Origin of the sequence: Pectobacterium carotovorum, from assembly GCA_016415585.1 — a bacterium.
In the GTDB taxonomy this organism is placed as follows: domain Bacteria; phylum Pseudomonadota; class Gammaproteobacteria; order Enterobacterales; family Enterobacteriaceae; genus Pectobacterium; species Pectobacterium carotovorum_K.
In genome coordinates this window covers 1,211,099-1,268,769 of the sequence record CP066552.1, presented here as the reverse complement: position 1 = coordinate 1,268,769, position 57,671 = coordinate 1,211,099, and the positions used below count along the sequence as shown (strand labels likewise).

48 protein-coding genes, 2 tRNA genes, 4 rRNA genes and 1 other annotated feature (1 of these 55 cut by a window edge) are annotated in these 57,671 nt (G+C 51.9%); of the genes, 25 read left to right on the top strand and 29 right to left on the bottom strand.

Annotated features, from left to right (window positions below; genetic code table 11):
• Window positions 1-261: 261 nt before the first annotated feature.
• From hpxK to JFY74_05650, 7 genes are all read right to left on the bottom strand, one after another.
• Window positions 262-1,515, bottom strand: coding sequence for an allantoate amidohydrolase (gene hpxK / locus JFY74_05680; GenBank protein QQG29535.1), 1,254 nt, complete (start codon window positions 1,513-1,515; stop codon window positions 262-264).
• Window positions 1,512-2,756, bottom strand: a complete 1,245-nt coding sequence (locus tag JFY74_05675) for an alanine--glyoxylate aminotransferase family protein (protein QQG29534.1) — start codon at window positions 2,754-2,756, stop codon at window positions 1,512-1,514. The genes hpxK and JFY74_05675 overlap by 4 nt, the downstream gene beginning before the upstream one ends.
• Before the next feature lie 93 nt (window positions 2,757-2,849).
• Entirely contained in the window at window positions 2,850-3,593 is a 744-nt protein-coding gene (locus JFY74_05670; GenBank protein QQG29533.1) for an amino acid ABC transporter ATP-binding protein, read from the bottom strand.
• Entirely contained in the window at window positions 3,574-4,227 is a 654-nt protein-coding gene (locus tag JFY74_05665) for an amino acid ABC transporter permease (GenBank protein ID QQG30459.1), read from the bottom strand. The genes JFY74_05670 and JFY74_05665 overlap by 20 nt, the downstream gene beginning before the upstream one ends.
• Window positions 4,227-4,892 (bottom strand): amino acid ABC transporter permease, encoded by a 666-nt coding sequence (locus tag JFY74_05660; protein ID QQG29532.1) that lies wholly within the window; start codon window positions 4,890-4,892, stop codon window positions 4,227-4,229. Before JFY74_05660 ends, JFY74_05665 begins: the two co-directional genes overlap by 1 nt.
• A gap of 12 nt (window positions 4,893-4,904) precedes the next feature.
• A complete protein-coding gene (locus JFY74_05655) occupies window positions 4,905-5,711 on the bottom strand; it encodes a transporter substrate-binding domain-containing protein (protein ID QQG29531.1) in 807 nt (268 codons plus the stop codon).
• 599 nt (window positions 5,712-6,310) lie between these two features.
• Entirely contained in the window at window positions 6,311-7,150 is an 840-nt protein-coding gene (locus JFY74_05650; protein QQG29530.1) for a MurR/RpiR family transcriptional regulator, read from the bottom strand.
• Between the two features lie 197 nt (window positions 7,151-7,347).
• On the opposite strand from JFY74_05650, the gene JFY74_05645 reads away from it, so the two are divergent.
• The 4 genes from JFY74_05645 (at window position 7,348) to hpxZ (ending at window position 11,175) form a co-directional block, all read left to right on the top strand.
• The gene (locus JFY74_05645) at window positions 7,348-8,946 is read left to right on the top strand and encodes a gamma-glutamyltransferase family protein (protein ID QQG29529.1); all 1,599 of its coding nucleotides are present in this window, start codon (window positions 7,348-7,350) and stop codon (window positions 8,944-8,946) included.
• Window positions 8,947-8,971: 25 nt separating this feature from the next.
• Window positions 8,972-9,184: an oxalurate catabolism protein HpxX gene (gene hpxX / locus JFY74_05640; GenBank protein QQG29528.1), complete on the top strand. Its 213-nt coding sequence runs from the start codon at window positions 8,972-8,974 to the stop codon at window positions 9,182-9,184.
• Between the two features lie 11 nt (window positions 9,185-9,195).
• Window positions 9,196-10,626 (top strand): AtzE family amidohydrolase, encoded by a 1,431-nt coding sequence (locus JFY74_05635; protein QQG29527.1) that lies wholly within the window; start codon window positions 9,196-9,198, stop codon window positions 10,624-10,626.
• Between the two features lie 162 nt (window positions 10,627-10,788).
• Complete coding sequence (gene hpxZ / locus JFY74_05630; protein QQG29526.1) at window positions 10,789-11,175, top strand: oxalurate catabolism protein HpxZ; 387 nt, start codon at window positions 10,789-10,791, stop codon at window positions 11,173-11,175.
• A 146-nt stretch (window positions 11,176-11,321) separates the two neighbouring features.
• On the opposite strand, the gene JFY74_05625 is transcribed toward hpxZ, so the two are convergent.
• Window positions 11,322-11,906 (bottom strand): hypothetical protein, encoded by a 585-nt coding sequence (locus JFY74_05625; GenBank protein QQG29525.1) that lies wholly within the window; start codon window positions 11,904-11,906, stop codon window positions 11,322-11,324.
• 657 nt (window positions 11,907-12,563) lie between these two features.
• Between JFY74_05625 and proV the strand changes: the two genes are divergently transcribed.
• From proV to proX, 3 genes are all read left to right on the top strand, one after another.
• Window positions 12,564-13,766: a glycine betaine/L-proline ABC transporter ATP-binding protein ProV gene (gene proV / locus JFY74_05620; protein QQG29524.1), complete on the top strand. Its 1,203-nt coding sequence runs from the start codon at window positions 12,564-12,566 to the stop codon at window positions 13,764-13,766.
• Window positions 13,759-15,027: a glycine betaine/L-proline ABC transporter permease ProW gene (gene proW / locus JFY74_05615; protein ID QQG29523.1), complete on the top strand. Its 1,269-nt coding sequence runs from the start codon at window positions 13,759-13,761 to the stop codon at window positions 15,025-15,027. Before proV ends, proW begins: the two co-directional genes overlap by 8 nt.
• Window positions 15,028-15,135: 108 nt before the next feature.
• Window positions 15,136-16,140, top strand: coding sequence for a glycine betaine/L-proline ABC transporter substrate-binding protein ProX (gene proX / locus JFY74_05610; GenBank protein ID QQG29522.1), 1,005 nt, complete (start codon window positions 15,136-15,138; stop codon window positions 16,138-16,140).
• Between the two features lie 60 nt (window positions 16,141-16,200).
• On the opposite strand, the gene JFY74_05605 is transcribed toward proX, so the two are convergent.
• Complete coding sequence (locus tag JFY74_05605; protein QQG29521.1) at window positions 16,201-17,358, bottom strand: lactonase family protein; 1,158 nt, start codon at window positions 17,356-17,358, stop codon at window positions 16,201-16,203.
• 158 nt (window positions 17,359-17,516) lie between these two features.
• Between JFY74_05605 and JFY74_05600 the strand changes: the two genes are divergently transcribed.
• The 7 genes from JFY74_05600 (at window position 17,517) to JFY74_05570 (ending at window position 25,075) form a co-directional block, all read left to right on the top strand.
• On the top strand, window positions 17,517-18,737 hold the full coding sequence (locus JFY74_05600; protein ID QQG29520.1) for an MFS transporter: 1,221 nt from the start codon (window positions 17,517-17,519) through the stop codon (window positions 18,735-18,737).
• 183 nt (window positions 18,738-18,920) lie between these two features.
• On the top strand, window positions 18,921-19,661 hold the full coding sequence (locus tag JFY74_05595; protein QQG29519.1) for an AzlC family ABC transporter permease: 741 nt from the start codon (window positions 18,921-18,923) through the stop codon (window positions 19,659-19,661).
• Complete coding sequence (gene ygaH, locus JFY74_05590) at window positions 19,658-19,987, top strand: L-valine transporter subunit YgaH (GenBank protein ID QQG29518.1); 330 nt, start codon at window positions 19,658-19,660, stop codon at window positions 19,985-19,987. The genes JFY74_05595 and ygaH overlap by 4 nt, the downstream gene beginning before the upstream one ends.
• Window positions 19,988-20,176: 189 nt before the next feature.
• Window positions 20,177-20,692: a transcriptional repressor MprA gene (gene mprA / locus JFY74_05585; GenBank protein QQG29517.1), complete on the top strand. Its 516-nt coding sequence runs from the start codon at window positions 20,177-20,179 to the stop codon at window positions 20,690-20,692.
• Between the two features lie 262 nt (window positions 20,693-20,954).
• Entirely contained in the window at window positions 20,955-22,130 is a 1,176-nt protein-coding gene (gene emrA / locus JFY74_05580) for a multidrug efflux MFS transporter periplasmic adaptor subunit EmrA (GenBank protein QQG29516.1), read from the top strand.
• Window positions 22,131-22,147: 17 nt separating this feature from the next.
• Entirely contained in the window at window positions 22,148-23,683 is a 1,536-nt protein-coding gene (emrB, locus tag JFY74_05575) for a multidrug efflux MFS transporter permease subunit EmrB (GenBank protein ID QQG29515.1), read from the top strand.
• A gap of 207 nt (window positions 23,684-23,890) precedes the next feature.
• On the top strand, window positions 23,891-25,075 hold the full coding sequence (locus JFY74_05570) for a NupC/NupG family nucleoside CNT transporter (GenBank protein QQG29514.1): 1,185 nt from the start codon (window positions 23,891-23,893) through the stop codon (window positions 25,073-25,075).
• Between the two features lie 49 nt (window positions 25,076-25,124).
• Here JFY74_05570 and JFY74_05565 read toward each other — a convergent pair whose 3' ends face one another.
• Complete coding sequence (locus tag JFY74_05565) at window positions 25,125-25,559, bottom strand: DUF3574 domain-containing protein (protein QQG29513.1); 435 nt, start codon at window positions 25,557-25,559, stop codon at window positions 25,125-25,127.
• Between the two features lie 69 nt (window positions 25,560-25,628).
• Window positions 25,629-26,780 carry a tRNA/rRNA methyltransferase gene (locus JFY74_05560; GenBank protein ID QQG29512.1) on the bottom strand — a complete coding sequence of 384 codons (1,152 nt, stop codon included), beginning with the start codon at window positions 26,778-26,780 and terminating at the stop codon, window positions 25,629-25,631.
• 249 nt (window positions 26,781-27,029) lie between these two features.
• Between JFY74_05560 and trxC the strand changes: the two genes are divergently transcribed.
• The 4 genes from trxC to pssA all read left to right on the top strand — a co-directional run bounded on the left by trxC (window position 27,030) and on the right by pssA (window position 32,582).
• Window positions 27,030-27,449 carry a thioredoxin TrxC gene (gene trxC / locus JFY74_05555; GenBank protein ID QQG29511.1) on the top strand — a complete coding sequence of 140 codons (420 nt, stop codon included), beginning with the start codon at window positions 27,030-27,032 and terminating at the stop codon, window positions 27,447-27,449.
• 164 nt (window positions 27,450-27,613) lie between these two features.
• On the top strand, window positions 27,614-28,345 hold the full coding sequence (locus JFY74_05550) for a DTW domain-containing protein (GenBank protein ID QQG30458.1): 732 nt from the start codon (window positions 27,614-27,616) through the stop codon (window positions 28,343-28,345).
• A 32-nt stretch (window positions 28,346-28,377) separates the two neighbouring features.
• Window positions 28,378-31,026, top strand: a complete 2,649-nt coding sequence (locus JFY74_05545; protein QQG29510.1) for a bifunctional acetate--CoA ligase family protein/GNAT family N-acetyltransferase — start codon at window positions 28,378-28,380, stop codon at window positions 31,024-31,026.
• Window positions 31,027-31,226: 200 nt separating this feature from the next.
• Window positions 31,227-32,582, top strand: a complete 1,356-nt coding sequence (gene pssA / locus JFY74_05540; GenBank protein QQG30457.1) for a CDP-diacylglycerol--serine O-phosphatidyltransferase — start codon at window positions 31,227-31,229, stop codon at window positions 32,580-32,582.
• A 107-nt stretch (window positions 32,583-32,689) separates the two neighbouring features.
• Here the strand turns inward: pssA and JFY74_05535 are convergent, their stop codons facing one another.
• The 10 genes from JFY74_05535 to rluD form a co-directional block, all read right to left on the bottom strand.
• Window positions 32,690-33,970 (bottom strand): MFS transporter, encoded by a 1,281-nt coding sequence (locus JFY74_05535; protein QQG29509.1) that lies wholly within the window; start codon window positions 33,968-33,970, stop codon window positions 32,690-32,692.
• 302 nt (window positions 33,971-34,272) lie between these two features.
• Window positions 34,273-34,388, bottom strand: a 5S ribosomal RNA gene (rrf, locus tag JFY74_05530).
• A gap of 37 nt (window positions 34,389-34,425) precedes the next feature.
• Window positions 34,426-34,501 (bottom strand) — tRNA-Thr (locus JFY74_05525).
• An 18-nt stretch (window positions 34,502-34,519) separates the two neighbouring features.
• Window positions 34,520-34,635: ribosomal RNA gene (rrf, locus tag JFY74_05520) — 5S ribosomal RNA — on the bottom strand.
• 125 nt (window positions 34,636-34,760) lie between these two features.
• Window positions 34,761-37,670, bottom strand: a 23S ribosomal RNA gene (locus tag JFY74_05515).
• A 232-nt stretch (window positions 37,671-37,902) separates the two neighbouring features.
• Window positions 37,903-37,978 (bottom strand) — tRNA-Glu (locus tag JFY74_05510).
• A 140-nt stretch (window positions 37,979-38,118) separates the two neighbouring features.
• Window positions 38,119-39,660, bottom strand: a 16S ribosomal RNA gene (locus JFY74_05505).
• Together the 16S, 23S and 5S rRNA genes with 2 tRNA genes alongside form the textbook arrangement of a ribosomal RNA operon.
• A 486-nt stretch (window positions 39,661-40,146) precedes the next feature.
• Window positions 40,147-42,735: an ATP-dependent chaperone ClpB gene (gene clpB, locus JFY74_05500; GenBank protein QQG29508.1), complete on the bottom strand. Its 2,589-nt coding sequence runs from the start codon at window positions 42,733-42,735 to the stop codon at window positions 40,147-40,149.
• A 121-nt stretch (window positions 42,736-42,856) separates the two neighbouring features.
• The gene (gene pgeF, locus JFY74_05495; protein ID QQG29507.1) at window positions 42,857-43,582 is read right to left on the bottom strand and encodes a polyphenol oxidase; all 726 of its coding nucleotides are present in this window, start codon (window positions 43,580-43,582) and stop codon (window positions 42,857-42,859) included.
• 43 nt (window positions 43,583-43,625) lie between these two features.
• On the bottom strand, window positions 43,626-44,603 hold the full coding sequence (gene rluD, locus JFY74_05490; protein QQG29506.1) for a 23S rRNA pseudouridine(1911/1915/1917) synthase RluD: 978 nt from the start codon (window positions 44,601-44,603) through the stop codon (window positions 43,626-43,628).
• A 134-nt stretch (window positions 44,604-44,737) separates the two neighbouring features.
• Between rluD and bamD the strand changes: the two genes are divergently transcribed.
• The 3 genes from bamD to pheA all read left to right on the top strand — a co-directional run bounded on the left by bamD (window position 44,738) and on the right by pheA (window position 47,642).
• Window positions 44,738-45,472 (top strand): outer membrane protein assembly factor BamD, encoded by a 735-nt coding sequence (bamD, locus tag JFY74_05485; GenBank protein ID QQG29505.1) that lies wholly within the window; start codon window positions 44,738-44,740, stop codon window positions 45,470-45,472.
• 322 nt (window positions 45,473-45,794) lie between these two features.
• On the top strand, window positions 45,795-46,133 hold the full coding sequence (gene raiA / locus JFY74_05480) for a ribosome-associated translation inhibitor RaiA (GenBank protein QQG29504.1): 339 nt from the start codon (window positions 45,795-45,797) through the stop codon (window positions 46,131-46,133).
• Window positions 46,134-46,327: 194 nt separating this feature from the next.
• Window positions 46,328-46,453 (top strand) — a sequence feature (Phe leader region).
• Between the two features lie 28 nt (window positions 46,454-46,481).
• Window positions 46,482-47,642, top strand: coding sequence for a bifunctional chorismate mutase/prephenate dehydratase (pheA, locus tag JFY74_05475; GenBank protein QQG29503.1), 1,161 nt, complete (start codon window positions 46,482-46,484; stop codon window positions 47,640-47,642).
• An 81-nt stretch (window positions 47,643-47,723) separates the two neighbouring features.
• Here pheA and tyrA read toward each other — a convergent pair whose 3' ends face one another.
• Together tyrA and JFY74_05465 are read right to left on the bottom strand one after the other, a co-directional pair.
• Window positions 47,724-48,845 carry a bifunctional chorismate mutase/prephenate dehydrogenase gene (gene tyrA / locus JFY74_05470; GenBank protein QQG29502.1) on the bottom strand — a complete coding sequence of 374 codons (1,122 nt, stop codon included), beginning with the start codon at window positions 48,843-48,845 and terminating at the stop codon, window positions 47,724-47,726.
• Between the two features lie 6 nt (window positions 48,846-48,851).
• Window positions 48,852-49,925, bottom strand: a complete 1,074-nt coding sequence (locus tag JFY74_05465; GenBank protein QQG29501.1) for a 3-deoxy-7-phosphoheptulonate synthase — start codon at window positions 49,923-49,925, stop codon at window positions 48,852-48,854.
• Between the two features lie 247 nt (window positions 49,926-50,172).
• Between JFY74_05465 and yehT the strand changes: the two genes are divergently transcribed.
• From yehT to JFY74_05450, 3 genes are all read left to right on the top strand, one after another.
• Window positions 50,173-50,889, top strand: coding sequence for a two-component system response regulator BtsR (gene yehT, locus JFY74_05460; protein QQG29500.1), 717 nt, complete (start codon window positions 50,173-50,175; stop codon window positions 50,887-50,889).
• A 46-nt stretch (window positions 50,890-50,935) separates the two neighbouring features.
• A complete protein-coding gene (locus JFY74_05455; protein QQG30456.1) occupies window positions 50,936-51,283 on the top strand; it encodes a DUF2799 domain-containing protein in 348 nt (115 codons plus the stop codon).
• 262 nt (window positions 51,284-51,545) lie between these two features.
• Window positions 51,546-52,484, top strand: a complete 939-nt coding sequence (locus JFY74_05450; protein QQG29499.1) for a class I SAM-dependent methyltransferase — start codon at window positions 51,546-51,548, stop codon at window positions 52,482-52,484.
• A 358-nt stretch (window positions 52,485-52,842) separates the two neighbouring features.
• On the opposite strand, the gene rplS is transcribed toward JFY74_05450, so the two are convergent.
• The 5 genes from rplS to ffh form a co-directional block, all read right to left on the bottom strand.
• Window positions 52,843-53,190, bottom strand: coding sequence for a 50S ribosomal protein L19 (rplS, locus tag JFY74_05445; protein QQG29498.1), 348 nt, complete (start codon window positions 53,188-53,190; stop codon window positions 52,843-52,845).
• A gap of 63 nt (window positions 53,191-53,253) precedes the next feature.
• Window positions 53,254-54,009, bottom strand: a complete 756-nt coding sequence (gene trmD, locus JFY74_05440; GenBank protein QQG29497.1) for a tRNA (guanosine(37)-N1)-methyltransferase TrmD — start codon at window positions 54,007-54,009, stop codon at window positions 53,254-53,256.
• Window positions 54,010-54,047: 38 nt separating this feature from the next.
• Window positions 54,048-54,596, bottom strand: coding sequence for a ribosome maturation factor RimM (rimM, locus tag JFY74_05435; protein QQG29496.1), 549 nt, complete (start codon window positions 54,594-54,596; stop codon window positions 54,048-54,050).
• A gap of 18 nt (window positions 54,597-54,614) precedes the next feature.
• Window positions 54,615-54,863 carry a 30S ribosomal protein S16 gene (gene rpsP, locus JFY74_05430; protein ID QQG29495.1) on the bottom strand — a complete coding sequence of 83 codons (249 nt, stop codon included), beginning with the start codon at window positions 54,861-54,863 and terminating at the stop codon, window positions 54,615-54,617.
• 157 nt (window positions 54,864-55,020) lie between these two features.
• Complete coding sequence (gene ffh / locus JFY74_05425; protein ID QQG29494.1) at window positions 55,021-56,382, bottom strand: signal recognition particle protein; 1,362 nt, start codon at window positions 56,380-56,382, stop codon at window positions 55,021-55,023.
• Between the two features lie 169 nt (window positions 56,383-56,551).
• Here ffh and JFY74_05420 point away from each other — a divergent pair, with 169 nt between their 5' ends.
• Window positions 56,552-57,346 carry an inner membrane protein YpjD gene (locus JFY74_05420; GenBank protein ID QQG29493.1) on the top strand — a complete coding sequence of 265 codons (795 nt, stop codon included), beginning with the start codon at window positions 56,552-56,554 and terminating at the stop codon, window positions 57,344-57,346.
• Between the two features lie 69 nt (window positions 57,347-57,415).
• On the opposite strand, the gene luxS is transcribed toward JFY74_05420, so the two are convergent.
• A protein-coding gene (gene luxS, locus JFY74_05415; protein QQG29492.1) for an S-ribosylhomocysteine lyase crosses the window boundary here: on the bottom strand, window positions 57,416-57,671 show its final stretch. The gene runs 260 nt beyond the window's last position; 256 of the gene's 516 nt are visible here — the last part of the coding sequence; the start codon falls outside the window, past its right edge — the gene reads right to left on this strand; it ends in the stop codon at window positions 57,416-57,418.

Here is a 57,671-nt window from a genome sequence, read left to right as displayed (position 1 = left end):
TAAATTACCCATAAAAAACAACACATTCCCCCTTAAATCCGAAAATAACAAATAAACATGTCATATAGCGATAAAACATATCTACGATATAAAAATCAAAATACTGTTATGCAATTAAACATTAGGATTGTTATATGAGAACGAGAGCAATAAGCGGGGAAGGATAAAGAAAGGATAATACCGCTCAGGCTACAGGCTGCCTGAGCGATTTCAGAATGAGGGTTAAATCAGAAAAATAAAATACTCATCGTTATATATGCATCACGCCACTTTATGTACCGCGCGATAAAGTGCCGCTAATGCCAGCGCTACATCTGCCGTGGTAACAGATTCATCGGGATGGTGGCTGATGCCGCCGCGGCAGCGGACAAACAACATCGCTACTGGCCAGCGTTCAGCAATGGCGATGGCGTCGTGCCCCGCACCGCTGGGCAGCATCAGCGTTTTCCCCTGAACCTGCGTCACCGCCTCATTTAATACCGACTGCAACGCGGGATCGCAGCGGGTTGCCGCAATACGATAATACTCTTCAGCGCTGAACTGACAGCCGCGCTGGTGCGCGATAGCCTGCCCCAGCGTCAGGAGTTTTTGTAGCAACGTATCCAGCGGCGCATCCTCCGGACCGCGAATATCCAGCGTCATCTTCACCTCGCCGGGAATGACATTCGCCGCGCCCGGTAAACACTGTAACGTACCAAATGTAGCGACCAGATGAGGATCGCTTTCTCGCGTTACCCGCTCAGCCTGCGCCATCCAGTCAGCCGCCGCCGCCAGCGCATCCTGCCGCTGCGTCATCGGCACCGTGCCTGCATGCCCTGCCAGTCCGAGGAATGTACAATTGAGCCGCCGTGCACCGTTGATCGCGGTGACCACGCCCAGCGCCAGATCCTGCTGTTCCAGACACGGCCCTTGTTCGATGTGCAATTCCAGATAGGCGGTGATGTCGCTGACCGGACGCGCCGCCAGTGCCACCTCAAGCGGATCCAGCCCCGCAATGGTCAACGCCTGCGCCACGCTGGTGCCCTCGGCATCCTGACAATCCAGCCAGTTCTCCGGCCAGGTGCCCGTTAACCCTCGGCTGCCCAGCAGCGTAATACCAAAACGCGTACCTTCCTCATCGCCGAAACCGATGATTTCCAGCGCCACGGGCAAACGCGTCCCCTGCTGATGGAAGGCACGCACGACTTCAATCGCCGTCAATACGCCCAGCATGCCGTCATACCGTCCGGCATTGCGTACAGTATCCAGATGCGAACCGAGCAGCAGCGCTGGCGCATCCGGTGTTAATCCTTCATAGCGGCCACAAATGTTGCCAACGCTATCCTGCCAGACGTTCATGCCCGCTTCGCGCATCCATTCCCCCACCTGCGCATTGGCACGCAGGTGTTCCAGCGACAGATAAACGCGGGTCAGATGGCCGGGCGTTTCGCTCATTTCCGCCAGCGCATCGCAGCGCGACATAATCTGCTCAGCGGCAACCTGTGCGGCAGCGGGCAACATCAACATTTCACTCATGCACGTCCCTCATCCGCCGCGTAGCAATTCCAGGCGGCCTGCAAAGCCTCGCCCTGTACGGTGCGGAAGCCCAGGCGATTCAACACCGCCTCCAGCGCCGTCAGCGTTTGCATCACGCAGTCTTTACGCGCGTTGTAGCCCATCGTCCCGATGCGCCAGATCTTGCCCTGAAGCGGGCCAAACGAGGTGCCGATCTCAATGGCAAAATCTTCCAGCAGCAGCTTACGCACCTGCTCGCCGTGAACGCCGTCAGGAATCACCACGCCCAGCACGTTATTCATTTTGTGGGTCAGCGAGCCAAAGGTGTCCAATCCCATTCCCTGAATCCCCGCCACCAGTGCACTACCGTGCAGCGCATGGCGAGCAATACTGCGATCCAGCCCTTCTTCGAGGATCGTTCGGGCACACTCGCGTGCAGCGAACAGCATGCTCGTCGCCTCGGTGTGGTGGTTCAGGCGCTCCGGCCCCCAGTAATCCATCACCATGCCCAGATCGAAATAGTTGGAGTAGATCATCTCGTCGTCGCCGTCCTGATGGGCGTCCGTTCGGATCCCCTGTTCAACGCATTTACGCCGGCGGATCACCGCTTCCATCTGCGAACTGAGCGTGATCGGTGAACTGCCGGACGGCCCGCCGAGGCATTTCTGCAACCCTGCGGAAACCGCATCCAGTCCCCATTTATCCGTTTCCAGCGGGTTGCCGCCAAAAGAGGCGGTAGCATCGGTATAGAACAGCACGCCGTGACGGCGGCAAATCTCACCCAGCTCCTCCAGCGGTTGCAGCATGGTGGTCGATGTATCGCCCTGCACCGTCAGCAGTAAACGCGGGCGTACCGTTTTGATCGCATCTTCGATCTGGTCTGGCGAGAACACCTCGCCCCACGGCACTTCGATGGTATGAACGTCAGCACGGCAGCGGCGGGCAATCTCGCACAGCAGATGACCAAAACGACCAAACACCGGCACCAGCACCTTATCGCCGGGGCGGATCGCCGACAGCAGAATCGCTTCGATCCCCGCCCGCGAGGTGCCGTCTACCAGCATCGTCCAGCGGTTTTCCGTGCGGAAAAGCTGACGATAGAGCGCCATGACCTGATTCATGTAGTTCGTCATCGCGGGATCATATTGCCCCACCAACTGACTGGCCATTGCCCGTAATACGCGCGGATCGGCATTGATCGGCCCCGGCCCCATCAGCAAGCGATGAGGGGGATTGATTTGCGCGTACAGTTCGCTGTTCATGGTTATCTGCTCCAGATTCTTTACGTTACCGATCTGCTAATCGAATGATTTGATGCGCGTTTCCGTGCGTGATTAGCTCAAAAGAGGGAAGTCTTACGCTTCCGATAGTCCCCGGACCGAGGCGATGAACTGTTTCAGTTCGCGGGTTTGCGGGTTAGCGAACAGCGTTTTGCTGTCGCCCTGCTCCCAGACCGTGCCCTGATGCATAAACACCACGCGGTCGCCCACTTCACGGGCAAAATTCATTTCATGCGTCACCAGAATCAGCGTCATACCTTCTGCGGCCAGCTGTTCCAGCACCTTCAACACTTCGCCGACTAATTCAGGATCGAGCGCCGAGGTAATTTCATCGCACAGCAGGACTTTTGGGGTCATCGCCAGCGCGCGGGCAATCGCGACGCGCTGCTGCTGACCACCCGACAGATTGGCGGGATAGTAGTGAAGACGCTCGCCCAGCCCGACCTTATTGAGCATCTGTTCACCCAGCTCACGGCACTCCGCTGCGCTTTTTCCCAGCACGCGGCGCGGTGCCAGCATCACGTTTTCCAGCGCCGTCATGTGCGGGAACAGATTGAAGTTCTGGAACACCATCCCGACCGAGCGGCTGATTTCCCGCGCCTGCGAATCCCTATCGGTGACAGTCATCCCGCCCAGCTTGATGCTGCCGTCCTGATAGCCTTCCAGACCGTTTATGCAGCGCAAGAGCGTGCTCTTACCGGAGCCGCTGCGCCCGATGATCGAAATGACCTCACCCATTTCGATATCCAGATCCACACCTTTCAGGACGTGGTTCTGGCCGTAATATTTTTGAACCTGATTAATGGTGATGAGCGGCATTGAATTTCTTCTCCAGATAGCGGCTGTAGTAAGAGAGCGGATAGCACATCAGGAAATAGCCCAGCGCCACCAATCCGAACACTTTAAACGGCTGATAGGTCACGTTATTCAACATGGTTCCCGCCTTGGTCAGCTCGATAAATCCGATGATCGACGCCAGCGCGGTACCTTTAATCACCTGCACGGAAAACCCCACGGTAGGCGCGATGGCGATACGCATCGCCTGTGGTGCAATCACCCGATAGAGCGTCTGGCCGAAATCCAGTCCGAGACAGCGCGACGCTTCCCACTGCCCTTTCGGCAAGGCTTCCACGCTGCCGCACCAGATATCCACCAGAAAGGCGCTGGTAAAGAGCGTCAGCGCCAGTGCCGCGGCCGTCCACGGGCTCACATCAATGCCGAACAGCGCCAGCCCGAAAAAGGCGAGAAACAACTGCATCAGCAGCGGCGTCCCCTGAAACAGTTCGGAATACAGGTGGACAAGGCGCGTCGGCCATTTGCGTTTAGTTAGCCGCAGCAGCATCAGCGGAAAGGTCACTATCGCGCCGCCGATGAAAGCCGTCAGCGACAGCAGTAGCGTCCAACGTGCCGCCAGCAGCAGGTTGCGAACAATATCCCAGTCGGTAAATGTCATCATGACTGATTCCCCAGAAAGCGCCGACCCGCCAGCAGTAAGAGTTGTCGCATCAGAACAGACAGCATCAGGTAACACAGTGTGGTTGCCAGATACACTTCAAAGCTCAAGAACGTACGGGACTGAATCAGGTTGGCAGCAAAAGTCAGTTCTTCGTAAGACACCTGCGACACCACTGACGATCCCAGCATGACGATGATGCATTGGCTAACCAGCGCCGGATAAATCCGCTGGAGCGCGGGCGGCAGAATCACTCGCAGGAAGGTCTGCATCCGCGTCAGCCCCAGCACACGGGCTGCTTCCCACTGGCCTTTCGGCGTCACCTGAATCCCCGCGCGGATAATCTCGGTGCTGTACGCTCCCAGATTAATCAGCATCGCCAACAACGCGGCCTGTCCGGCGGTGAGCTTCAAGCCCAGACTCGGCAAGCCGAAAACGATGAAGAACAGCTGAACCACAAACGGCGTATTGCGGATCAGCTCGACGTAGACACCCCATAGCCGACTCAGCAGGGTGGGCTTGCCGCTGCGCAAGGCTGCACCGAAGATGCCGATAGCAATGCCGCCGAGGGTTGCCATGACCGTCAGCTCAATGGTGACCCACAACCCCTCCAGCAGCTCAGGCCAGAACGGAAATAGCGCGGAAAAATTAAGCTGATAGGTCATGGCGTGCTCCCGTTAAGCTTTGATGCTGGCCGGCAGCGGCGCTTTCAGCCATTTTTCCGACAGGGTATTGAGCGTATTGTCTTTCAGCGCCTGCTCAATCAACGCGTCGACTTTCGCTTTCAGCGCAGGCTCATCTTTTTTCAGCCCGATGTAGCACGGTGAATCTTTCAGCATAAACTTCGCTACTGGTGCTTTCGTCGGGTTCTGCTCGGCGATAGCGGCTACTACCAGGTTACCCGTTGCAACATATTCCACCTGCCCGGACAGGTACGCCGACAGCGTGGTGTTGTTATCTTCGTAGCGCTTAATCTGTGCGGCCTTCGGCGCGATATCCGTCAGCACCATGTCTTCTACTGCACCGCGCGTGACGCCGATGCTCTTGCCTTCCAGCGCGTCTGACGATGTCAGCGTGCTGTCTTTCGGCCCAAATACGCCGAGGAAAAACGGCGCATAGGCGCGGCTGAAATCGATCACTTTTTCACGCTCGGCATTTTTGCCCAGACTGGAGATCACCAGGTCAACTTTGTTGGTTTGCAGATACGGTACGCGGTTAGCACTGGTTACCGGAACCAACTGCAACTTTAGTTTCATCTCTTTCGCCAGGTAGTGGGCGATATCGATGTCATACCCCTGCGGTTGCAGATCCGTCCCCACCGATCCAAACGGCGGGAAATCCTGTGGGACCGCGACACGCAGCACGCCGCGCTTCTCGATATCCTGCAACTGATCGGCCATCGCGCTACCGGCCTGAACCAGTAACATTGCCGCACCCATCACCGCCAGTAACCCTTTTTTGATGCCCAGTTTATTGATCAACATCGTCTCTGCCCCCGGTTAGTGTAATTGAAACGAAAGATTCTTTAAAAACAAAAATTGAAACCATCGTTGCAGAAATTAAGCAAGGACTGTGCCAGATTAGATTAACGCCTTCTGTGCTATTGAGTACGGGGGGTCAGAAAGTTCGGCTAAAACATGGGATAGCGATGGAGATGATTATGGTATGGGTATGTAATATCTGTGAAAGGTTTCGGCCGTGATTGCAGAAAGATTATTTATGCAACTCATGCACCACGCCCGACGTAGGGCTGCTCAGTCGCCGCAGCCCTACGAACCCTGGCTTTCGGCATGAATTATGCCGCTACGCGGTACATTCGAAACGTGTGTCATCCTGTCGAACCGCCTGTGACGCGCTCCCGGCGCGGCACAGGCTTTCGCAGCGTCCATGCTGCTCATTCGGGATGCCCCACGTTTCTCATCATAATTTTTTACGCCTATGAACAGATAACAACGAGAAATAATCCACAGCGCTACGTCACAAAAATAATCCGGTGCTATCACGCCCGAAACGATCTGCATGACTATATAACAACCAGCTAAAACGCACCATCAAGGTGCGCCAGCACCATCCCAACGCACCATTAGCGTTGCTCAAGCTCATCCAGTTCACCATAAAGATCCACGATCTGGTGGATGCGTTGGCGTCCGTCACGCAGCATTTCATGCAGTAATGCATTGCTGATCACATTCACCAAACTCATCGCAGAGGAATAGCTGTCAAACGCCGAGACGCTGTCCAGCGGGACGCACAGCGACCAGGTTGCCAGCGACATTAGCGTACTGGCCTGTGGTTCGCACAGCAGCAAAACGGGCACACCGCGCTTTTGCAACTGTGCCAACAGCGGCTGGATCAGACGCGGGCGGCGGCGAAAAGCCACCACAATCACGACATCCTGTGCGGTGAGATCCACCAGCTCTTCGGATAACGTCTGCCCCGGCTGTGTCAGCAGCGTGACCTGTTGGCGAATCTGGAGCAACTGTTGGCGCAGGTGCAGCGCCACCGGATAGCTATTGCGCAGCCCAATCAGACACAGGCGCTGCGCCTGCATCAGCGCCTGAATCACTGCGCCAAATTGCACGGGGTCAATCTGGTTTATCCACTGCGTCAGGTTCGCCATTTCCTGCTTGTAATGCCGCGCCAGCAGGGTATTCCCCTGCACGACATCCCGGTTATCCGCCAGCGGCATCCCGCTCTGGCGCAGCGTTCTGAGCTCATCGCGCATATCGCGGTAGCTGGGGTAACCCAGCCGTTTGAACAACCGACTTACAGTCGCTTTGGAAACGCCGCTCAGCCGCGCCAGCTCGGCGCTGTTGTAGCTAATTAAATCGTCAAAGTGATCGAAGATGAAATCCGCGACGCGCTGTTCCTGCGGTGAAAGTTCGCCGTAGCGATCCCGTAATCGTTCATCTATTTGCATCATCGTCTCTCACCCGTTGCGCTTGCTGTAACGTTTGTTTCATGTCGCAGAACATAGCACAGGATTGTCAGGATGATATAGGTACCCCTTCCGGCATCGCATGCGGACTTTCTGCTGCACTAAAAAACTGGAACGCCGTTTGCTTATAGCTAAGGTTAATAACTCTTACCCTACATAATATTTAAAAAAGGAATCCTGAAATGATGCAAAGCAACACCGCCCCGCTGGGCATGGCGGTAGCACCTCATCATTTAGCCAGTGCCAGCGCATTGGCCGTTCTGCGCGAAGGCGGGAACGCCATTGAAGCTATGGTCGCAGCGGCGGCAACGATTGCCGTGGTGTACCCACATATGAACGGGATCGGCGGCGACGGTTTTTGGCTGATTGTGCCCCCACACGGCGAACCCGTTGCTATTGATGCCAGCGGGGCTGCGGGGTCACTGGCCTGCCGTGAGTGGTATCAAGGTGAAAGTCGCATTCCACACCGGGGCCCCAAAGCGGCGCTGACGGTCGCGGGCACCGTCGGCGGCTGGCAGGAAGCGCTGAACTATTCACAAGAATTAGCCTACTCACAAGAAATAGACGGTATGCCGCTTGCGCGTCTGCTATCTGACGCGATTCGCTATGCGGCTGACGGCATTCCCGTCACACAGTCTCAGGAGGATGCGCTCACCCAGCGCTACCACGAGCTGAGCGATTTTCCGGCCTTTAGCCAGCTGTTTATGCCGCAGGGGAATATCCCGCGCGCAGGTAGCCGTTTCACGCAGCCGGATTTAGCCGATACCCTGACAACGCTGAGCCTTGAAGGGCTGGACAGCTTTTATCGCGGATCCGTCGCCGCCCAGCTGTCGGCACAGATGGCGCAGCTTGGTATGCCACTGACGGCGGACGATCTGGCAAATTACCGCGCCAAACGCACCACGCCGCTGGTGCTGAAGCACAGCAAAGGCGATATCTATAACCTCGCGCCGCCGACGCAGGGTCTGGTGTCGCTTGCGATTCTCGGCCTGACCGATCATTTAGACATGGAAGATCTGAATGACAGCCAGACGATCCACCGCATTGTCGAATCGACCAAACTGGCGTTTGGCCTGCGTGACCGCTTCATTACCGACCCTAAGCAAATAACGCAGGACGTTCAGGCGCTGCTGGAAAACGATGCGCTCGGCGTGCTGGCTCGTCAGGTCGATACTCGAAAAGCCGCGCCATGGGGAGAAGGCAAAGGCCCCGGCGACACCGTCTGGATGGGCGTATGCGACAGCAGCGGCCTGTGTGTGTCTTTCATTCAAAGCATTTACCACGAGTTTGGCAGCGGCGTGGTCTTGCCGGGAACCGGCGTGCTCTGGCAGAACCGCGGTGCCTCGTTCAGCCTCGATCCGGCACACTTACTGGCGCTAGAGCCCGGTAAACAGCCGTTTCATACCTTAAATCCTGCCGCTGCACGTTTATCTGATGGGCGAACCATGGTCTACGGCTCGATGGGAGGAGACGGACAACCTCAGACGCAGGCGGCCATCTTTATCCGTCACGTCCAACAAGGGCTGCCGCTACAACAGGCGATTACCGCTCCGCGCTGGCTGCTGGGCCGTACCTGGGGACAAACTTCCGATACGCTGAAAATCGAAGATCGCTTTAAACCCGCAACCGTGGATGCCCTGCGCCAGCTCGGTCACGACGTCGAGCTGTTGAGCAGCTTTAGCGAAACGGTCGGCCATGCGGGTGCCATCGTACGCCACACCAACGGCATGCTGGAAGGTGCCTTCGATCCGCGCAGCAACGGCAGCGCGGCTGGCTTCTAATCATGAATCAACCGAGAGAATATGCATGACGACCCACTCAATCGATAGCGACACGCTGGCCGCTTATCTTCAACACATGGAAACGCTGCTGGCGCTGCAACTGAGTCAGGAGCGGCGTCAGGAGCTGTTAGTTCAGTTCAGCCGCATCAACGCCATGGCGCAGCCGTTAATGGAATTCCCTCTTGATGAGCATCAGGAAATTGCCGGGGTTTATACGCTAGGAGCTTATACGCTATGAGTCTACCCGCTATGAATAGACCTTCAGCGTTATCTATCCGGCAGATTCAGCAAGGTTTGCAGGCTGGCACGTTCTCCGCCAAGGAGCTTGCACAGCAGGCGCTGGGCGCCATTGAACAGACCAACCCTACGATTAATGCCTATACCCACGTTACCAGTACACGCATGTTGGCAGAGGCTGAGCGCATCGACTCAAGCCGTCAACGCGGGGAAACCTTACCTGCGCTGGCCGGCGTACCTTACGCCGTAAAGAACCTGTTTGATGTCAGTGGCGAAACTACGTTGGCAGGAGCCGAGCTTCTCAGCCAGCGCCCCCCCGCGGCACAGGATGCTTTTGCCATCCGTCAGCTTGCCAGTCAGGGCGCGCTGCTGTCCGGTATGTTGAATATGGACGCCTATGCTTACGGCTTTACCACCGAAAACAGCCATTATGGCGCGACGCGTAACCCGCTCGACACACAGCGCATCGCGGGTGGATCGTCTGGCGGGTCGGCCGCCGCCGTCGCAGCAGGCTTGGTTAACTTCACGCTCGGCAGCGACACCAATGGCTCGATCCGCGTGCCGTCGTCGCTATGCGGTATTTTCGGGCTAAAGCCGACGTTTGGCCGTTTATCACGCCACGGCAGCCACCCGTTTGTCGCCAGCCTCGACCATATCGGTCCGATGGCGCGTAGCGCAGACGATCTGGCACTGGTGTTCGACGCCTTACAGGGTCGTGATGAACACGATCGTTTTCAGGCCAAGCGGGAAACGCAGCACACCGCGGCACAGTTGGAAGCGGGCAGCGACGGATTACGCTACGCAGTGCTCGATGGCTATTTCTCCATCTGGGCCAGCGAGGAAGCCAACACCGCCGTCCGCCAGATCGCACAGGCGCTGGGTGCACAGGACAGCCTGACGCTAACCGATGCCGCACTGGCACGTAGCGCCGCCTTTATTCTGTCGGCCAGCGAAGGGGGGAATCAGTATCTGCCAGCCTTACGCACGCAGCCTGAGCGCTTCGAGCCCCTGTCACGCGAGCGGCTGCTGGCTGGCGCCATGATCCCCGCCGCTTGGTATGTGCAGGCTCAGCGCTTCCGTAATGATTTCCGTCAACAGACACTGGCGCTGTTTGAGCACACCGACCTGCTGATCGCCCCAGCGACGCCCTGCTCCGCCACGCTCATCGGGCAGGAAACCATGCGCATTAATGATACCGACCTACCCGTCCGCGCCAGTATGGGCATGCTGACGCAGCCGATCTCTTTTGTCGGGCTGCCCGTCGTGACGATACCGATGACGACCGCGAGCGGCCTGCCGATAGGCGTGCAGATTATTGCCGCACCGTGGCGCGAGGATCTTTGCCTGCGGACGGCATGGGCGCTGGAGCAGCAGGGCATCACTTATACCCGTCATACTTCAAGTTGCATGTGCGTTGGCTGCGCTCAAATACTCGGCCCATAGTGGGCCTCGCCCTAAAGGGCCGCTGCAAGCAGCGTTCAAATCTGCTCCCGGCAGATTTGTCACCCGAATCACTTACCAGTGTAAGCTCATCGGGATGCCTTCCCTTGCCGCCTGCCTGAAACTCGAATTATTTAGAGTAGTTATCTTATGAGGAAAGAAAATATGTTGCCTGACGATATCAATCAGCCGGATGTGCTGGCTGACGTGACCGCCGCGTTCTATCGCTATGAGAAAGCCTTAACGGGTAATGACATTGCGGTGCTGGATGAACTGTTCTGGCACGATGAAAAAACAGTGCGCTACGGTGCGGGAGAAAATCTGTACGGGATAGAGGAAATCCGAGCCTTTCGCCTCGCTCGCCCTTCTGCCGGTCTGGACAGAACGCTGCGTAATACGGTCATCACCGCTTATGGTCATGATATGGCCGTCGCCAGCACGGAATTTACCCGCACAGGCAGCGCGAAGATCGGCCGCCAAATGCAAACCTGGGTAAGAATGCCAGAAGGTTGGCGCATTGTCGCCGCCCACGTCAGCCTGATGAGTGAGTAACAATGGAGGAAACAAGCGCCATCACTATGCGCTTGTTTCAGTTCCCACTAATCTACTTATCCGCCAAATTAGGCGCATCTGAGGCTAGATAATATTTGCCATCAATAAGCACATATTCACCAGAAGCCAGCTTACGCTTTATCACATCACGCGCCGCCATTTGCAGCTTTTTCCCCAAGGCGAAAAATGCCTGTTCCTGAAGACTTAACGTCGTAATATCGTGTGAGGATGACATAGCTTCTCCTATCTGAACCAAGTCGATTAAATGACTGCATACCTGGGATACGAATGTTAAATCTGCTTTTCCCTGCTAACCCCAGTAAACCATCATATAAATCCGCGAGATCGATTTTCCTTTTCCCTGAAAGGTCGGGGGCTGCGCACCAATAGTAAGCCCCCGATCGGGAAACATTGTAGTGGTCAAAAATCGCTCTAGCAACCGACGTAATCACCTTTAGAATTTGCCCAGAATTGAGCTCAACATGCCGATAAGCTTCCAAACGCTCTTGATTCTCAACTTTATCAAAAGCAACCGTCCAAAGACCCGACTGGGGCATTTGAAAACCAGGTATGTTATGTTTCTCATCAATCCCTTTATTAAGCAATTCCTCCGCTGACTGGAGTTTTTGGAAACCAATGGCATATACCATGCCACCAACGATAAACTGACGCATAAGCAACTCACCATTCCCTGTATAGTCTTCGAAATCATGGTATTCCCAAGTGACCACTTTTAGCTTTTCCTTAGCAGAAATCAGATGAGCAGATAACCAAAATACCTTTCTTGTGACAATGTCCTTATTTCTCTTTCTGGTTTTGCTTCGCAATTTTTAAAAACACTCAAAAATCCCCACTTGCCGATGGCGTTATCCTCTAAATATGACAGATATATTATTCGGAACACTCTCATTTATTGGTGGGAATTAATGCAATCATTTAACCCACTATATCTTTGCTATACTGTATAAAATACCGACAGATAGCATAAGTAAAAAATGTACTTACGTCGGCCTATTCGGGTGCCTATAAGACAAAAATCGTGATTTATTTACCCTATTATTCGATTAATGGGATTCACTATAAATGGTGATGTATTCACAATCAGAAAAGGTTATATCAGCCGCTAATCCAATACGTAATAACCAACAGGTAACGCACTGTTATAAAAAGAATTCCCCTTCAAATAAAAAATCATAAAGATCACATAAATCATGAAGATAACGTAGCGATAATCGTGTTGTCACTATTGCTAATATTGACCTAATGAGAGACCTCACTGAGGCAATAAAGGGTTGTCTCAGAATCTGAGTATGGTAGGGTAGATTATGTTTAATCATTATCAGGGTTACGTTATAGAATTATAAACGACACAGGAAAACAATAATTTCATGGCAATTAAACTTGAAGTAAAGAATCTTTATAAGATATTTGGCGAGCACCCAGACAGAGCATTTAAACTGATTGATAAAGGCCTGAGCAAAGATCAGGTATTTGAAAAAACAGGGCTTACTGTCGGGGTAAAAGATGCCAGTCTGGCCATTGAAGAAGGCGAGATATTTGTCATCATGGGATTATCCGGTTCCGGCAAATCAACCATGGTACGCCTTCTCAATCGTCTGATAGAACCCACTCGGGGTCAGGTACTGATCGATGGCGAGGATATCTCCAAGATATCCGATACCGCGCTGCGCGACGTGCGCCGCAAGAAGATCAGTATGGTGTTCCAATCCTTTGCGCTCATGCCGCATCTGAACATCCTCAACAATACCGCGTTTGGTATGGAACTGGCTGGCGTACCGAAAGCGGAACGTGAGCAAAAAGCGTTGGATGCCTTGCAACAGGTAGGGCTTGAAGCCTACGCGGCGTCTTACCCAGATGAGCTGTCCGGCGGGATGCGACAGCGTGTCGGTCTGGCGCGTGCGTTAGCAAACGACCCCGATATCCTGCTGATGGATGAAGCGTTCTCCGCGCTCGATCCGCTGATCCGTACTGAAATGCAGGATGAGTTGATCAAGCTCCAATCTCGTCATCAACGCACTATCGTCTTTATCTCGCACGATCTGGATGAAGCGATGCGCATCGGTGACCGGATTGCCATCATGCACGGTGGTGAAGTGATTCAGGTCGGTACACCCGATGAAATCCTGAATAACCCCGCCAATGACTATGTGCGCACCTTTTTCCGCGGTGTCGATATCAGCCACGTGTTTAGCGCCAAAGATATCGCCCGTCGTCGCCCGGTCACCTTGATTCGTAAAACCCCCGGCGTGGGGCCGCGTTCCGCGCTGAAGATCCTTCAGGATGAAGACCGTGATTACGGCTACGTGCTGGAAGGTGGGAAACGTTTCATTGGCATCGTGTCTATTGATTCACTGAAGCTGGCGCTGAAAGAGCAGCAGCCGCTGGAACAGGCGTTACTGCCCGAACCTGTTCCCGTGCCCGCAGATATGTCACTCAACGAGCTGATTTCTCAGGTCGCACAGGCTCCCTGTGCCGTCCCTGTCATCGGCGAGAACAATGAGTACATAGGCATCATTTCCAAAGGAATGCTGCTACAGGCACTGGATAAGGAAGGAGTGACCAATGAGTAAATCAACATCGAATCCGTGGGATGCGACCACGGCACAAAACCAGACGGCCGATCAAGGTACAACCCCTGAGCAGGCTAATGACGCACAGCAAAACGATCCGTGGGCGGCCAGCTCGCAAAACGCTCCAGCCGATTCTGCACCAGCAAATGATGGTGCTACGCCTGACAGTGCAACACAGAGCGCCCCTTGGTCCACTGGCGCGCCTGCTCAGGATGCCCCCGCCAACGGCGGCGATGCGTGGAGCACCTCACCGGCACCCGATGGTTCTGTCGATGCCGCGCATCAGGCTACGCAATCCGGCAGTGACTGGTTAAACAGCTCCGCCCCGGCGACGCCCGAGCATTTCAACCTGCTCGATCCGTTTAAAGACACGCTGATCCCGCTGGACAGCTGGGTCACCCACGGGATCGATTGGGTTGTGCTGCACTTCAGACCGGTCTTTCAGGGCGTTCGCGTCCCAGTTGATTTTATTCTGGGCGGTTTTCAACAATTCCTGCTGGGTATGCCAGCGCCGATTGCCATTCTGGTGTTTTCGCTGATTGCCTGGCAGATGTCCAGCCTCGGCATGGGCGTGGCTACCCTGTTGTCTCTCATTGCGATTGGCGCAATTGGTGCCTGGTCGCAGGCTATGATCACGTTAGCGCTGGTGCTGACTGCGCTGTTCTTCTGCGTGCTCATCGGGCTCCCCGTCGGGATCTGGCTGGCACGTAGCGAACGGGCTGCGAAGTTCATCCGGCCGCTGTTGGATGCCATGCAGACGACGCCCGCGTTCGTTTATTTGGTACCTATCGTCATGCTGTTCGGTATCGGTAATGTGCCGGGCGTCGTGGTGACCATTATCTTTGCCCTGCCGCCGATTATTCGCTTAACGATTCTGGGTATTCGTCAGGTACCAGCCGACCTGATTGAAGCCGCCGAGTCATTTGGTGCTAGCCCGCGCCAGATGCTGTTTAAGGTTCAGCTCCCGCTGGCCATGCCAACCATCATGGCAGGCGTTAACCAGACGCTGATGCTGGCACTGTCGATGGTGGTTATCGCCTCGATGATCGCCGTAGGCGGTCTGGGCCAGATGGTACTGCGCGGTATTGGTCGTCTGGATATGGGTCTGGCTGCCGTCGGTGGTGTCGGGATCGTCATTCTGGCCATTATTCTTGACCGCCTTACCCAGTCTCTGGGACGCGATCGCCGCAGCAAAGGCAACAAAAGCTGGTACGCCAGCGGCCCGATTAGCCTGCTGACCCGTCCTTTCATCAAGCAATAACGCTCGTCCCGCTTGTCTGGCACACGTCAGACAAGCGGCGACATTCACTATTCGTTTTATCAGCAATATTTACGATCTCAACGCACGATAAAAACAGAGGGAATCATGATGCGTAACACCACACTTTGGGCCACCGCCCTGACTACCGCCCTGTTGAGTACGCAGGTTTACGCCGCAGACACTGCGCAACCTGGTAAAGGTATTTCCGTTATTCCGGTGCAAAGCACCATCTCCGAGGAAACGTTCCAGACGCTGCTGGTCAGCCGAGCGTTGGAAAAGCTAGGCTATGACGTGCAATCCCCCCGTGAAGTGGACTACAACGTGGCCTACACCTCGATCGCCTCCGGCGATGCAACGTTTATCGCGGTTAACTGGGACCCGCTGCACGCCGACCAGTACAAAGCCGCTGGCGGGGATGCGAAATTCTACCGTCAGGGTGAATATGTCTCCGGTGCCGCTCAGGGTTACCTGATCGACAAAAAAACGGCTGAAAAATATAAAATCACTAATATTGCGCAGCTAAAAGATCCGAAAATTGCCAAGCTGTTTGATACCAACGGCGACGGTAAAGCCGACCTGACGGGCTGTACGCCGGGCTGGGGATGTGAAGCCGCCATCAACCACCACCTTCCTGCCTATGGCTTAACCGACACGGTAGAACATAATCAGGGTAACTATGCAGCGATGATTGCCGATACCATCACCCGTTATAAAGAAGGCAAGCCGATTCTGTACTACACGTGGACGCCGTACTGGGTGAGTGATGTGCTGGTTCCGGGACGTGACGTAGTCTGGTTGCAGGTACCTTTCTCTTCTCAACCGGGTGAAATGAAAGATGTCAGCACCAAGCTGCCAAACGGTGCCGACTATGGCTTCCCCGTTAACACGATGAAGATTGCCGCGAATAAAGCCTGGGCCGAGAAAAACCCAGCAGCGGCGAAGCTGTTCGCTATCATGAAGCTGCCGATTGCGGATGTGAATGCGCAGAACCTACGTATGCACGAAGGTCAGGGTTCACAGAAGGATATCGAACGTCATGTTGATGGCTGGATCAAAGCCCACCAGCAGCTGTTTGACGGCTGGGTGAAAACCGCTGCCGATGCCGCGAAATAATCACCGGTAGACGAACGCCCCTTTCACAGGAAAGGGGTGTTTTTCATTGATGGGCGATAATTACGGCAGGTTGACGATTTCAACCCAGTTCGCCCCTTTTCCGGTCGGGAATTGCCCGACTCGCACTAAATCCCCGTTATCCTGATTGATACGATACACCGACAACGACGTCGATTTTTCACCGCTGGCGATCAGGAATTTCCCGCTTGGATCGATCTGAATGCCGCGCGGCTGCGTTTCTGTCGGGTAGCGCGTAATGTATTGCAGTTGTCCGGTTTTCGGTTCTACCCGCAGCAGCGTAATCGTGCTTTTGGTGCGTTCCGATACGTACAGGAATTGTCCATTTGGCGTCAGACGTAAATCAGCGCTCCATATCTGTGGGCGGCTGTCGGTGCTATTTTTATCCGGCGTAATGGTTCCCGCTCGCATCCCCGCATCGGCTGGCACGGTGTCCGTGTAATCCAGTAACGTAAGCTGCCCCGTCTTTTCATTCAGCGCCAGACGCGCGACTTTGCCAGACAGTTCATTGCTCACATAGAGCGTTTTATTATCGGGTGATAACACCAGATGGCGCGGCCCGTTTCCTTTAGGCAGCGTAATTTCTGCTGGTTCATTTGGCGTCAGCGTGCCGGTTTTCGCATCAAACCGGAACTGTACGATTTGGTCGCTGCCCAGGTTGCTGGCAAAAACGAACTTATTTTTGCGATCGGCAATAATACTGTGTGCCTTCTCGCCTGTTGGCACCACGGTGGCGACACTCGCGTTCACTTTGCCATCTTTATCAATGCCATTAACCGCGACTTTATTACCGCCGTACGAGGCGCTGAACAGCCACTTTCCAGTGCGGTCCGTCGAGATGTAAGCCATGCTGTCCGGCAATTCCGCTTTGCCTAACGGGCTCAGCGTCCCACTTTTAGGATCGATTTTATAGCTAACCGCCGAGTAAGGAATACCGCGTGTGGCGGCATAGAGGAAGGATTTATCCGGGCTAACGGCCATCGGCATCACTTTCGCGCCAGCGGCTGCTTTCCCAATAGCGGTTAATTCGCCGCTTTGCGTATTGAGTGTGTAGGCATCAATAGCGCCATCAGTGGCAGCAGAGACGTAGACGGCCGTGACCGCCTGCGCGCCCATCGACCACAGTGCCGCGGGAAGAAATGCACATCCCATTAACACTGCAACGCTTTTTTTCTTAAACACCTGATAATGCTTAAACATAATGTCCCCTGTCGATAATGTTATGACGCTGGCGATAAGCTAAATCAATCTCAGGAAAAACAAAACAAACTTAAGAAGCGTAAAGATATTCTGGTATCTCATTAGGCTCTGCCGGATACTATACCTTCTGCTTTTAACATCATATTAACGTTCACACTATGCCTCTTCAGCAACAATCTGTATCACCTCAGCCACAACCGGGGCTTAGCCTGTCTTTGACCCTGATTATGTCTGTCGCGACCGGCCTTGCCGTCGCCAGTAACTATTATGCCCAGCCGCTGCTGGAGACCATTGCCAGAGTCTTTGCGCTTTCCGTTAATCAGGCAGGGTTCATTGTCACCGCCGCACAGCTGGGTTATGCCGTCGGCCTGCTATTTTTGGTGCCGCTGGGGGATATGTTTGAACGCCGAACGCTGATTGTCGGCATGACGCTACTCGCCGCGGGTGGGATGCTGATCACCGCCTCTGCCCCCACGCTCTGGATCATGATTGCCGGTACGGCATTAACCGGGCTGTTCTCCGTTGTCGCACAGCTCTTGGTGCCTCTCGCCGCGACGCTGGCGACGCCGGAAACACGCGGTAAAGTCGTCGGCACGATTATGAGTGGCCTGCTGCTGGGGATTCTGCTGGCGCGTACCGTCGCGGGTGCGCTTGCTTCACTCGGTGACTGGCGCACCGTGTACTGGGTTGCCAGCACGCTGATGGTCATCATGGCGCTGGTTCTGTGGCGGGCATTGCCGCGCATTCCTCAGCAAAACACGCTGAATTATCCGCAATTGCTCGTCTCAATCTTCCGCCTGTTCTCTGCCACACCGCTGCTGCGCACGCGTGCCATCCTGGGCTGTCTGTCCTTTGCCAATTTCAGCATGCTATGGACGTCAATGGCCTTCCTGCTGGCCTCTCCGCCATACGGCTATTCCGAAGGCGTTATCGGCCTGTTTGGACTGGTCGGTGCGGCCGGAGCCTTAGCAGCATCACGCGCTGGGCGTTTAGTCGATCAGGGCAAGGCCAAGCCGACCACCAGCGTAGGGATTATCCTGCTTTTGCTATCATGGGGCTTTATCGCGCTCGGTATTCATTCCGTAGCAGCGCTGCTCATTGGTATTATCGTGCTGGACCTGGCGGTTCAGGGTGTACACGTGACCAACCAGAGCGTGATCTACCGTATGATGCCCGAAGCACGTAATCGCCTGACGGCAGGCTATATGACCAGCTATTTTATCGGCGGCGCACTGGGATCGCTCCTTTCAGCCTCGGCTTACCAGCAGTGGGGCTGGCTGGGCGTCTGTGCCGCTGGCGGTATTATCAGTCTGTTGAACCTGCTGGTGTGGTGGCGAAGCCATCATCACGAAACGCAGGAAGCGATGGCGGCGCTGTAGACCTTCGCATTGCAACTATCGCATTTTTAATTATCACGGTTGAGACCCTCTCATGTGAGACAATTTCTCATGAGAAGATTCCGCCAGAGACTATCACGCCCGTTCCGTAATAACGTGAAATTCCGGTAATGCTTTGCTAGTGTTACCGGTTAATTCCTTTTAAGTACAAAAAACATCAAGCCAGTGAAGACACCAACTACACCCGCATCACCTGCACCGACAAAATCTGCATCTTTTAGCGAAGGCGTATTTGATAGCCTGCCGATTGTTATCGGCTACATGCCCGTGGCATTCGCGTTTGGCATGAACGCCGTCAAGCTAGGGTTTACCCCGCTGGAAGGCATTTTCCTTTCCTGCATCATTTACGCCGGCGCCAGCCAGTTCGTCATCACCGCCCTACTCAGCGCGGGCATGTCCATCTGGGTGGCGGCATTGACCGTCATGGCGATGGATGTCCGCCATGTGCTGTATGGGCCCGCGTTACGGCATCGCATTGCACAACGGCTGCCGACGAGGAAAACCGCACTGTGGGCGTTCGGCCTGACGGATGAAGTCTTTACTGCGGCAGCTACCCGATTGGCGAAAGATAACCGACGCTGGTCAGAAGACTGGATGATGGGTGTATCACTGCTGGCGTGGCTTTCATGGGTGCTCGGCACGGTGATCGGAGCCGTGTTCGGTAACGGCCCGCTGAATGATTACCCTGCCGTTGAAGCGGCGCTGTCTTTCATGCTGCCCGCACTGTTCCTGAGTTTTTTACTCGCATCCTTCAGGCGGAAACAGAGTCTGGTCGTCGCCTGCGCACTCGGCGGCGCACTGCTTGGTCTGCTGCTTTCCTCCATCCCAGCCGCAATACTGTTCGGCATTCTCAGCGGCTGCCTGGCTTCACTGGTTAACCCTGCCACGCCACAGGTGAACACATGAGTACAGAAGTCATTCTTATCGGGCTGATTGTCGGGCTGGTGAACTACCTCTTCCGCTATCTGCCTCTGCGGCTGAGCGCCTCACGCGCTTCCGGCTCGCTACAGCGCGGCAAAAAAGCCCTGTTGCTTGATAGCATTGGCATTGCCTCCATCTGTGCACTGCTGATTGTTTCCAGCGTGCCGGATATTCTCGCACATCACGAAAAGCTGCTGCCAACCTTAATAGGCTTTATTACGCTGACAGCCTGTTTTTATAAAACCCGTAGTATCGTCTTATCCACATTACTGGGTGCGCTATGTTACGGCATTGCCTTTAAACTGCTTTGAATCCGCAGTATAAATTATCAAATAAGATTTTGATTTAAATAAAGTAAGCAGTTAATTATTCTTTATTTCAGCTATTCTCCGCTTACTTTCTGTCACAGAAATAAGCACAATTTCCCACCTGAATGCCGTTTACCCACTTAGTAACATTAGTTACTATGCACATCGTGATTAATGAGGTTTATATAAGAAATGGACAGTTCATTCACACCTATAGAACAAATGCTCGATCTACGAGCTTCACGCAAACCCGACTTCCCGCGTCAGGAAGTATTACTGCTGCGTTTGTTCATGCACGTACAGGGCAAAATCCTGGAACACAGAAACAGAATGCTGAAAGAACAGGGCATCAATGAAACCCTCTTCATGGCATTGCTGACGCTGGAATCTCAAGAGTCTTATAGCATTCAGCCTTCAGAGCTCAGTGCAGCGCTGGGATCGTCGCGCACCAATGCAACGCGCATCGCTGACGATCTGGAGAAAAGGGGCTGGATTGAACGACGCGAGAGCAGCAGTGACAGACGTTGCCTGCACCTACATCTGACAGAAGAAGGCAAAGCGTTTCTTGGCCAGTTGATTCCACCACAGCACCACAGCCTCCATGTGCTCTGTTCGGTACTTGAATCTGGTGAGCAAAAACAGCTCGAAAGCCTGATGAGAAAGCTCTTGGTTCGGCTGGATGAAATGGACGATTTCGGCAACGCATAGCAGAAGAACAACAAAAAATCATAGCCAGTACCTTTTTTACCCGGAATGACCTGATACGTGCGTATCGGAGCAGAGGTTTTTTTGCTGCGAAAAATACGCATGACCTTTCCGTTACTTAGCGAAACGGCAATCCTACGCCTCGGGTGGGGACTCTGAAGACTCCCCCGAGCCGCACAGCAATATGAATTCATTGCGACTATCGCCAGGCTGCTGTGTCTGGTGCGATAGCCGATACAAAGAAAATAAGAAGAGAGAGAACAGCATGAGTGAAAGTGTGGAAAATCAGGTGCCGCAGACGCCACAAAGAAACAAGAAACAGCAACGTAAGCGTGTGCTATCACTGCTAACGTTTATTTTCGTCGCGCTGGGCTGTGTCTGGCTGGTTTACTGGTATCTGATTCTCAGGCACCACCAAAGTACCGACGACGCCTACGTCGCCGGTAATCAGATTCAGATCATGGCGCAGGTCAGCGGCAGCGTCACCCATGTTAACGTCGATAATACCGATTTCGTTAAGCAGGGACAGATTCTGGTGGAGCTGGATCCTACTGATGCTCAGCAGACGTTTGAACGCGCGAAAACCGGACTGGCCAATAGCGTACGTCAGACACACCAGTTGATCATCAACAGTAAGCAGTATCAGGCTAATATTGAGTTACGCCAAACCGAGCTGAACAAGGCACAAAGTGACTTGAGCCGCCGGGAAGCGCTGGGCAGCGCCAATGCCATCGGGCGTGAAGAAGTGCAGCATGCTCGCGATGCCGTCGCGACCGCCAAAGCCGCGCTGGAAGTCGCCAGACAGCAATATCAGGCGAATCAGGCAATGATTCTGGATACGCCGCTTGAGAAGCAACCCGCCATACAGCAAGCCTCCGTAGAAATGCGCGATGCCTGGCTGGCGCTACAGCGCACCAAAATCGTCAGCCCGATTGACGGCTATGTCTCACGCCGTAGCGTGCAAATTGGCGCGCGTATCTCTTCGACGTCAGCACTGATGGCCGTGGTTCCAGCCAATCACCTGTGGGTCGATGCGAACTTCAAAGAGACGCAGTTAGCCAATATGCGCATCGGCCAACCGGCTACCGTGATCGCGGATATCTACGGTGACGATGTCGTGTACCAAGGAAAAGTAGTCGGCCTTGATATGGGGACCGGTAGCGCGTTCTCTCTGCTGCCCGCTCAGAACGCAACTGGCAACTGGATCAAGGTCGTTCAGCGCCTGCCCGTGCGTATTGAGATCGATCCGAAGCAGATTGCCGAACATCCGTTGCGTATCGGTCTGTCCGCACTGGTTAATGTCGATACCGCCAATACGGAAGGCAGCGCGTTAGCAGAAACCTCACGCACCACGCCAGCCTACCAAAGTGATGCTTTGACGTTGGATCTCACGCCTGTTAATCAGGAAATCAGCGCCATTATTCAGGCGAACGCCGGTTAATCGGGCAGGAGAGAAACGTGCAGAGAGAACCGCTTAAAGGTGCCAGTCTGGCCTGGATGACCGTTGCTCTGTCGCTGGCAACGTTTATGCAGGTGCTGGACTCCACCATCGCCAACGTCGCTATTCCGACTATCGCCGGTAATCTGGGTGCGTCCAACTCACAGGGAACGTGGGTCATCACCTCGTTCGGGGTCGCCAACGCCATCTCTATTCCTATTACCGGCTGGCTGGCCAAACGGTTTGGGGAAGTCCGCCTGTTTTTATGGTCAACGGCACTCTTCGCCCTGACATCCTGGCTGTGCGGAATGTCCACCAGCCTGGAAATGCTGATTTTCTCCCGCGTCTTGCAGGGGATTGTCGCCGGGCCGCTGATCCCGCTGTCACAAAGTCTGTTGCTCAGCAATTATCCCCCCGCCAAACGCAGCATCGCTCTGGCGCTATGGTCGATGACCGTGGTCGTCGCGCCGATCTGTGGCCCGATTCTGGGCGGCTGGATTAGCGACAACTACCACTGGGGCTGGATATTCTTCATCAACGTTCCGTTGGGCATCGCCGTGGTGTTTATTGCCATGCAAACGCTACGCGGGCGGGAAACCAAAACCGAGATCAAGCCCATCGACACCATCGGGCTGGCATTGTTGGTTGTCGGTATCGGCAGCCTTCAGATGATGCTCGACCGGGGCAAAGAGCTGGACTGGTTTAACTCGACAGAAATCATCACCCTGACCGTGGTGGCAGTGATTGCGATCGCCTTCCTGATTGTCTGGGAGCTAACGGACGACCACCCAGTGGTGGACTTGTCGCTGTTTAAATCGCGCAACTTCACCATTGGCTGTCTATGTATCAGCCTCGCCTATATGTTTTACTTCGGGGCGATCGTGCTCTTGCCGCAGCTGTTACAGGAGGTGTATGGCTATACCGCCACCTGGGCTGGGCTGGCATCCGCACCGGTTGGGCTGATGCCAGTGTTACTGTCGCCGATTATCGGTCGATTCGCACCGCGTCTGGATATGCGCAAACTGGTGACGTTCAGCTTTATCATGTATGCCGTCTGTTTTTACTGGCGCGCGTACACCTTTGAGCCGGGCATGGATTTCGGCGCATCGGCCTGGCCGCAGTTCGTTCAGGGGTTTGCCGTCGCCTGCTTCTTCATGCCGCTGACCACCATCACGCTGTCCGGGCTACCGCCGGAGCGTTTGGCAGCAGCATCAAGTCTGTCGAACTTTACCCGGACGCTGGCAGGATCGATCGGGACGTCGCTAACCACCACGCTCTGGACACAGCGCGAATCGCTGCACCATGCGCACCTGACGGAATCTATCACGCCCTATAATCCGATAGCGCAGGAAACGTACCAGCAGCTTCAGGCGATGGGAATGAGCCAAACGCAGGCCTCAGCCTACATCGCAGAGCAGATTACCGCACAGGGACTGATTATTTCTGCCAACGAAATATTCTGGGCCGCAGCGGCCGTATTTCTGGTCCTTCTGGTGCTGGTCTGGTTCGCTAAACCGCCCTTTACCACTGGCGGTGGAGGCGGTGGCGCGCACTAACTCGCCGTAAGCTTTCTGTCCCCTTCCGTCAGCAACTGGCCGAAGGGGAACCCTCTTTTACCCTTTCCACCGTCCCCTGATTATTCGAATACGTCTCGCCATCCTTATAGCGCGGTAGCGAATAAGGATTTACAGATTCGGGATAAACATATTTTCACATTCCGATTACAATGCGCCTCTTTTATTCGGGGATTAAGTGGTTCTTCTATGTCACAGGTTTTACATTTCATTTTGGCAACGGCGGCAATCTTTTTGCTGGCACTGCTCGTCAGTCACGACAGAAAACGCATCCGACTGCGCTTTATTGTGCAACTGCTGGTGATTGAAATTTTGCTGGCCTATTCCCTTTTACATTCCAGCATCGGGCTTAACGCGATTAGCGCCTTTGCCGGTTTGTTTGAAAAGCTATTATCTTTCGCTAATCAAGGCACCGATTTTGTGTTCGGCGGGATGAACGCGCAGGGACTTTCCTTTATCTTCCTCAATGTGCTCTGCCCTATCGTCTTTATTTCTGCGCTGATCGGCATTTTGCAGCACTGGCGAATTTTACCGTTTATTATCAAAGGTATCGGCACGCTGCTGTCCAAAGTAAACGGGATGGGGAAACTGGAGTCGTTTAACGCCGTGAGTACGCTAATGCTCGGGCAGTCAGAGAATTTTATCGTCTATAAGGGCATCCTCGCCGACATGTCGCCACGTCGGATGTACACGATGGCGGCAACAGCAATGTCGACCGTATCCATGTCGATTATCAGCGCCTACATGACCATGTTGGACGCTAAATACGTCGTCGCCGCGCTGATTCTGAATATGTTCAGCACCTTTATCATTCTGTCGATTATCAACCCTTATCAGCCTGACGACGAACCAGAACTGAAACTGGAAAAGCTGCATGAAGACCAAAGCTTCTTTGAAATGCTGGGGGAATATATTCTTGCCGGTTTTAAAGTGGCGATGATTATTATGGCGATGTTGATTGGCTTCGTGGCGTTAATTGCCGCCGTGAATGCACTGTTCAGCACCATCTTCGGCATTAGCTTCCAGTCGATTATGGGCTATGTCTTTTCACCGCTGGCGTGGCTTATCGGCATTCCGTCTTCCGATATTCTGAACGCAGGCAGCATCATGGCGACCAAGTTGGTGGCGAATGAATTTGTTGCCATGATCGAATTGAAGAAGATCGCAGCAGAGATGTCGCCACGCGGACTGGGCATTTTGTCCGTGTTCCTGATCTCCTTCGCTAACTTCGCGTCAATCGGCATTATCGCGGGCGCCATCAAAGGGCTGAATGAAGCACAGGGCAATGTGGTATCGCGCTTCGGCCTGAAGCTGGTTTATGGTTCTACGCTGGTGAGTTTACTGTCTGCGGCAGTGGCGGGATTGGTGCTGTAATATTTATATATTGAAAATCATCAGCCCCGTTTCAGGGGCTGATGAAAAATCAGAACGCGACGCAGACGGGTGCATCAATCCGCATGACGGATTCCTGTGCGAAACGTGATTTGTAGGTCGTACGCAACGCTTCAATATCACGCTCCCGATCGGGGCCGTGAATCAACATCAGCGCCTTGCTGTTCTCTCGGGCAACCACGCCATCATTCCCCAGCCATTGTCCTTTGGCATCAAACACCGTCAGCCCGTCTTTAAAGCGTGGCGTAACGTCACCATCCAAAAAGGCTTTCCACTCGGCATCTGAAATCACCGGGCCAGCGGGACGATTCAAACCAAAATAAAGCGTGGTCTGCACCTGTTTGTCGCCAATCTGACACGCATCAGCGGCTGTTGCAGCGGCAGCGGACGAGCGCGGCAGCGAGTTGCAACCGCTTACCAGCAATGTACCCAACAGTAACGATACCGCGATAATTTTCTGCTTCATTAATCGTTCTCTCATCCGTGGTTACACCGACTCAGGGAGCCCATTCTCCCTGAGCGTTGACGCGTACTATCAGGCCTGGTTCTGTCGCCACCACTCGGACAGCAAAATGCCCGTAGCGACGGAAATATTCAGACTTTCAACCTTACCGGTACCGCCGATAGAGACTTTCACGTCCCCCTGCTGCCAAGCGCTATCCGACAGACCATCACCTTCCTGACCCAGCACGATCACGGTTTTCGCCGGAAGCGTCGCTTGCGACAATGCCGTGCCTTTATGGCTGGACGTGGTCACGATGGTATAGCCTGCGTTACGGAACTCCGTCAACACGGACAGGAAATCGTCAGCGTTGATCGCTTTAACGTGTTCCGCACCGCCTTCTGCCGTGCGTACGGCTGCACCGGATTCCAGCAGCGCCGCATCCTGCACCAGCACGCCTTTCACACCGAAATGCGCGCAGCTGCGCATAATGCCGCCGAGGTTGTGCGGGTTACCCACATCTTCCAGCGCCAGTACACAGTCTTGCTCGCCAGCCGTTTTCAGGTACTCACGCACATCCATTCCCTGACGCTTTTTAATCAGGAAACACACGCCGCCGTGGTGCTCGGTGCCGGAAGCCTTAATCAGCTCTTCCTCTTCCACGACATGGTAAGCCTTGCGGTTTGCCGCCATCCAGCGCAGTGCATCGCGGAAACGCGGCGTCACTTCTTGCAGGAACCAGGCTCGAACGATCACTTCAGAACGGTTTTTAAACAGCGCCTGACAGGCATTTTCGCCGTAGACACGTGTTTCTTCCTGACGCTGGCGACGCAGTTGCTCAGGATCGATATGGCTCTTGCCTGTGATACCGCCATGGTCCGGCGTTTCGCTGTCGCCTGGCGCACGGGACACGGTTTTCCACGGTGATTCATAACCACCGGTATCGTCACCGCGCGGCCGGCGAGGCTTATCACCGCTGCGTTCATTACGATCTTTATTGCCCCACGGCGATTTCGCATTGCTATCGCCGTCGCGGGACGGATTTTCCCGGGCATAGCGCGGGTTAACATCACGTGGATGCTTCGGCTTTTCGCGTTGATCGCGAGAGCCGCCGCCATCACGCCGATCGCCACGGCGATCTCTTTCAGCAGGGCGCTTGTTTTTATTCTCTTTCTCGCCCTCATCATCACTGCGGACGTACATCACACGGACTTTGCCGCTTTTACTATTGAATGAATCGCTCATTGTTCTCTCCACCTACGCGCTGGGCGCGAAGATTACCTTATGTACACCCGCTTAGCCACACGCTTGTGGTAAAAGAGCGCTAACAGTCAGAAGCTATTGTAGCTATTGGGCAAACCACGTTGTTGCCATAATGTCTCCCCACCATAATTTATTCACGCTTAAGCAACATATTGCTGACTTTCCAATGCCGCATTGCGCGCATTTTATCAGCGACATCTTTATTTTAGCCCTTTTATCTGAGGCCCTGTTATGAATACGGTATGTGGATCTTGCCAAACAACCAATCGCCTGCCAGAAGAGCGTGTTGATGACCATGCAAAGTGTGGTCGTTGTGGAGAAACCTTATTCAGCGGTGACGTTACCAATGCCACAGAAGCGACGCTCGATAAGCTGTTACAGGACGATCTTCCCGTTGTGATCGATTTCTGGGCCCCTTGGTGTGGCCCCTGCGTCAACTTCGCCCCGGTGTTTGAAAATGTCGCGCAAGAGCGTAGCGGGAAAGTCCGCTTTATTAAGGTCAATACCGAAGCCGAACCAGCACTCAGCGCACGTTTCCGTATCCGCAGCATTCCAACCCTCATGATCTTTAAACAGGGCCAGATGGTCGACATCCTTAACGGCGCGCTGCCAAAAGCACAGTTCGAGAGCTGGCTGGACGAATCACTATAGAGAATTAGGGTAGGAGCGTAGGTATTATTGTCTCCTACCCTTTTGGTCAACCCGCCTGTCGATTAGAATGTCGCCTTTCTGAATCAGCTTCTCAATGATGAAAACGAAGCAGGTTCGTTGCAGAATCTCATGGCGCCATCTATTTCATGCTCAACCATCCTTTAATGGTCAACCGTCCCCTCATGGACAATGCCGTACTCCGTCTGCGCCAGCAACGTCTTGAGCAGTCAACCAAACCGTTTCGCGCCCGTGGCTGCCGCGTAGTACGCTGCCAGCAGTGTTTATTACCCGCAACCAACTGCCTGTGTCACACCATTCAGGCGCAGGAGTCCCGCAGCCGCGTCTGTCTGGTAATGTTTGATACCGAACCGTTAAAGCCGAGCAATACCGGACGTCTTATCGCCGATATTCTCCCTGAGACGCAGGCGTTTCGCTGGTCACGCACCGAGCCCGATCCCGAATTGCTGGCCACTCTGCAAAACCCGGACGTTCAGCCGTATCTGGTTTTCCTTGCCGATGCAGCGGAAGAAGGACGTCAGGTGTTTCACCAGCTTCCCGTAACGGAAAAGCCCGCGCTATTTGTCTTACTCGACGGAACCTGGCCGGAAGCGCGTAAAATGTTCCGCAAAAGCCCTTATCTGGACAACCTGCCGATCCTGTCGCTGAATGTAGAGGCACTTTCCCGCTATCAACTGCGTGAAGCCAGCAGCGCAGGACAACACTGTACCGCCGAGATTGCCATCGCCCTGCTCGCACAGGCGGGGGATATCGTCGCGGCCGACGCGCTATCACAGCATTTTGACCGTTTCCGACGACACTATCTGGCGGGGAAATCACACCACAGCTTGCGGGAAAATTTACCCATCGTCACAGCACAAACGGCAGAAAGCGTTTAGTATCAAAAGGGATTGATCTAAAGGAGTGACGCATGAGCCAGCGCGGATTGGAAGCACTGTTACGCCCTAAGTCTATCGCCGTTCTCGGCGCGTCCGAAAAACCGGGAAGAGCCGGTTTTCTGATGATGAAAAATTTGTTGGACGGCCATTTCAGCGGCCCCGTGCTGCCTGTTACACCGAAATATCGTGCGGTCTGCGGCGTGCTAGCCTATCCGACTGTTGCCAGCCTGCCCATGACGCCCGACCTTGCCGTGATTTGCACCAACGCCAGCCGTAATCTCACGCTGTTAGACGATCTGGGACAGAAAGGCTGCAAAACGGTCATCATCCTCTCCGCACCACCGACCCAGTTCAGCGAATTAAAGGCCTGCGCTGCACGCTACCACATGCGTCTACTTGGCCCTAATAGCCTCGGGCTACTCGCGCCCTGGCAAGGCCTGAATGCCAGTTTCTCCCCTGTACCGATTATGAAAGGCAAGCTGGCATTTATTTCGCAGTCGGCCGCCGTGTCCAACACGATACTGGACTGGGCGCAGCAGCGCGGTATTGGCTTTTCCTATTTCATCGCTCTGGGCGACAGTCTGGATATCGATGTCGACGACCTGTTAGATTTTCTGGCTCGCGATGGCAAAACTAGTGCGATTCTGCTGCATCTGGAACACATCAGCGATGCGCGCCGCTTTCTTTCCGCTTCTCGTAGCGCGTCCCGAAATAAACCGATACTGGTGATCAAAAGCGGGCGTAGCCAGCAGGCACAGCAGTTGCTGAATGACCAGCGCCACGGTCTGGATGCCGCCTATGACGCGGCAATTCAACGCGCAGGCTTACTGCGGGTACGGGATACGCATGAGCTTTTTTCCGCGGTGGAAACCTTAAGCCACCTGCGGCCGCTGCGCGGTGAACGCCTGATGCTAGTAAGCAATGGCGCATCGCCCGCAGCACAGGCGCTGGATCAGCTCCTCAGCCGACAAGGCAAGCTAGCACAGCTCAGCGAGGCGACCCGACAAGCGCTACAGGAAGCGCTACCGCCAACCGTCACTATCGGCAATCCGCTCGATCTGCGTGATGATGCGACCGCGGCTCGCTATCTGGCAGCGGTTTCAGTATTACTGGACAGCGATGAAGTCGATGCACTCTTAATCATTCACGCGCCCAGTGCCGCGGCTCCCGGCACCGATAGTGCATCTCAGTTGATCACGCTCTTCCAACAGCATCCGCGTGGGAAAAGAATTACGCTGCTGACCAACTGGTGCGGCGAATTCTCCTCGCAGGAAGCACGACGTTTGTTTAACGACGCGGGCATTCCGACCTATCGCACGCCGGAAGGCGCGGTTACAGCATTTATGCATACCGTCGAATATCGACGTAATCAGAAACAGCTAAAGGAAACCCCGGCGCTGCCGCTGAATTTAGGCATCAACGCCAGTCAGGCACATGCGCTGATTCATCAGGCGCTATCAGACGGCGTGACGCAGCTCGACACGCATGAAGTTCAGCCGATCCTGCAAGCCTACGGCTTGGATACGTTACCCACATGGATTGCTGGCGACAGCGCAGAAGCCGTCCATATCGCCGAACAAATTGGCTATCCGGTCGCGATTAAGCTGAGATCGCCAGATATTCCGCATAAATCGGAAGTTCAGGGCGTCATGCTATACCTGCGAACCGCCAGAGAAGTCCAGCAGGCGGCAGATGCCATTCTTGACCGAGTGAAGCGCACCTATCCACAGGCACGCATCTACGGCCTGCTGGTGCAGAGCATGGCAAATCGCGCCGGTGCGCAGGAGCTCAGGATTGCCGTCGAGCAAGACCCCGTTTTCGGCCCACTGATTATGCTAGGGGAAGGTGGCGTTGAGTGGCGAGAAAAACAGGCTGCCGTCGCCCTACCTCCGTTGAATATGACGCTAGCCCGCTATTTGGTGCTGCAAGCGGTGAAAGGCGGCAAAATTCGGGAGTACAGCGCGCTGCGTCCGCTGGACGTTCCCGCACTCAGCCGCTTGCTGGTTCAGGTTTCCAACCTGATTCTCGACTGCCCTGAAATTTCCCGGCTAGACATTCATCCTCTGCTGGCATCCGGGGATACATTTACGCTGCTGGATGTCACGCTACATCTGGCGCCGTTCAGTGGCGATCCGCAATCAAGGCTGGCAATTCGTCCTTATCCGCATGAGTTGGAAGAAACAGTTACCCTCAAAAATGGTGATGGTTGTCTGTTCCGGCCAATTTTGCCGGAAGATGAACCGCTGCTCAGTTCGTTCATTGCAAGAGTGACAAAAGAAGACCTGTATTACCGTTATTTCAGCGAAATTAATGAATTTACTCACGAAGACTTAGCCAATATGACACAAATTGACTACGATCGTGAGATGGCATTCGTTGCCGTGCGCCAGCTCGGTGAGGAGACGGAGATTATTGGCGTGACGCGTGCGATTTCCGATCCGGATAATACGGATGCGGAATTCGCCGTGCTGGTTCGCTCCGATCTAAAAGGGCTGGGCCTTGGCAGACGCCTGTTGGAAAAGCTGATTGATTACGCCAAAGCGCATGGTCTCTCTCGTTTGACTGGCATCACTATGCCGCATAATCAAGGCATGATACAGCTGTCCAAAAAGCTCGGTTTTCACATCGACGTACAATTAGAAGAGGGAATTGTGACACTGGAATTGCCGCTGAAGAATTGATAGCACGACGTGACATGGCTCGTGCAACGGGAATTGTGATACCCATTCAATGGCAAAACAGACTCACAACAGCTGGAAAGTAATGGTATTATCGCCCATTCGGCTACTCCTTAACTTTTGATAATGACCAGAAGGTCATATACCCTAGTACAGCTCGAAGTATGGTGGGTATAAACTAATGAGAGAAGAATCGCACTGTGATGCTGTCAAATTTTAAACGCAATAAATATCAACAGCACCTTGCACAACTGCCCAGAATTCCTCAGAACGCTGATGATGTTCAGACGTTGCATTCGCCTGAGCTTTTCCGCACGACGCTGATTAACGCCATTCTGAGTGCTAAAAAACGCATCTATATCGTGGCGTTGTATCTTGAGCGCGATGATGGCGGCATGGGGATTCTATCCGCAATTTATGAAGCCAAACGGCAGTGCCCAGAGCTGGATGTCCGCGTTCTGGTAGACTGGCATCGTGCTCAGCGCGGCAGAATCGGCGCAGCGGCAGAAAATACCAATGCTGACTGGTATTGCGATATGGCGAAAAAACATCCAGACACGCATTTCCCTATCTATGGTATTCCTGTCAACACGCGTGAAGCCTTGGGCGTGCTGCACCTGAAAGGGTTCATTGTCGATGACACAGTTATCTACAGCGGGGCCAGCCTGAATGATGTTTATCTGCACCAACATCAGAAATACCGTTATGACCGCTATCAGCTGATTCATAATCCGGCATTGGCCGAGACGATGGTGCAATATATCCAGACCATGCTATCGGCTCCGGCAGTACAGCGGTTGGATCATACCGATCGCCCCAAGAGTCTGGAAATCAAAAATGATATTAAGCAGTTCCGCCAAACGTTGCGTACTGCCAATTATCAAGCCCCGGAACACAGCGCGGACGCAAACGAATTAACCGTCACGCCACTGGTCGGGCTAGGGAAACAAAGCCCGCTGAATAAGACCATACATCACCTAATGTATTGCGCTGATGAGCATCTGGTTATTTGTACTCCCTATTTCAACCTGCCAGCACTGCTGGTGAGAAATATAATCCGGCTATTGCGTGATGGTAAAAAAGTAGAAATTATTATCGGCGATAAGACTGCTAACGATTTCTATATTCCAGAAGACCAGCCTTTCAAAATCATCGGCGCGTTACCGTATCTCTATGAGATCAACCTTCGCCGTTTTCTGAGTCGTCTGGAGCGCTACATTGAGAATCAGCAGCTTGTTGTGCGGCTATGGAAAGACGGTGACAACAGCTTCCACCTGAAAGGTATGTGGGTAGATGACAAGTGGCAGCTGTTGACGGGGAATAACCTTAACCCGCGAGCATGGCGTCTGGATCTGGAAAATGCCATCCTGATTCACGATCCTCAGAAGGTTCTATTGCAGCAACGTCTGGACGAGCTGGACACGATCAGGACGCATACTCACGTCGTAAAAAGCTATATGGAACTGGAGAGCATTGCGCAATATCCAGTGAAAGTCCGCAAGCTGATACGACGTTTGCGCCGCATCCGTATCGATCGACTCATAAGTCGTATTCTCTAAAACTCACGCTATACTTTGAAAAACCTCGGAAGCCGAGGTTTTTTATTGTCATTTTGGGATGTAGCCAGTGCAACCACCGGCTATGCGTTATGGCAATTGTCTGAAAACTAAAGCTTCATCCCCTTGCCTCTGCGATGCAGCGTCAATGACACAATAAACGCAATCGCTCCCATCACTGATACGTACCAGAAGAAAGCCGTTTCCATACCAAATGATTTCAGCGAAAGTGCAACATACTCAGCCGAACCACCAAACAACGCATTAGCAACGGCATAAGATAAGCCTACGCCCAATGCTCGGACTTCAGGTGGGAACATTTCTGCTTTTAAAATGCCGCTGATGGACGTGTAGAAACTGACAATAATCAGCGAAAGCATCACCAATGAGAAAGCAATGACAGGGCTCGTCACACTCTGCAGTACAGTCAGAATGGGAACGGTCAGCAGTGCCGCAAGTCCGCCGAAACAGAGCATTGAACTACGACGGCCAATCTTATCCGACATCGCACCAAAGAACGGCTGTAGCAGCATAAAAATAAACAATGCGAGGGTCATTAACCCGCTAGCCGTTTTCGCATCCATTCCTGCCGTATTCACCAGATATTTTTGCATGTAAGTGGTAAACGTATAAAAAGCTAAAGAACCACCGGCCGTAAAACCCAGTACGGTAATAAAGGCACGGCGATGTTTCCACAAACCCGCAAGCGAGCCAGCATCTTTGTGTCCGCGAGTCGTTTTATCAGACGTTTCATTCAAAGAGCGACGTAAATAAAGCGCAACAATCGCCAAAATAGCGCCGAGAGCAAAAGGAATACGCCATCCCCACGCACGCAAATCTTCATCACTCAGAATCTGTTGTAATATCACAACGACTAACAGCGCCAGCAGTTGACCGCCAATCAGCGTGACATATTGGAAAGAAGCATAGAAACCCTTTCTTCCCTCAACGGCAACTTCACTCATATATGTTGCGCTAGTACCGTATTCCCCACCGACAGAAAGCCCCTGAAATAAACGGGCTAATAACAGTAAAAAGGGAGCCCAGGTGCCAATGGTTTCATACCCAGGTAAACATGCAATAACCAGGGATCCAAAACACATCATGCAGACTGAAATTAGCATTGAATTTTTACGACCATGCTTGTCTGCAATGTAACCGAAAAGCCAACCGCCTATCGGTCTCATTAAAAAGCCTGCTGCAAAAACCCCTGCTGTTTGTAGTAATTGAGTGGTGGTATTTCCCGAAGGGAAAAAGATATGGGCAAAATAGATTGAGCAAAAGGAATAAACATAAAAATCAAACCACTCAACCAAATTCCCCGATGAAGCGCCAACTATAGCTCGGATACGCTGACGCGTATCTTTCGCATTTTCCGTTAGATCAGTCATCCTATTTTATTCTCCTGTTTTTCCGAGCATAAAACGATGCCCGCTATAGTAAAGCAGCACTTAAACTCTGAGGCAAAAAGTTCCTGATTGTAATAATTTATTAATGTAACAACGCAAGTCGTGCCTTTATTATCCTTAACAGAAACACGGATAAATAAAGCAGTAACAAACAGGATGTCATTATGAGATGGGTTAATAAGAAGATAGGCGAGTCTATTCAGGTAAAAGGGAGAGTTTACTATCCTGAAATAGAAATAAACAAAATGCCATCCTTAACAGGATGGCATTTTGTCTTAATTGAAACCTGGCAGTTCCCTACTCTCACATGGGGAAGCCCCACACTACCATCGGCGCTACGGCGTTTCACTTCTGAGTTCGGCATGGGGTCAGGTGGGACCACCGCGCTATCGCCGCCAGGTAAATTCTTTTTTAAGCCGAACATTAACCCAAATAACTGGTGCTGATACCCAGAGTCGAACTGGGGACCTCACCCTTACCAAGGGTGCGCTCTACCAACTGAGCCATATCAGCGCACCTGTATAAATTGATGCCTGGCAGTTCCCTACTCTCACATGGGGAAGCCCCACACTACCATCGGCGCTACGGCGTTTCACTTCTGAGTTCGGCATGGGGTCAGGTGGGACCACCGCGCTATCGCCGCCAGGCAAATTCTGTTTCATTCCAACCGTCATGCTTTGCTCTCGCTCTCGCATAACCATCAGAACCAATCCTAAAACAAGCTGATTATCAAAATCTCTTTGAGTCCATCTCAAAACACCTTCGGTGTTGTAAGGTTAAGCCTCTCGGGTCATTAGTACTGGTTAGCTCAACGTATCGCTACGCTTACACACCCAGCCTATCTACGTCGTCGTCTTCAACGGCCCTTCAGGGGCATCTAGTGCCCAGGGAAGACTCATCTCGAGGCAAGTTTCCCGCTTAGATGCTTTCAGCGGTTATCTCTTCCGCACTTAGCTACCGGGCAATGCAATTGGCATCACAACCCGTACACCAGTGGTGCGTTCACTCCGGTCCTCTCGTACTAGGAGCAACCCCTCTCAATCTTCCAACGCCCACGGCAGATAGGGACCGAACTGTCTCACGACGTTCTAAACCCAGCTCGCGTACCACTTTAAATGGCGAACAGCCATACCCTTGGGACCTACTTCAGCCCCAGGATGTGATGAGCCGACATCGAGGTGCCAAACACCGCCGTCGATATGAACTCTTGGGCGGTATCAGCCTGTTATCCCCGGAGTACCTTTTATCCGTTGAGCGATGGCCCTTCCATTCAGAACCACCGGATCACTAAGACCTGCTTTCGCACCTGCTCGAGCTGTCACTCTCGCAGTCAAGCTAGCTTATGCCTTTGCACTAACCTCCTGATGTCCGACCAGGATTAGCTAACCTTCGTGCTCCTCCGTTACGCTTTGGGAGGAGACCGCCCCAGTCAAACTACCCACCAGACACTGTCCGCAACCCGGATTACGGGTCTACGTTAGAACATCAAACATTAAAGGGTGGTATTTCAAGGTTGGCTCCACGCAGACTGGCGTCCACGCTTCAAAGCCTCCCACCTATCCTACACATCAAGGCTCAAGGTTCAGTGTCAAGCTATAGTAAAGGTTCACGGGGTCTTTCCGTCTTGCCGCGGGTACACTGCATCTTCACAGCGAGTTCAATTTCACTGAGTCTCGGGTGGAGACAGCCTGGCCATCATTACGCCATTCGTGCAGGTCGGAACTTACCCGACAAGGAATTTCGCTACCTTAGGACCGTTATAGTTACGGCCGCCGTTTACCGGGGCTTCGATCAAGAGCTTCGCCTTGCGGCTGACCCCATCAATTAACCTTCCGGCACCGGGCAGGCGTCACACCGTATACGTCCACTTTCGTGTTTGCACAGTGCTGTGTTTTTATTAAACAGTTGCAGCCAGCTGGTATCTTCGACTGATTTCAGCTCCGTGAGCAAGTCACTTCACCTACCATCAGCGTGCCTTCTCCCGAAGTTACGGCACCATTTTGCCTAGTTCCTTCACCCGAGTTCTCTCAAGCGCCTGAGTATTCTCTACCTGACCACCTGTGTCGGTTTGGGGTACGATTTGATGTTACCTGGAGCTTAGAGGCTTTTCCTGGAAGCGTAGCATTGGTTACTTCATCACCGTAGTGACTCGTCATCACGCCTCAGTGTTAATGACGACCCGGATTTACCAAAGTCATCCACCTTCACGCTTAAACCGGGACAACCGTCGCCCGGATAACCTAGCTTTCTCCGTCCCCCCTTCGCAGTAACACCGAGTACAGGAATATTAACCTGTTTCCCATCGACTACGCTTTTCAGCCTCGCCTTAGGGGTCGACTCACCCTGCCCCGATTAACGTTGGACAGGAACCCTTGGTCTTCCGGCGTGCGGGTTTTTCACCCGCATTATCGTTACTTATGTCAGCATTCGCACTTCTGATACCTCCAGCAACCCTCACAGGCCACCTTCGACGGCTTACAGAACGCTCCCCTACCCAACAACACCTGAGTGTCGCTGCCGCAGCTTCGGTGCATGGTTTAGCCCCGTTACATCTTCCGCGCAGGCCGACTCGACCAGTGAGCTATTACGCTTTCTTTAAATGATGGCTGCTTCTAAGCCAACATCCTGGCTGTCTGTGCCTTCCCACATCGTTTCCCACTTAACCATGACTTTGGGACCTTAGCTGGCGGTCTGGGTTGTTTCCCTCTTCACGACGAACGTTAGCACCCGCCGTGTGTCTCCCGTGATAACATTCTTCGGTATTCGTAGTTTGCATCGGGTTGGTAAGTCGGGATGACCCCCTAGCCGAAACAGTGCTCTACCCCCGAAGATGAATTCACGAGGCGCTACCTAAATAGCTTTCGGGGAGAACCAGCTATCTCCCGGTTTGATTGGCCTTTCACCCCCAGCCACAAGTCATCCGCTAATTTTTCAACATTAGTCGGTTCGGTCCTCCAGTTAGTGTTACCCAACCTTCAACCTGCCCATGGCTAGATCACCGGGTTTCGGGTCTATACCCTGCAACTTAACGCCCAGTTAAGACTCGGTTTCCCTACGGCTCCCCTATACGGTTAACCTTGCTACAGAATATAAGTCGCTGACCCATTATACAAAAGGTACGCAGTCACCCTGATTAATCAAGGCTCCCACTGCTTGTACGTACACGGTTTCAGGTTCTATTTCACTCCCCTCGCCGGGGTTCTTTTCGCCTTTCCCTCACGGTACTGGTTCACTATCGGTCAGTCAGGAGTATTTAGCCTTGGAGGATGGTCCCCCCATATTCAGACAGGATGTCACGTGTCCCGCCCTACTCATCGAACTCACAATTTGTGCATTTTTGTGTACGGGACTATCACCCTTTACTGTGCGACTTTCCAGACGCTTCCACTAACACACAAACTGATTCAGGTTCTGGGCTCCTCCCCGTTCGCTCGCCGCTACTAGGGGAATCTCGGTTGATTTCTTTTCCTCGGGGTACTGAGATGTTTCAGTTCCCCCGGTTCGCCTCATTACGCTATGTATTCACGTAATGATAGTGTGTCGAAACACACTGGGTTTCCCCATTCGGGTATCGTCGGGTATAACGCTTCATATCAGCTTACCGACGCTTATCGCAGATTAGCACGCCCTTCATCGCCTCTGACTGCCTAGGCATCCACCGTGTACGCTTAGTCGCTTAACCTCACAACCCGAAGGTGTCTTTGATAAATCAAAGTCACTGTCGTGCTGCGATTATTTGAGAGACTCATTGACACACTGATACACCATTCATACCTGAAGGTACCAATGCATGTTCAGCTGTCATGTTTCAATTTTCAGCTTGTTCCAGATTGTTAAAGAGCAATATCGTAAACATGACTCCGAAGAATCATCTTTAAGATATTCATGATAATGTCTTTCACTCATTATCGGATTGGCGTCCCCAAGGGGATTCGAACCCCTGTTACAGCCGTGAAAGGGCAGTGTCCTAGGCCTCTAGACGATGGGGACACGAAAAATCCGTACCGAATCAGAAATTCGGCACTATCGTGTCAGCATGAGTTTACACTCATCGCATCAACAGGTGCGCTTGCTCAGTATTTTCATCAGACAATCTGTGTGAGCACTTCACTTAACACACATCTTCTTGGTAAGGAGGTGATCCAACCGCAGGTTCCCCTACGGTTACCTTGTTACGACTTCACCCCAGTCATGAATCACAAAGTGGTAAGCGCCCTCCCGAAGGTTAAGCTACCTACTTCTTTTGCAACCCACTCCCATGGTGTGACGGGCGGTGTGTACAAGGCCCGGGAACGTATTCACCGTAGCATTCTGATCTACGATTACTAGCGATTCCGACTTCATGGAGTCGAGTTGCAGACTCCAATCCGGACTACGACGTACTTTATGAGGTCCGCTTGCTCTCGCGAGGTCGCTTCTCTTTGTATACGCCATTGTAGCACGTGTGTAGCCCTACTCGTAAGGGCCATGATGACTTGACGTCATCCCCACCTTCCTCCGGTTTATCACCGGCAGTCTCCTTTGAGTTCCCGACCGAATCGCTGGCAACAAAGGATAAGGGTTGCGCTCGTTGCGGGACTTAACCCAACATTTCACAACACGAGCTGACGACAGCCATGCAGCACCTGTCTCAGAGTTCCCGAAGGCACTCAGCTATCTCTAGCTAATTCTCTGGATGTCAAGAGTAGGTAAGGTTCTTCGCGTTGCATCGAATTAAACCACATGCTCCACCGCTTGTGCGGGCCCCCGTCAATTCATTTGAGTTTTAACCTTGCGGCCGTACTCCCCAGGCGGTCGATTTAACGCGTTAGCTCCGGAAGCCACGCCTCAAGGGCACAACCTCCAAATCGACATCGTTTACAGCGTGGACTACCAGGGTATCTAATCCTGTTTGCTCCCCACGCTTTCGCACCTGAGCGTCAGTCTTTGTCCAGGGGGCCGCCTTCGCCACCGGTATTCCTCCAGATCTCTACGCATTTCACCGCTACACCTGGAATTCTACCCCCCTCTACAAGACTCTAGCCTGTCAGTTTTGAATGCAGTTCCCAGGTTAAGCCCGGGGATTTCACATCCAACTTAACAGACCGCCTGCGTGCGCTTTACGCCCAGTCATTCCGATTAACGCTTGCACCCTCCGTATTACCGCGGCTGCTGGCACGGAGTTAGCCGGTGCTTCTTCTGCGAGTAACGTCAATCGATAAGGTTATTAACCTTACCGCCTTCCTCCTCGCTGAAAGTGCTTTACAACCCGAAGGCCTTCTTCACACACGCGGCATGGCTGCATCAGGCTTGCGCCCATTGTGCAATATTCCCCACTGCTGCCTCCCGTAGGAGTCTGGACCGTGTCTCAGTTCCAGTGTGGCTGGTCATCCTCTCAGACCAGCTAGGGATCGTCGCCTAGGTGAGCCATTACCTCACCTACTAGCTAATCCCATCTGGGCACATCTGATGGCGAGAGGCCCGAAGGTCCCCCTCTTTGCTCTTGCGAGGTTATGCGGTATTAGCTACCGTTTCCAGTAGTTATCCCCCTCCATCAGGCAGTTTCCCAGACATTACTCACCCGTCCGCCGCTCGTCACCCAGAGAGCAAGCTCTCTTGTGCTACCGCTCGACTTGCATGTGTTAGGCCTGCCGCCAGCGTTCAATCTGAGCCATGATCAAACTCTTCAATTTAAGATTTGTTTGATTTGCTGAACTCGTCAGCGATGCTCAAAGAATTAAAACTGTTTATTCGTAATGAATTTACTGTTGTTCACTCTTCAAGACTTTTTTATATCGTTAAGATACGGTCTTGTGAGTGCCCACACAGATTGTCTGATTAAATTGTTAAAGAGCAGTGCCACATCTTCCGTGGCGCGGGCCGCATATATTATGCTTTTCCGCTGTGAAGTCAAGTCATTACTGACCGCCTTCGTTGAATCTTTTTTCCTGTCACCACAACCGCGTGTCGCTGTTGCCGTGTCAGTGGAGGCGCATTATAGGGACTTCTCGGCCACTGACAAGCGCTAAATGCAAATTATTTTCCAAGCGTTCAAAAAGAAACCAAAAACCAGTATTTCGTGCACTCTCCATACAGAAAATGAATGTAATTTGAGCTTGAGACGTGAAAACGGGGACATTCATTGGCAAATGTCCCCGTTGATTACTTACCGTTTCACATTATTCTTGCAGTGCGACTATCTGTTCGCCTTCAACATCTAACGTGATCGGTTTACCGGGTATCAATTCCCCCCCCAGTATCTGCTGAGCAAGTGGGTTCTCTATCAGTTGCTGTATCGCTCTTTTAAGCGGACGAGCACCATAGACAGGATCAAACCCGACCTCCCCAAGCATATCTAAAGCTGCATCCGTGATCGTGACGCTATATCCACGCTCTTCAAGACGCTTGTACAGTCTCTGGAGCTGAATTTGTGCGATGGACGTAATATGTGCCCTTCCCAGTGGATGGAATACCACGACCTCATCGATACGGTTGATAAACTCGGGGCGGAAGTTGTGGCTAACAACTTCAAGCACCATATCTCTCATTTCGGTATAGCTGCGCTCACCAAAACGTTCCTGAATAAGATCAGACCCCAAATTGGACGTCATGATGACCACAGTATTACGGAAGTCGACCGTTCTGCCCTGGCCATCAGTAAGGCGGCCATCATCTAATACCTGAAGTAGGATATTGAATACATCAGGATGTGCCTTTTCGATCTCATCCAGCAAAATGACCGAATAAGGACGACGCCGCACCGCTTCCGTTAAATAGCCTCCTTCTTCGTAACCGACATATCCCGGAGGCGCACCGACCAAACGTGAAACCGAGTGTTTCTCCATAAACTCAGACATATCGATACGCACCATGGCGTCGTCACTGTCGAAGAGGAAAGTCGCCAGCGTTTTGCAGAGTTCCGTTTTCCCAACACCTGTTGGCCCAAGGAAAAGGAACGAGCCAATAGGACGATTCGGGTCAGATAGCCCAGCCCGACTACGACGGATAGAATTCGCTACCGCTTCAACGGCTTCGTTCTGCCCAATCACACGCTGATGCAGTTCATCTTCCATGCGTAATAATTTTTCTTTCTCGCTTTCCAACATACGAGAAACAGGAATCCCAGTCCAACGCGCCAGCACATCAGCAATTTCAACATCCGTTACTCGATTACGCAGCAAATGCATCGTTTTCCCTTCCTGCTGCGTTGCTGCTGACAGTTGTTTCTCCAGCTCAGGGATTTTGCCGTATTGCAGCTCAGACATTATTCCCAGATCGCCCTGACGACGAGCCTGTTCCAGCGCAATTTTCGCCTGCTCTAAAGACGCTTTAATATTCTGCGTTCCCGTGAGTGATGCTTTTTCTGCTTTCCACTCTTCTTCTTGTTGGGAATATTCACGCTCTTTTTGGTCAAGTTCAGCACTCAGCAATTCAAGCCGCTTTTGGCTGGCATCATCAGATTCTTTTTTCAACGCCTGCTGCTCCAGCTTTAACTGGATGATCCGGCGTTCAAGCCGATCAAGGGGCTCTGGTTTCGAGTCAATCTGAATACGAATACTGGATGCCGCCTCATCAATCAGGTCAATCGCTTTATCCGGCAACTGACGATCCGCGATATAACGATGAGATAACATGGCTGCCGCAACAATTGCTGGGTCAGTAATTTGTACATGATGGTGCAATTCATAGCGCTCTTTCAGCCCACGCAGAATCGCAATCGTGTCTTCAACGGTCGGCTCAGCGACAAACACTTTCTGGAAACGACGCTCAAGGGCCGCGTCTTTTTCAATATATTGCCGATACTCATTGAGCGTTGTCGCCCCAACGCAATGCAACTCACCACGAGCCAGCGCGGGTTTTAGCATATTGCCGGCATCCATCGCGCCATCGGCTTTACCAGCCCCCACCATCGTATGGAGTTCATCAATAAACAGAATGACGTTGCCTTCCTGCTTAGACAGATCGTTGAGCACGCCTTTCAAACGTTCTTCAAACTCACCACGATATTTCGCCCCCGCCACCAGCGCGCCCATATCTAGTGAAAGTACTCGCTTGTTTTTCAGGCCTTCAGGCACTTCACCATTAACGATACGCTGGGCCAACCCTTCCACTATCGCGGTTTTACCCACGCCGGGCTCACCAATTAATACTGGGTTATTTTTGGTTCGACGCTGTAGGACCTGAATAGTACGGCGAATTTCTTCATCACGTCCGATCACCGGATCGAGCTTGCCTTGCTCCGCTCGCTCCGTGAGGTCAATAGTGAATTTTTTTAATGCCTGGCGCTGATCTTCAGCCCCTTGATCGTTCACTTGCTCCCCTCCTCTCACTTGATCGATAGCGTTTGTTACACCTTGTTGCGTGACGCCCGCCTTTTTCAAAATATCCCCCAGCGTGCCACGAGACTCCAAAGCAGCAAGCACGAAAAGTTCTGAGGAAATAAAGGTATCGCCACGCTTTTGCGCAAGTTTGTCGCACATATTCAATGCGCGGACTAACTCGTTCGAAGGTTGAACATCACCATCAGTGCCTTCAACCTGAGGCAAACGCGTGATTGCCTGGTCGATTTCGGTTTTCAGGTGATGAAAATTGGCTCCGGAAACAGTCAGAAGTGGACCAACAGTTCCACCATCCTGATGAAGCAAAGCGCTCATCAAATGAAGTGGTTCAATAAACTGGTGATCGCGCCCAAGGGCAAGAGACTGGGCATCAGCAAGAGCAAGTTGGAATTTGTTGGTAAGACGATCCAGACGCATAACACCTCCCATACACTGGTCAAAATTGCTACTGGAGATTAAATGAGGTCATCCCTCAAAAATTTCAAGGTTATTTTGCCAGTCGTAATGGGATTTAAACGTTACTTGTCCCGGATCGTCTTAATTCAATAGGTTATATCAGCCAGATTAAACTTGCCATACGGCCAGTTACACCATCACGCCGATAAGAGAAAAATTTGTGAGGTTCACTCACAGTACAGGCATTTCCACCAAAAATTTGCGTTATCCCTGCAGCACGTAAGCGCAGACGTGCCAGTTGGTAGATATCGGCAAAAAATTTGTTTCCTTCAGGCCGAAATGCAGAGGCCGCCGCCGCATCATGCTGAATAAATGCATCCCTAACCTCAGGGCCGACTTCAAAGGCATCAGGCCCAATAGCAGGCCCCAGCCACGCCATAATTTGCGCGGGTTGCGCACGGAAACAGGCTAACGTGTCTTCCAATACCCCGGCGTGCAATCCCCGCCAGCCAGCATGGGCGGCAGCGACTTCGTCACCGTTGATTGCACAAAAAAGCACGGGCAAACAGTCGGCCGTCATCACCGCACAGACTTTCCCTTTCTTGTCGGTATAAGCCGCATCACCGCAAACAGACGTAGGGGACACCTTACCAATACGAATCACATCAGTGCCATGAACCTGTTCTAGCCAATGCGGCATAGTAGGAAGGCCAGCCAGCTCCACCAGCATTTGCCGATTTACGGTGACGTGCGCGGGCTCATCGCCCACATGATTCCCCACATTTAGCGAATCATAAGGTGCACGACTACACCCGCCAATACGCGTCGTACTACAAGATTTCACACTTTCTGGCAAAGGCCAGTCGGGGTATATCAGCATAGTCCGTCACCTCTATAAATCGGCACTTATCGTATTGAATACATTACCAGTCGAGCTGATCCTTAAATGCTTCGGTATCGGCTTTCAGTGCATCAATCAGATCGACCATATCCTGTGGTAATTCCGCATGCCATTCCATGTGAATGCCAGTAATAGGATGGTAGAAACGCAACATGGTGGCATGCAGCGCCTGACGATCGAACCCACGTAGCATCTCAATGAAATCCTCCGAAGCGCCTTTTGGCGGGCGAGGACGACCACCGTATAGCTGATCGCCAACCAGAGGATGATTAATATGCGCCATATGCACGCGAATCTGATGGGTGCGCCCCGTTTCCAGACGCAACCGCAAACGGGTATGCGCACGGAAATGTTCCATGATGCGATAATGCGTAACGGCAGGCTTACCCATGGGGTGCACGGCCATATGAGTACGCTTGGTTGAGTGACGAGCGATAGGCTGCTCGATCATGCCACCCGCAGTCATCGAACCAATCGCAACGGCTTCATATTCACGAGTAATTTCACGCGCCTGTAGCGCCTCAACTAAACGCGTCTGTGCGGGTACAGTTTTCGCGACCACCATAAGCCCTGTCGTATCTTTATCAAGTCGGTGCACAATCCCGGCACGGGGCACATCGGCAATCTCAGGATAATGATGTAACAAGGCATTCAATACCGTGCCATCTGGGTTACCCGCACCGGGGTGAACCACCAGATCTCTGGGTTTATTGATGACCAGGATATCCTGATCCTCGTACACGATATCCAGTTTGATATCCTGTGCTTCCCAGCGTGCTTCTTCTTCAATCAATGCATCAATCGCTACCGATTCGCCGCCAAGTACTTTCTCTTTTGGCTTATTGGTGACATTGCCGTTAATCTGTACTCGATTCTCAAGAATCCACTCTTTTATGCGGGATCGTGAATAATCAGGGAACAATTCGGCCAAAGCCTGATCTAAACGTTGTCCGAGTTGAGATTCGGCCACCGTTGCGGTGAGTTGTACTTGTTGTGCCATATTATGCAGCTTCTTCGTTAACGTTGGGTTTTGACGGCGACGCCGTTTAAAATAATGTACTATTGTAGCTGGTCTAAATCGGGAGCTTCACGGACAGTCTCCCGGAATAACATTCTGAGGATAATCAAAACGTCATGACGCGTATGAAATATCTGGTGGCTGCCGCCACGTTGAGCCTGGCGCTGGCTGGTTGCTCCAGCAATTCCAAAGATGCGGTTCCTGATAGTCCGCCATCTGAAATCTATGCCAATGCTCAACAAAAACTGCAAGACGGCAACTTTAAAGCAGCCATCACGCAGTTGGAAGCACTGGATAACCGGTATCCCTTTGGCCCTTACTCGCAGCAAGTACAGTTGGATTTGATCTACGCCTATTACAAATCCGCAGAGCTGCCATTGGCCCAAGCTTCTATTGACCGCTTCCTGCGACTCAACCCGACCCATCCAAACGTGGACTATGTCCTGTACATGCGCGGCCTGACCGACATGGCGTTGGATGATAGTGCGTTACAAGGCTTCTTCGGCGTTGATCGTTCCGATCGCGATCCGCAGTATGCTCGCACCGCATTTCGGGATTTCAGTAAGCTCATTCAGGGATATCCGAACAGCCAATACGCCACCGACGCAAACAAGCGTTTGGTCTACCTCAAAGAGCGTCTGGCCAAGTATGAACTTTCTATCGCGCAATACTACACGAAACGCGGCGCTTATGTGGCAGTAGTTAATCGCGTTGAGCAAATGCTGCGTGATTACCCAGATACTCAGGCAACGAAAACTGCGTTGCCGTTGATGGAAAATGCCTACCGTGAACTGCAACTGGCCGCACAAGCGGACAAAGTCGCAAAAGTCATCGCGGCGAATCCAGCATAAACGACAAGTGACACGCAGTAATAAGACGGCAGCTTCGGTTGCCGTTTTTTTATGGTTCGATCGATTGGCTATACATAGATGATGTAGAAAAAACGGGTCGGTGGGAGTCAACAACAGCGCGGTAACGTCAATACATCCTATCAATAATGGCACAGGCCAGATGCCCCCTCAAGCACTTCCCTCCTATTCCCGATGATGCTTCACAAATCGCGTTTTCTTGACAAAAAGTGACGAAAAAAAGCGATCAATATCACGCTTTTTGTCACAACTCACTGTATGCTGAAATTATCCAAGACGGACATAGGCAGAGAGGTAAGTTTATATGACTATTAATATTACCAGTAAGCAAATGGATATCACCCCCGCAATTCGTCAACATGTCGAAGACCGTCTTTCTAAGCTGGATAAGTGGCAAACCCAGCTGATTAACCCGCATATCATTCTGTCAAAAGAGCCTCAGGGTTTTGTGGCTGATGGCACTATCAGTACGCCAAATGGCCCACTGGTTGCCAGTGCCAAGCATGACGATATGTATGCCGCCATCAATGAGCTAATTACCAAGCTCGAACGCCAGTTGGACAAACTCCAGCATAAAGGTGAAGCCAGACGCGCGGTAGCTAGCGTCAAAGAAGCGAATCTCCAGCCGACTCAAGAAGAGTAATTCATTCTCTTTACCTCAATATAACGCGCCTGAGGGCGCGTTTTTGTATTCCAAACTCAGCAATCCGCATCCTAAAGAGCCAACGCTATACCTCGTTTAAGATTGCGCTCGGCGATTTTGTATTGACAGGATGAAAAGCCAACAGTTACCTTACCTACTCAGAATCTGGATATCCTCCTGACTAACCGAGTAAACATGATAAATAAACTGTTCTTCTTCGTATTCTTTTTCACCTTCCCCTGATTTGGGAGGCGATTCGTCGTAAGAGCAAGAATACGAAGACGAACAAAAAAGCCTCCTAACCGGGAGGCTTTTTTTATATAAGAACATAAGACAGGTAACAGCATCATGACAGACAACCCATTACTGGCACTGCGAGAACGCATCAGCGCATTGGATCTGCAATTAATTGAATTGTTGGCACAAAGACGAGAACTCGCGCTGGACGTTGCCCGCAGCAAATTGCATTCGCATCGCCCAATCCGTGATAAAGAGCGTGAGCGTGATTTGCTGGATAAACTGACGGCCGCTGGGAAAAAGCATCATCTTGATGGTCACTACATTACCCGCTTATTTCAGCTCATCATTGAAGATTCGGTACTGACACAGCAGGCGCTCTTGCAGCATCACCTTAACCAAACAACGTCGCACTCTGCCCGGATTGCGTTTCTCGGTCCGAAAGGCTCTTATTCCCATCTTGCCGCTCGCCAATATGCTGCGCGACACTTCGAACAATTTATCGAATGTGGTTGCCAGAAATTTCAGGATATCTTCAACATGGTGGAAACTGGGCAAGCGGACTATGCCGTTCTGCCGATTGAAAACACCAGCTCTGGTTCGATTAATGACGTCTACGATCTGCTGCAACACACGGCTTTATCCATCGTCGGCGAATTAACCAATCCGATAAATCACTGCGTTTTAGTTGCCACCGATACGTCATTGGAACAGATCGAAACGGTTTACAGCCACCCTCAACCGTTCCAACAGTGCAGCCATTTCATTAACCGTTTTCCACACTGGAAGATTGAATATTGTGAGAGCACGGCTGCGGCAATGGAAAAAGTCGCAGCGCTCAACTCACCAAAAGCAGCAGCGCTCGGCAGCGAAGCCGGTGGTCAGCTTTATCAGCTACAGATGCTGGAACACGATCTGGCCAATCAGTCGCAAAACATCACCCGCTTCATTGTATTAGCACGCAAGCCGATTGATGTGACGGAACAAGTGCCGGCAAAAACCACGCTAATTATGGCAACTGGCCAACAGTCAGGTGCGCTGGTAGAAGCCCTGTTGGTACTGCGTGATAACGGCATTGTGATGACCAAGCTGGAATCCAGACCGATCAACGGTAACCCGTGGGAAGAGATGTTCTATCTGGACGTACAGGCCAACCTGCGCAGCGATGACATGCAGAAAGCGCTAAAAGGATTAGCCTCTATAACCCGCTCGTTAAAAGTGTTGGGCTGCTACCCGAGTGAAAACGTCGTACCCGTCGATGTGAACGAATAGTCGATGTGAACGAAGAATTGAAAAAGCCATCCTGGTATCCCCAGGATGGCTTCTTAAACACAACCAAGATAGTAAACGTACTTATTGACGAATATCGTTTGCCTGACGCAAAAGCACCCGGCTCTCCGCCTGAAAACGTTTGGCATAGTCACCAAACCAGTGTTCGACCTTCTTGAAGCTGTTGATAAATTCTGCCTTATCCGTCTGCTCCAGTAGCTCAATCGCCTCGCCAAAACGTTTGTAGTAACGCTTAATCAACGCCAGATTATCCTCTGAAGACATAATGATGTCGGCATACAGCTGCGGATCCTGCGCAAACAGCCGTCCAACCATGATCAATTCCAGACGATAGATTGGCGATGACAGCGCTAATAGCTGTTCAAGCTGCACATTCTCTTCCGCTAAATGCAGACCATACGCGAATGTAGCAAAGTGGCGCAGCGCCTGAATGAACATCATGTTCTGATCGTGTTCGACTGCGCTGATACGATGCAGACGCGCGCCCCACACCTGAATCTGTTCCAGTAACCACTGGTAGGCTTCCGGTTGCCGACCGTCACAATAGACGACAACCTGCTTGGCAAGGCTGCCGCTGTCTGGCCCGAACATAGGATGCAGACCAAGCACCGGACCACTATGCACCGCCAGCATTGCCTGAAGCGGGCCATTTTTTACCGATGCCAAATCAACCAAAATACAGTCATCTGGTAAAGCAGGCAGGCGGGCAATCACCTGTTCAGTCACGTGAATCGGCACGCTAACAATCACCATGCCAGCATCAGACAACAACTCGTCCGCACGCGGCCAGTCATCTTGCTCCAGAATTCTCACCTGATAGCCCGACAGCGTCAGCATTTTCTCAAACAGATTGCCCATTTGCCCCCGGCCACCGATGATGACGACCGGACGCAACTGCGGGCACAGCGGTTTAAAGCCTTTGTCATTTTCACTGGTGTAGGATTCGCGCATGGTACGCCGCAGGATATCTTCAATGAGATCCGGCGGAACCCCCATCGACTCCGCTTCTTTACGACGTGAGCTGAGCATGGCCGCTTCACGATCGGGCGCATAAATGGGCAAACCATGGCGGCTTTTCACTTCACCCACCTCCGCCACCAAACGCAACCGACGTGATAACAGCGCGACAAGCTCCTTATCTACCTCATCTATCTGATCACGCAATACGGTCAGTTCAGCTACCATATTTTGTTACTCTCCTGAATGTTTCACACGTGCAGCGCTAAGCTCTTGGTGAACGGAACGCAGCAACGTCTCTGTACTTTCCCAACTGATACAGGCATCCGTGACCGATACACCGTAGTGCATATCTGAACGCGGCTGTTCTGAAGACTGGCTCCCCTCGTTGAGGTGGCTTTCCAGCATCAAGCCTATAATGGAACGATTTCCCGCCTTGATTTGTTCAATCGCAGATTCAACAACAAGTGGCTGACGGCGGTAGTCTTTATTCGAATTACCGTGACTACAATCTATCATCAGCGATGGTCTCAGTCCCGCCTTCTCCATCTGTTTTTCACATTCTGCGACATCCTGTGCACTGTAGTTTGGTGTTTTACCGCCGCGCAGAATCACATGGCCATCAATGTTCCCTTGCGTTTGCAGCAAACAGACCTGGCCCGTTTGATTGATACCCACAAAGCGATGCGGCATTGCAGCGGCTCTCATCGCGTTGATCGCAGTACCCAGACTGCCATCCGTACCGTTTTTGAACCCAACAGGCATCGACAGGCCGGAAGCCATCTCACGGTGCGTTTGTGATTCTGTCGTACGTGCACCGATAGCCGACCAACTGAACAAATCGCCCAGGTATTGCGGGCTGTTCGGATCGAGTGCTTCCGTCGCCAGCGGCAGTCCCATATTCACCAGTTCCAATAGCAACCCGCGCGCAATATGCAGGCCAGATTCCACATCAAATGAACCATCCATGAACGGATCGTTGATGAGCCCTTTCCAACCCACGGTGGTACGCGGTTTTTCAAAGTAAACACGCATCACAATGTAGAGGCGATCGTTCAGCTCAGCGGCAAGCGACTGCAGACGGCGCGCATATTCCAACGCAGCATCCGTGTCATGAATCGAGCAAGGTCCGCAGACGATCAGCAACCGATCGTCACGACCATGAATGATATCCGCAATGGTCGCTCTCGCTTGCGCAATATCGCGCTGCTCTGCGTCGTTAAGCGGGAACTTAGCTTTCAATTCATCAGGGGTAATCAAAATTTGCTCGTCACTGATATTAATATTATTAAGCGAATCTTTTTGCATGAGTCTGTTCCTGAAAAGTTCAATATGTTCGCGATCGTCTGTAAAGACTGCGGTCTGTAACCTGCCTACGCGTGATGTTTACACCATAACACGAACCGTAAAGATTTCAATCCACTTAGTGTAAATAAAAAATTACCACCCTAAATATTGCCAGAAAAACGATATCTGTCTGGCCTATCACTTCCCGACGCAACCATGCTAATCCCTGGCGTGAATAGTGATAGAATCACGCCAACAAGGGGGAAGGATGCTGAAAGCCATAATCATCGATGACGAACAGCTGGCACGTGAAGAGCTCAGCCTGCTACTGGAAAATGAGTCTGATATCACCATCATTGCACAATGCAGCAATGCGCTGGAGGCGATCCCGGCTATTCATCGGCTACAACCGGATGTGATTTTTCTGGATATACAGATGCCAAAGGTCAGCGGATTAGAGCTGGTTGCCATGTTGGATCCAGAAAATATGCCTTATGTCGTCTTCGTGACAGCCTATGATGAGTACGCAGTGAGGGCATTTGAAGAGCATGCTTTTGACTATTTACTTAAACCACTAGATGCACAGCGACTAAGCAAAACGCTAAATCGTTTACGCCGCGGCGTGAGTGTAAATAAAAACGTACAGATAATTTCAGAACCCTTGCTTCGCCACATCCCCTGTAACGGACACAATCGTATTTTTTTGCTCAAGATTGAGGAAGTCGAGTATCTTTGTTCAGAACTCAGCGGCGTGCATGTCGTGGGCGTCAGTCAATCTGGCTATACCCAGCTTTCACTGAAAACGCTGGAAGAGAAAACGCCCTTCGTCCGTTGCCATCGTCAATATATGGTTAACACGGAACAGCTGAAAGAAATCCAGTTAATGGAGAACGGCGCAGCAGAAGTATTGACGCATACGGGAAAACACATCCCCGTCAGTCGCCGCTACCTCAAATTACTGAAAGAAAAATTGGGTATTGCCTGATGCGATGCTTCTTCAGGCCGATGGCCGAAACATTGAAGGTTTGATGATGAAATACAGTTATGTCTTGGCTGTAATTCTTTTAATGACAGCATGTCAAAGCAACATCCCATCGCTACCCGCTAAAAGTGAGTCAGGATTCTGGTACGAAACGGGTTATCAGGATGCAATCTCTGGCATGGTCGTAAAGGACGATAGTACTTTGCAGGAATGGTTTGGTAATCCTCAGATCGACCGTGAAACCTACTTACGTGGCTATCAGGCCGGACAGTCGGCTTTTTGCGGTACAGATAACATGGAAGAATGGGGAAAAGCAGGGAAAAACTTTCCCGCCAGTTGCGATGGCGTAGAGAATGCAGAGACACTGCGAACTCGCTGGCAACAGAGCCTGCCTTAACATCCTCCCAAAGATAAAGCGATGATCCATACTCATCAGCAATTTAGCTGGCAAAGCGCTATGGCTCATCGCATCTGGTAACAATTCTACTCACTTTTGTACTCGCACAGAAATACGTCAGACATACCTCCCCTCTATTATCGCTCACATTAAATAGTCACATTAAGTTATTAACAATCTGATGCTGGGATAACGAAAGGCATACCTCACTGATAGTTAAAACCATTATTCCTGATAGCGATTGATATTATGGAGTGCTCATATGTCCGGTTCAAGCAAGCCTCATAACTCGTCTCTAAATAGCAGCCCAAGACTCTTATCACATACGGCCTCATCTCAGGAAAGCCATGATGAACGAGTCGCCGCAGTAAAGAACAAAATTATCGAGTCCGGCGACTATCCCGGCATTTCCGTAGAAGAGCAACTCGCGCTTCTGGACGCGTTTTCCCACCTCAAGTTAGGCCAATTTTTACTGAAACATCATGGGTTAAATGCGTACTGGACGCATAATGTGATAGCACATCGACCCACTCACTACATTAATCCGCTCGAAGAAATCATCTACACCCAGTTACCCAATGTTTTAGCGACACGCGAACGATTCAGTATTTTTCAACGTCTGCTTCAAGAACTCTTGCGCCCAGACGCTATCATGGTATCTGTCCCCTGCGGTGTCATGGCCGACTTATTGTTGTTGGACTATACGCGGCATCGAGATGTGAAATTAATCGGAATCGATCTGGATAAAGAGGCACTAGAAGAAGCTTACAAACTTGCCAGTCAGCAAGGGCTGGAAAATAATATATCGTTGGTACTTGCTGATGCATGGACAATTGACTTGGCAGCACAGGCAGATGTGATTACCAGCAACGGACTCAACGTCTATGAACAAGATGATGACAAAGTTACTGAGCTTTACCGCGTATTTTACTCTGGGCTGAAACCAGGAGGTACGTTGATAACCAGCTTTATGACGCCTCCTCCTACGCTGTCGCAAGACTCCCCATGGATAAACACCGATCCAAAATTGCTAGCCCTCCAATATGTGCTTTTCTCACGTATTATTGGGGCAACCTGGACAGCGTTTCGTACCCATAAACAAACACAGTCGCAGCTAGAGCAGGCCGGATTCACCGATATTCAGTTCATTAACGATCATATGCACATGTACCCAACTGTTATCGCGAATAAGCCGTTCTGAACAGGATAAAAACGGTATCAACACGATGTTTTGATCGCCGTAACCGATCAATATTGAAAAATTGATCTGTATAAACGTTTATAAAATAACCACACCTAATGTCATCATGGTACTGAAATTCAAACAATAATGATGGCACCAGGGAAAGCGAAGCCCACCAAAATGGTGGGCTTTTTACTACCAACACGGGCCATCATTTAGACTCGGGCCTTAAGCAAAGCCCTCATTCCCAGAAAGAGGACTACCACACAACCATGCTCTATGGACATTTTGCGGCCATCCAGCATAAAAAAAGGGGCTTAGCCTTTGGCTAAACCCCTTATTAATAACAACTTTCGGATGTTGCGAAAGCGCTATCTTAGTTAAGACGCTCTTTGATACGAGCAGACTTACCAGTACGCTCACGCAGGTAGTACAGTTTGGCTTTACGCACGGCACCACGACGCTTAACAGCGATGCTGTCAACTACTGGAGAGTGAGTCTGGAATACACGCTCCACGCCTTCGCCGTTAGAAATTTTGCGAACAGTGAATGCAGAATGCAGACCGCGGTTACGAATAGCGATAACCACGCCCTCGAATGCCTGCAGACGTTTTTTGCTACCTTCAACAACCCATACCTTCACTTCTACGGTATCACCCGGACGAAATGCAGGTACGTCCTGCTTCATTTGTTCGTCTTCGATTTGCTTAATAATGTTGCTCATAATATGTCTCTTACCCTAGGTAAACTGATAGTTGGGTTCGTCAGGTCAAACCGGCGTAACCACCTAATACTCTTGTTGCTCAGACTGATATTCACGTTGGAACTCAGCCAGCAACCTTGTTTGCTCGTCAGTCAGAGCTAGGCTTTTCAGAAGTTCAGGTCTTCTAAGCCAGGTTCGGCCCAGCGACTGCTTCAATCGCCAGCGGCGTATTTCTGCATGGTTGCCAGACAGTAACACTGCCGGAACATCCATGCCTTCCAGTATTTCAGGGCGAGTGAAATGAGGACAATCCAGCAATCCATCAGCAAAAGAATCTTCTTCTGCTGAAGCCTGATGCCCCAGAACGCCCGGAATAAAGCGGGCAACGGAGTCAATCAGGGTCATCGCTGGCAGTTCCCCACCGCTGAGTACGTAATCTCCTATCGACCATTCTTCATCGATTTCGGTTTTAATTACGCGCTCATCAATCCCTTCGTACCGTCCACAGACCAGAATCATCTTCTGGTTCGTAGCGAGTTGATGTACGCCTTGCTGATCTAATTTACGGCCCTGAGGTGATAAATAAATCACTTTCACGCCTTCGCCTGCCGCTGCTTTTGCTGCGTGGATCGCATCCCGTAAAGGTTGCACCATCATCAGCATTCCGGGGCCGCCGCCATAAGGCCGGTCGTCCACGGTGCGATGCCGATCGTAAGTGAAATCACGAGGACTCCAATACTGTACGTTCAGCAGGCCATTTTTAACTGCCCGGCCAGTAACTCCGTAATCAGTAATTGCCCGGAACATCTCTGGAAACAGGCTAATCACCCCAATCCACATAGTCTCGTTCCGCTGGGTACTACTGGTCGATTCAGAGTTCAAAAACCAGGATCCCAATCTACTTCAATAGTTTGAGCAGAAAGGTCGACGCGCTTAACAACCTGTTCGGTGAGGAACGGAACCAGCCGTTCCTTGACTCCGAAGGCATCTTTCAGGTTAGCCTTTATTACCATCACATCGTTCGAGCCGGTTTCCATCATGTCGATGATTTTACCTAACTCATAACCCGTTACGGTCACGACCTGACAGCCAATAAGATCCTTCCAGTAATAATCACCTTCGCCCAGATCAGGCAGTTGTGACGAATCTACGACAATTTCACAATTAGTCAGTAAATTAGCCGCATCACGGTCATCAGCACCTTTCACTTTGATGATCAGATCCTGATTGTGATACTTCCAGCCTTCAATCTCGACAAGCTGCCAACCGCTTTTACTCTGGATGAACCAAGGTTGATAATCAAAAATGCTCTCGGCATCTTCGGTGGATGAAAACACTCTGAGCCAACCTCGGATGCCATATGCCGACCCTATCTTCCCCATCACAATCGGGTTAACAGGAGGTTTTGGGCTGAGTTGATTGCTCATTATCACCACCGCAACAGGTTATGCTGCTTTTTTAGCGTCTTTGATCAGCGAAGATACGCGATCAGACACAGTTGCACCCAGACCAAGCCAATGCTCGATACGGTCCAGATCCAGACGCAGGGCTTCTGCTTGACCAGATGCGATTGGGTTGAAGAAACCTACGCGCTCGATGAAACGACCATCGCGCGCATTGCGGCTATCGGTCACGACTACTTGATAGAAGGGGCGTTTTTTCGCGCCGCCACGTGCCAAACGAATTGTTACCATAACATCCTCTTTAGTGAATAAAACAACTGGGCCCCATCGAGGAACGGAGCCCAGTATGTCATATAAAAAGCCCGAAAATTTTACTCATTTTGGCGCAAAAAGCAATCTAAAGCGTATAATCACGCCAAGAGTTTCTCAGCACCATCAATTTCGGTGATTAACGCCCAGGGAATCCAGGTGGCATCATCCCTTTCATACCGCGCATCATTTTCGCCAGACCGCCGTTTTTCATCTTCTTCATCATGCGTTGCATATCATCGAATTGTTTCAGAAGACGGTTCACATCCTGTACCTGCATGCCGGAACCTTGCGCGATACGACGTTTACGCGATCCTTTAATAATCTCAGGTTTGGCACGCTCCTGACGCGTCATCGAATTAATGATCGCCTCCATACGCACCAACACCTTGTCATCCATTTGTGATTTAACATTATCAGGCAGTTGGCCCATGCCCGGCATTTTGCTCATCATACTTGCCATGCCGCCCATGTTGCGCATCTGCTTGAGCTGGTCCAGGAAATCGGTCAAATCAAACCCATCGCCCTTCTTCAACTTATTAGCAAGCTTTTCTGCCTGTGTACGATCGACCTTGCTTTCAATATCTTCAATCAGTGAAAGCACATCGCCCATACCGAGAATGCGTGATGCAACGCGCTCAGGGTAGAACGGCTCCAGCGCTTCGGTTTTTTCGCCGACACCGAGGAATTTAATGGGCTTGCCAGTAATATGGCGGATAGATAATGCCGCACCGCCACGGGCGTCACCATCAATTTTGGTGAGGATCACACCGGTCAGCGGCAGCGCTTCATTAAAAGCTTTCGCCGTATTCGCCGCATCCTGCCCCGTCATGGCATCAACCACAAACAGCGTTTCAACCGGCTTAATCGCCGCGTGAACCTGCTTGATTTCGTCCATCATCGCGTCGTCAACGTGGAGACGGCCCGCGGTATCGACTAACAAGACATCGTAGAACTTCAGCTTAGCGTGTTGTAATGCACGTTCTACGATAGCAAGTGGCTTTTCCTGCACGTCTGACGGGAAGAAATCGACCCCCACCTGCTCTGCCAATGTTTCCAACTGTTTAATCGCCGCAGGGCGATAAACGTCAGCTGAAACCACCAGCACTTTTTTCTTATGCTTTTCGCGCAGGAATTTACCCAGCTTGCCCACGCTGGTCGTTTTACCCGCACCTTGCAGACCGGCCATCAGAACAACCGCAGGCGGCTGTGCGGCAAGATTCAGCTCGGCGTTAATTTCACCCATTGCGCTGACGAGTTCATTCTTAACAATCTTGACGAACTCTTGACCCGGCGTCAGGCTTTTGTTGACCTCATGCCCAACAGCACGTTCTTTTACACGATTGATAAAATCACGCACCACGGGTAACGCGACGTCGGCTTCCAGCAATGCCATACGCACTTCACGCAACGTTTCTTTAATGTTTTCTTCAGTCAACCGCCCGCGGCCGCTGATATTGCGCAATGTGCGCGAGAGTCGATCGGTTAAATTTTCAAACATATCTCATGCTCAACGTAAGACAGGCCGCCAGCGCGACACGAATGGAAGAGATTATACACAAAAGCGGCAACGATCTCAGCGCTGCTGATGGAGAACTGTTGGTGCCCACGGCGACTAACGCTATACTGATTCTCTATTTTACCTAGTTGATATTTAATAACCTATTTGTATGTCTGTTTTCGCTATTGTGGCGCTTGTCGCCTATACACTCAGCCTCGGACTGATTATCCCCAGTCTGCTGCGCAAGAACAGTGCATATCGTCGGCTGGCAATACTCTCGGCCAGCGCTGCGCTACTCTGCCATGCGGTGGCGCTCTATCAACGTATTTTCGATGTTCAAGTCGGTCAAAACCTTAGCCTGCTGAATATCGGCTCGCTGGTCAGTCTCATCATCTGTACGGTTATGACGATTGTCGCCGCGCGCGATCGCGGCTGGTTTATTCTTCCTATCGTCTACACCTTTGCGTTGATCAATTTAGCCTTCGCTAGCTTCATGCCGAGTGAATTTATTACGCATCTGGAAGCGTCACCGGGTTTGATGGTCCATATCGGTCTGGCACTTTTCTCTTATGCAACCTTGCTGATTGCGGCACTTTATGCGCTCCAGCTTGCCTGGCTTGATTATCTGCTCAAGAATAAAAAGCTGGGTTTTGCCGCTGACATGCCGCCGCTGATGGGCATTGAACGTAAGATGTTTCACATCACGCAGATTGGTGTCATCTTGCTCACGCTAACGCTCTGTACCGGTTTGTTTTATATGGATGACCTGATCGATAACAAAGAGAACCTGCACAAAGCCGTGTTCTCCCTGTTTGCCTGGTTCATCTATATTCTGCTGCTCTGGGGACATTACCATGAAGGATGGCGGGGACGGCGCGTCGTCTGGTTCAGTCTGATCGGCGCACTGATGCTAACGCTGTCCTACTTCGGCAGCCGGGTTATACAGCACTTTCTCGCGGTCTGACACATTCACGAGTACAAAAAAAGAGAGCCAACGTTCGGCTCTCTTTTTTATCTGCGCATATCCAACAAACTAGATATGTAGCTCAGCCAGTTTATCTTTCGGCAACGCCAGATCGTCATTTTGGTTGATACCAATATCGTGATCCACGATGTGCTGAGCAATCTCCTGTGCTTCCTTCAGTGAGTGCATCTCATAGGTGCCACACTGAAATTCGTTCAGCTCAGGAATTTTACGCTGGTCAGTCACTTTCAGAACGTCCGCCATCGCCGCCTTCCAAGAATCGGCAACGCGTTGCTCGTCCGGCGTACCAATCAGACTCATGTAG

Excerpts from the sequence above, each read along its gene's own strand:
- hpxK (QQG29535.1), bottom strand. The coding sequence starts at position 1,515 with ATGAGTGAAATGTTGATGTTGCCCGCTGCCGCACAGGTTGCCGCTGAG.
- JFY74_05675 (QQG29534.1), bottom strand. The coding sequence starts at position 2,756 with ATGAACAGCGAACTGTACGCGCAAATCAATCCCCCTCATCGCTTGCTG.
- JFY74_05670 (QQG29533.1), bottom strand. The coding sequence starts at position 3,593 with ATGCCGCTCATCACCATTAATCAGGTTCAAAAATATTACGGCCAGAAC.
- JFY74_05665 (QQG30459.1), bottom strand. The coding sequence starts at position 4,227 with ATGACATTTACCGACTGGGATATTGTTCGCAACCTGCTGCTGGCGGCA.
- JFY74_05660 (QQG29532.1), bottom strand. The coding sequence starts at position 4,892 with ATGACCTATCAGCTTAATTTTTCCGCGCTATTTCCGTTCTGGCCTGAG.
- JFY74_05655 (QQG29531.1), bottom strand. The coding sequence starts at position 5,711 with ATGTTGATCAATAAACTGGGCATCAAAAAAGGGTTACTGGCGGTGATG.
- JFY74_05650 (QQG29530.1), bottom strand. The coding sequence starts at position 7,150 with ATGATGCAAATAGATGAACGATTACGGGATCGCTACGGCGAACTTTCA.
- JFY74_05645 (QQG29529.1), top strand. The coding sequence starts at position 7,348 with ATGATGCAAAGCAACACCGCCCCGCTGGGCATGGCGGTAGCACCTCAT.
- hpxX (QQG29528.1), top strand. The coding sequence starts at position 8,972 with ATGACGACCCACTCAATCGATAGCGACACGCTGGCCGCTTATCTTCAA.
- JFY74_05635 (QQG29527.1), top strand. The coding sequence starts at position 9,196 with ATGAATAGACCTTCAGCGTTATCTATCCGGCAGATTCAGCAAGGTTTG.
- hpxZ (QQG29526.1), top strand. The coding sequence starts at position 10,789 with ATGTTGCCTGACGATATCAATCAGCCGGATGTGCTGGCTGACGTGACC.
- proV (QQG29524.1), top strand. The coding sequence starts at position 12,564 with ATGGCAATTAAACTTGAAGTAAAGAATCTTTATAAGATATTTGGCGAG.
- proW (QQG29523.1), top strand. The coding sequence starts at position 13,759 with ATGAGTAAATCAACATCGAATCCGTGGGATGCGACCACGGCACAAAAC.
- proX (QQG29522.1), top strand. The coding sequence starts at position 15,136 with ATGCGTAACACCACACTTTGGGCCACCGCCCTGACTACCGCCCTGTTG.
- JFY74_05605 (QQG29521.1), bottom strand. The coding sequence starts at position 17,358 with ATGTTTAAGCATTATCAGGTGTTTAAGAAAAAAAGCGTTGCAGTGTTA.
- JFY74_05600 (QQG29520.1), top strand. The coding sequence starts at position 17,517 with ATGCCTCTTCAGCAACAATCTGTATCACCTCAGCCACAACCGGGGCTT.
- ygaH (QQG29518.1), top strand. The coding sequence starts at position 19,658 with ATGAGTACAGAAGTCATTCTTATCGGGCTGATTGTCGGGCTGGTGAAC.
- mprA (QQG29517.1), top strand. The coding sequence starts at position 20,177 with ATGGACAGTTCATTCACACCTATAGAACAAATGCTCGATCTACGAGCT.
- emrA (QQG29516.1), top strand. The coding sequence starts at position 20,955 with ATGAGTGAAAGTGTGGAAAATCAGGTGCCGCAGACGCCACAAAGAAAC.
- JFY74_05570 (QQG29514.1), top strand. The coding sequence starts at position 23,891 with ATGTCACAGGTTTTACATTTCATTTTGGCAACGGCGGCAATCTTTTTG.
- JFY74_05565 (QQG29513.1), bottom strand. The coding sequence starts at position 25,559 with ATGAAGCAGAAAATTATCGCGGTATCGTTACTGTTGGGTACATTGCTG.
- JFY74_05560 (QQG29512.1), bottom strand. The coding sequence starts at position 26,780 with ATGAGCGATTCATTCAATAGTAAAAGCGGCAAAGTCCGTGTGATGTAC.
- trxC (QQG29511.1), top strand. The coding sequence starts at position 27,030 with ATGAATACGGTATGTGGATCTTGCCAAACAACCAATCGCCTGCCAGAA.
- JFY74_05550 (QQG30458.1), top strand. The coding sequence starts at position 27,614 with ATGGTCAACCGTCCCCTCATGGACAATGCCGTACTCCGTCTGCGCCAG.
- JFY74_05545 (QQG29510.1), top strand. The coding sequence starts at position 28,378 with ATGAGCCAGCGCGGATTGGAAGCACTGTTACGCCCTAAGTCTATCGCC.
- pssA (QQG30457.1), top strand. The coding sequence starts at position 31,227 with ATGCTGTCAAATTTTAAACGCAATAAATATCAACAGCACCTTGCACAA.
- JFY74_05535 (QQG29509.1), bottom strand. The coding sequence starts at position 33,970 with ATGACTGATCTAACGGAAAATGCGAAAGATACGCGTCAGCGTATCCGA.
- clpB (QQG29508.1), bottom strand. The coding sequence starts at position 42,735 with ATGGGAGGTGTTATGCGTCTGGATCGTCTTACCAACAAATTCCAACTT.
- pgeF (QQG29507.1), bottom strand. The coding sequence starts at position 43,582 with ATGCTGATATACCCCGACTGGCCTTTGCCAGAAAGTGTGAAATCTTGT.
- rluD (QQG29506.1), bottom strand. The coding sequence starts at position 44,603 with ATGGCACAACAAGTACAACTCACCGCAACGGTGGCCGAATCTCAACTC.
- bamD (QQG29505.1), top strand. The coding sequence starts at position 44,738 with ATGACGCGTATGAAATATCTGGTGGCTGCCGCCACGTTGAGCCTGGCG.
- raiA (QQG29504.1), top strand. The coding sequence starts at position 45,795 with ATGACTATTAATATTACCAGTAAGCAAATGGATATCACCCCCGCAATT.
- pheA (QQG29503.1), top strand. The coding sequence starts at position 46,482 with ATGACAGACAACCCATTACTGGCACTGCGAGAACGCATCAGCGCATTG.
- tyrA (QQG29502.1), bottom strand. The coding sequence starts at position 48,845 with ATGGTAGCTGAACTGACCGTATTGCGTGATCAGATAGATGAGGTAGAT.
- JFY74_05465 (QQG29501.1), bottom strand. The coding sequence starts at position 49,925 with ATGCAAAAAGATTCGCTTAATAATATTAATATCAGTGACGAGCAAATT.
- yehT (QQG29500.1), top strand. The coding sequence starts at position 50,173 with ATGCTGAAAGCCATAATCATCGATGACGAACAGCTGGCACGTGAAGAG.
- JFY74_05455 (QQG30456.1), top strand. The coding sequence starts at position 50,936 with ATGAAATACAGTTATGTCTTGGCTGTAATTCTTTTAATGACAGCATGT.
- JFY74_05450 (QQG29499.1), top strand. The coding sequence starts at position 51,546 with ATGTCCGGTTCAAGCAAGCCTCATAACTCGTCTCTAAATAGCAGCCCA.
- rplS (QQG29498.1), bottom strand. The coding sequence starts at position 53,190 with ATGAGCAACATTATTAAGCAAATCGAAGACGAACAAATGAAGCAGGAC.
- trmD (QQG29497.1), bottom strand. The coding sequence starts at position 54,009 with ATGTGGATTGGGGTGATTAGCCTGTTTCCAGAGATGTTCCGGGCAATT.
- rimM (QQG29496.1), bottom strand. The coding sequence starts at position 54,596 with ATGAGCAATCAACTCAGCCCAAAACCTCCTGTTAACCCGATTGTGATG.
- rpsP (QQG29495.1), bottom strand. The coding sequence starts at position 54,863 with ATGGTAACAATTCGTTTGGCACGTGGCGGCGCGAAAAAACGCCCCTTC.
- ffh (QQG29494.1), bottom strand. The coding sequence starts at position 56,382 with ATGTTTGAAAATTTAACCGATCGACTCTCGCGCACATTGCGCAATATC.
- JFY74_05420 (QQG29493.1), top strand. The coding sequence starts at position 56,552 with ATGTCTGTTTTCGCTATTGTGGCGCTTGTCGCCTATACACTCAGCCTC.